Source organism: Nonomuraea longispora, from assembly GCF_004348345.1.
Classification (GTDB): Bacteria; Actinomycetota; Actinomycetes; order Streptosporangiales; family Streptosporangiaceae; genus Nonomuraea; species Nonomuraea longispora.
This window is the reverse complement of sequence record NZ_SMJZ01000035.1, coordinates 1-52,312: the sequence shown is the minus strand read 5'-3', so window position 1 is coordinate 52,312 and position 52,312 is coordinate 1. Positions and strand designations below refer to the sequence as shown.

Annotated in this window: 55 protein-coding genes and 1 pseudogene; 35 read left to right on the top strand and 21 right to left on the bottom strand. The window is 70.1% G+C overall.

Annotation, left to right across the window (positions count from 1 at the left end):
• From E1267_RS45620 to E1267_RS12275, 4 genes are all read left to right on the top strand, one after another.
• The coding region (locus tag E1267_RS45620; RefSeq protein WP_220449441.1) for an ATP-binding protein at positions 1-241 on the top strand (241 nt) is incomplete at its 5' end.
• Positions 187-951, top strand: a complete 765-nt coding sequence (locus E1267_RS12285; RefSeq protein ID WP_132332555.1) for an alpha/beta fold hydrolase — start codon at positions 187-189, stop codon at positions 949-951. The genes E1267_RS45620 and E1267_RS12285, both read left to right, overlap by 55 nt.
• A gap of 23 nt (positions 952-974) precedes the next feature.
• Entirely contained in the window at positions 975-2,240 is a 1,266-nt protein-coding gene (locus tag E1267_RS12280; RefSeq protein ID WP_246063789.1) for a cytochrome P450, read from the top strand.
• Entirely contained in the window at positions 2,237-2,923 is a 687-nt protein-coding gene (locus tag E1267_RS12275) for an IclR family transcriptional regulator (RefSeq protein ID WP_132332554.1), read from the top strand. The genes E1267_RS12280 and E1267_RS12275 overlap by 4 nt, the downstream gene beginning before the upstream one ends.
• Positions 2,924-2,938: 15 nt before the next feature.
• Here the strand turns inward: E1267_RS12275 and E1267_RS12270 are convergent, their stop codons facing one another.
• Together E1267_RS12270 and E1267_RS12265 are read right to left on the bottom strand one after the other, a co-directional pair.
• On the bottom strand, positions 2,939-3,169 hold the full coding sequence (locus tag E1267_RS12270; protein WP_132332553.1) for a hypothetical protein: 231 nt from the start codon (positions 3,167-3,169) through the stop codon (positions 2,939-2,941).
• A 157-nt stretch (positions 3,170-3,326) separates the two neighbouring features.
• Complete coding sequence (locus E1267_RS12265; protein ID WP_132332552.1) at positions 3,327-5,123, bottom strand: glycoside hydrolase family 2 protein; 1,797 nt, start codon at positions 5,121-5,123, stop codon at positions 3,327-3,329.
• A 145-nt stretch (positions 5,124-5,268) separates the two neighbouring features.
• Between E1267_RS12265 and E1267_RS47865 the strand changes: the two genes are divergently transcribed.
• Positions 5,269-5,403, top strand: coding sequence for a twin-arginine translocation signal domain-containing protein (locus E1267_RS47865; RefSeq protein ID WP_132332551.1), 135 nt, complete (start codon positions 5,269-5,271; stop codon positions 5,401-5,403).
• Positions 5,404-5,689: 286 nt separating this feature from the next.
• Positions 5,690-5,857: a hypothetical protein gene (locus E1267_RS12255; RefSeq protein ID WP_220449440.1), complete on the top strand. Its 168-nt coding sequence runs from the start codon at positions 5,690-5,692 to the stop codon at positions 5,855-5,857.
• Positions 5,858-5,864: 7 nt separating this feature from the next.
• Here the strand turns inward: E1267_RS12255 and E1267_RS12250 are convergent, their stop codons facing one another.
• Positions 5,865-6,845: a LacI family DNA-binding transcriptional regulator gene (locus E1267_RS12250; RefSeq protein ID WP_165959575.1), complete on the bottom strand. Its 981-nt coding sequence runs from the start codon at positions 6,843-6,845 to the stop codon at positions 5,865-5,867.
• Between the two features lie 141 nt (positions 6,846-6,986).
• Between E1267_RS12250 and E1267_RS12245 the strand changes: the two genes are divergently transcribed.
• The 4 genes from E1267_RS12245 to E1267_RS12230 all read left to right on the top strand — a co-directional run bounded on the left by E1267_RS12245 (position 6,987) and on the right by E1267_RS12230 (position 12,084).
• Positions 6,987-7,301, top strand: a complete 315-nt coding sequence (locus tag E1267_RS12245) for a hypothetical protein (RefSeq protein WP_132332549.1) — start codon at positions 6,987-6,989, stop codon at positions 7,299-7,301.
• Positions 7,298-8,836 carry a hypothetical protein gene (locus E1267_RS12240; RefSeq protein ID WP_132332548.1) on the top strand — a complete coding sequence of 513 codons (1,539 nt, stop codon included), beginning with the start codon at positions 7,298-7,300 and terminating at the stop codon, positions 8,834-8,836. Before E1267_RS12245 ends, E1267_RS12240 begins: the two co-directional genes overlap by 4 nt.
• Positions 8,833-9,486 (top strand): hypothetical protein, encoded by a 654-nt coding sequence (locus tag E1267_RS12235; RefSeq protein ID WP_132332547.1) that lies wholly within the window; start codon positions 8,833-8,835, stop codon positions 9,484-9,486. Before E1267_RS12240 ends, E1267_RS12235 begins: the two co-directional genes overlap by 4 nt.
• 93 nt (positions 9,487-9,579) lie before the next feature.
• Complete coding sequence (locus E1267_RS12230) at positions 9,580-12,084, top strand: polysaccharide lyase family 8 super-sandwich domain-containing protein (RefSeq protein WP_132332546.1); 2,505 nt, start codon at positions 9,580-9,582, stop codon at positions 12,082-12,084.
• Here E1267_RS12230 and cpt read toward each other — a convergent pair whose 3' ends face one another.
• From cpt to E1267_RS12210, 5 genes are all read right to left on the bottom strand, one after another.
• Positions 12,085-12,636 carry a chloramphenicol phosphotransferase CPT gene (gene cpt / locus E1267_RS12225; protein ID WP_132332545.1) on the bottom strand — a complete coding sequence of 184 codons (552 nt, stop codon included), beginning with the start codon at positions 12,634-12,636 and terminating at the stop codon, positions 12,085-12,087.
• A gap of 61 nt (positions 12,637-12,697) precedes the next feature.
• Positions 12,698-14,416: a BCCT family transporter gene (locus tag E1267_RS12220; protein ID WP_132332544.1), complete on the bottom strand. Its 1,719-nt coding sequence runs from the start codon at positions 14,414-14,416 to the stop codon at positions 12,698-12,700.
• A gap of 221 nt (positions 14,417-14,637) precedes the next feature.
• Entirely contained in the window at positions 14,638-15,147 is a 510-nt protein-coding gene (locus tag E1267_RS12215; RefSeq protein WP_132332543.1) for a GNAT family N-acetyltransferase, read from the bottom strand.
• Positions 15,148-15,174: 27 nt separating this feature from the next.
• The gene (locus tag E1267_RS44255) at positions 15,175-15,315 is read right to left on the bottom strand and encodes a hypothetical protein (protein ID WP_165959574.1); all 141 of its coding nucleotides are present in this window, start codon (positions 15,313-15,315) and stop codon (positions 15,175-15,177) included.
• A 73-nt stretch (positions 15,316-15,388) separates the two neighbouring features.
• Positions 15,389-16,963 (bottom strand): alpha/beta fold hydrolase, encoded by a 1,575-nt coding sequence (locus E1267_RS12210; protein WP_165959573.1) that lies wholly within the window; start codon positions 16,961-16,963, stop codon positions 15,389-15,391.
• Between the two features lie 179 nt (positions 16,964-17,142).
• On the opposite strand from E1267_RS12210, the gene E1267_RS12205 reads away from it, so the two are divergent.
• The gene (locus E1267_RS12205; protein ID WP_132332541.1) at positions 17,143-17,514 is read left to right on the top strand and encodes an MOSC domain-containing protein; all 372 of its coding nucleotides are present in this window, start codon (positions 17,143-17,145) and stop codon (positions 17,512-17,514) included.
• A 44-nt stretch (positions 17,515-17,558) separates the two neighbouring features.
• On the opposite strand, the gene E1267_RS12200 is transcribed toward E1267_RS12205, so the two are convergent.
• Positions 17,559-18,116 carry a YceI family protein gene (locus E1267_RS12200; protein ID WP_132332540.1) on the bottom strand — a complete coding sequence of 186 codons (558 nt, stop codon included), beginning with the start codon at positions 18,114-18,116 and terminating at the stop codon, positions 17,559-17,561.
• A gap of 132 nt (positions 18,117-18,248) precedes the next feature.
• Between E1267_RS12200 and E1267_RS12195 the strand changes: the two genes are divergently transcribed.
• Complete coding sequence (locus E1267_RS12195; RefSeq protein ID WP_132332539.1) at positions 18,249-19,097, top strand: alpha/beta fold hydrolase; 849 nt, start codon at positions 18,249-18,251, stop codon at positions 19,095-19,097.
• Between the two features lie 55 nt (positions 19,098-19,152).
• Here E1267_RS12195 and E1267_RS12190 read toward each other — a convergent pair whose 3' ends face one another.
• Positions 19,153-19,551 (bottom strand): hypothetical protein, encoded by a 399-nt coding sequence (locus E1267_RS12190; RefSeq protein ID WP_165959572.1) that lies wholly within the window; start codon positions 19,549-19,551, stop codon positions 19,153-19,155.
• A gap of 194 nt (positions 19,552-19,745) precedes the next feature.
• Here E1267_RS12190 and E1267_RS12185 point away from each other — a divergent pair.
• Together E1267_RS12185 and E1267_RS12180 are read left to right on the top strand one after the other, a co-directional pair.
• Positions 19,746-20,819 (top strand): annotated as a pseudogene (locus tag E1267_RS12185) (serine/threonine-protein kinase); the annotation flags it as partial.
• Positions 20,820-21,057: 238 nt separating this feature from the next.
• Positions 21,058-21,552, top strand: a complete 495-nt coding sequence (locus E1267_RS12180) for a DoxX family protein (protein WP_132332536.1) — start codon at positions 21,058-21,060, stop codon at positions 21,550-21,552.
• A 62-nt stretch (positions 21,553-21,614) separates the two neighbouring features.
• On the opposite strand, the gene E1267_RS12175 is transcribed toward E1267_RS12180, so the two are convergent.
• Positions 21,615-22,049: a CBS domain-containing protein gene (locus E1267_RS12175; RefSeq protein WP_132332535.1), complete on the bottom strand. Its 435-nt coding sequence runs from the start codon at positions 22,047-22,049 to the stop codon at positions 21,615-21,617.
• A gap of 175 nt (positions 22,050-22,224) precedes the next feature.
• On the opposite strand from E1267_RS12175, the gene E1267_RS12170 reads away from it, so the two are divergent.
• The gene (locus E1267_RS12170) at positions 22,225-23,385 is read left to right on the top strand and encodes a DUF418 domain-containing protein (protein ID WP_342774805.1); all 1,161 of its coding nucleotides are present in this window, start codon (positions 22,225-22,227) and stop codon (positions 23,383-23,385) included.
• Here E1267_RS12170 and E1267_RS12165 read toward each other — a convergent pair.
• From E1267_RS12165 to E1267_RS12155, 3 genes are read right to left on the bottom strand one after another with little or no spacing between them, the layout of a single operon-like run.
• Complete coding sequence (locus E1267_RS12165) at positions 23,366-24,622, bottom strand: serine hydrolase domain-containing protein (RefSeq protein WP_132332534.1); 1,257 nt, start codon at positions 24,620-24,622, stop codon at positions 23,366-23,368. The two genes, E1267_RS12170 and E1267_RS12165, sit on opposite strands and share 20 nt — an antisense overlap.
• A gap of 49 nt (positions 24,623-24,671) precedes the next feature.
• The gene (locus E1267_RS12160) at positions 24,672-25,121 is read right to left on the bottom strand and encodes a hypothetical protein (RefSeq protein ID WP_132332533.1); all 450 of its coding nucleotides are present in this window, start codon (positions 25,119-25,121) and stop codon (positions 24,672-24,674) included.
• Positions 25,122-25,167: 46 nt separating this feature from the next.
• A complete protein-coding gene (locus tag E1267_RS12155) occupies positions 25,168-25,821 on the bottom strand; it encodes a 4a-hydroxytetrahydrobiopterin dehydratase (protein WP_132332532.1) in 654 nt (217 codons plus the stop codon).
• A 207-nt stretch (positions 25,822-26,028) separates the two neighbouring features.
• Between E1267_RS12155 and E1267_RS12150 the strand changes: the two genes are divergently transcribed.
• The 4 genes from E1267_RS12150 to E1267_RS12135 all read left to right on the top strand — a co-directional run bounded on the left by E1267_RS12150 (position 26,029) and on the right by E1267_RS12135 (position 29,779).
• Positions 26,029-27,192, top strand: coding sequence for a DUF418 domain-containing protein (locus tag E1267_RS12150; protein ID WP_246063787.1), 1,164 nt, complete (start codon positions 26,029-26,031; stop codon positions 27,190-27,192).
• A 448-nt stretch (positions 27,193-27,640) separates the two neighbouring features.
• Complete coding sequence (locus tag E1267_RS12145) at positions 27,641-28,030, top strand: hypothetical protein (protein WP_132332531.1); 390 nt, start codon at positions 27,641-27,643, stop codon at positions 28,028-28,030.
• A 193-nt stretch (positions 28,031-28,223) separates the two neighbouring features.
• A complete protein-coding gene (locus E1267_RS12140) occupies positions 28,224-28,430 on the top strand; it encodes a cold-shock protein (protein ID WP_055509312.1) in 207 nt (68 codons plus the stop codon).
• Positions 28,431-28,570: 140 nt separating this feature from the next.
• Positions 28,571-29,779 carry a PP2C family protein-serine/threonine phosphatase gene (locus E1267_RS12135; RefSeq protein ID WP_132332530.1) on the top strand — a complete coding sequence of 403 codons (1,209 nt, stop codon included), beginning with the start codon at positions 28,571-28,573 and terminating at the stop codon, positions 29,777-29,779.
• A gap of 81 nt (positions 29,780-29,860) precedes the next feature.
• Here E1267_RS12135 and E1267_RS12130 read toward each other — a convergent pair whose 3' ends face one another.
• Positions 29,861-31,684: an ABC transporter ATP-binding protein gene (locus E1267_RS12130; RefSeq protein WP_132332529.1), complete on the bottom strand. Its 1,824-nt coding sequence runs from the start codon at positions 31,682-31,684 to the stop codon at positions 29,861-29,863.
• Positions 31,684-33,546: an ABC transporter ATP-binding protein gene (locus tag E1267_RS12125; protein ID WP_165959570.1), complete on the bottom strand. Its 1,863-nt coding sequence runs from the start codon at positions 33,544-33,546 to the stop codon at positions 31,684-31,686. Before E1267_RS12125 ends, E1267_RS12130 begins: the two co-directional genes overlap by 1 nt.
• 173 nt (positions 33,547-33,719) lie before the next feature.
• On the opposite strand from E1267_RS12125, the gene E1267_RS12120 reads away from it, so the two are divergent.
• From E1267_RS12120 to E1267_RS12100, 5 genes are all read left to right on the top strand, one after another.
• Complete coding sequence (locus E1267_RS12120; protein ID WP_132332528.1) at positions 33,720-34,142, top strand: Hsp20/alpha crystallin family protein; 423 nt, start codon at positions 33,720-33,722, stop codon at positions 34,140-34,142.
• An 87-nt stretch (positions 34,143-34,229) separates the two neighbouring features.
• Positions 34,230-34,688, top strand: coding sequence for a general stress protein (locus E1267_RS12115; protein ID WP_220449437.1), 459 nt, complete (start codon positions 34,230-34,232; stop codon positions 34,686-34,688).
• A 118-nt stretch (positions 34,689-34,806) separates the two neighbouring features.
• On the top strand, positions 34,807-35,991 hold the full coding sequence (locus tag E1267_RS12110) for an AI-2E family transporter (RefSeq protein ID WP_246063785.1): 1,185 nt from the start codon (positions 34,807-34,809) through the stop codon (positions 35,989-35,991).
• A 128-nt stretch (positions 35,992-36,119) separates the two neighbouring features.
• The gene (locus tag E1267_RS12105) at positions 36,120-36,719 is read left to right on the top strand and encodes a DsbA family protein (protein ID WP_132332557.1); all 600 of its coding nucleotides are present in this window, start codon (positions 36,120-36,122) and stop codon (positions 36,717-36,719) included.
• Positions 36,720-36,785: 66 nt separating this feature from the next.
• Positions 36,786-38,078 (top strand): ArsB/NhaD family transporter, encoded by a 1,293-nt coding sequence (locus tag E1267_RS12100; RefSeq protein WP_132332526.1) that lies wholly within the window; start codon positions 36,786-36,788, stop codon positions 38,076-38,078.
• 35 nt (positions 38,079-38,113) lie between these two features.
• Here the strand turns inward: E1267_RS12100 and E1267_RS12095 are convergent, their stop codons facing one another.
• The 3 genes from E1267_RS12095 to E1267_RS12085 are packed head-to-tail and all read right to left on the bottom strand — an operon-like array spanning position 38,114 to position 41,861.
• The gene (locus tag E1267_RS12095) at positions 38,114-40,384 is read right to left on the bottom strand and encodes a xanthine dehydrogenase family protein molybdopterin-binding subunit (protein ID WP_132332525.1); all 2,271 of its coding nucleotides are present in this window, start codon (positions 40,382-40,384) and stop codon (positions 38,114-38,116) included.
• Positions 40,381-41,376: an FAD binding domain-containing protein gene (locus tag E1267_RS12090; RefSeq protein WP_132332524.1), complete on the bottom strand. Its 996-nt coding sequence runs from the start codon at positions 41,374-41,376 to the stop codon at positions 40,381-40,383. Before E1267_RS12090 ends, E1267_RS12095 begins: the two co-directional genes overlap by 4 nt.
• Positions 41,373-41,861: a (2Fe-2S)-binding protein gene (locus tag E1267_RS12085; protein WP_220449442.1), complete on the bottom strand. Its 489-nt coding sequence runs from the start codon at positions 41,859-41,861 to the stop codon at positions 41,373-41,375. Before E1267_RS12085 ends, E1267_RS12090 begins: the two co-directional genes overlap by 4 nt.
• A 121-nt stretch (positions 41,862-41,982) precedes the next feature.
• On the opposite strand from E1267_RS12085, the gene E1267_RS12080 reads away from it, so the two are divergent.
• The 6 genes from E1267_RS12080 to E1267_RS12060 all read left to right on the top strand — a co-directional run bounded on the left by E1267_RS12080 (position 41,983) and on the right by E1267_RS12060 (position 46,726).
• On the top strand, positions 41,983-42,642 hold the full coding sequence (locus tag E1267_RS12080) for a TetR/AcrR family transcriptional regulator (RefSeq protein ID WP_132332522.1): 660 nt from the start codon (positions 41,983-41,985) through the stop codon (positions 42,640-42,642).
• A 153-nt stretch (positions 42,643-42,795) separates the two neighbouring features.
• Positions 42,796-43,206, top strand: coding sequence for a glycoside hydrolase family 5 protein (locus E1267_RS46295; protein ID WP_246063783.1), 411 nt, complete (start codon positions 42,796-42,798; stop codon positions 43,204-43,206).
• Positions 43,199-43,627 (top strand): cellulase family glycosylhydrolase, encoded by a 429-nt coding sequence (locus E1267_RS46290; protein WP_246063781.1) that lies wholly within the window; start codon positions 43,199-43,201, stop codon positions 43,625-43,627. The genes E1267_RS46295 and E1267_RS46290 overlap by 8 nt, the downstream gene beginning before the upstream one ends.
• A 263-nt stretch (positions 43,628-43,890) precedes the next feature.
• Positions 43,891-45,279: an alanine/glycine:cation symporter family protein gene (locus E1267_RS12070; RefSeq protein WP_342774804.1), complete on the top strand. Its 1,389-nt coding sequence runs from the start codon at positions 43,891-43,893 to the stop codon at positions 45,277-45,279.
• A 46-nt stretch (positions 45,280-45,325) separates the two neighbouring features.
• Entirely contained in the window at positions 45,326-45,754 is a 429-nt protein-coding gene (locus E1267_RS12065; protein ID WP_132332520.1) for a hypothetical protein, read from the top strand.
• Between the two features lie 18 nt (positions 45,755-45,772).
• The gene (locus tag E1267_RS12060; RefSeq protein WP_132332519.1) at positions 45,773-46,726 is read left to right on the top strand and encodes a WXG100-like domain-containing protein; all 954 of its coding nucleotides are present in this window, start codon (positions 45,773-45,775) and stop codon (positions 46,724-46,726) included.
• 21 nt (positions 46,727-46,747) lie between these two features.
• On the opposite strand, the gene E1267_RS12055 is transcribed toward E1267_RS12060, so the two are convergent.
• Positions 46,748-47,059: a YbaB/EbfC family nucleoid-associated protein gene (locus tag E1267_RS12055; protein WP_132332518.1), complete on the bottom strand. Its 312-nt coding sequence runs from the start codon at positions 47,057-47,059 to the stop codon at positions 46,748-46,750.
• Between the two features lie 28 nt (positions 47,060-47,087).
• Here E1267_RS12055 and E1267_RS12050 point away from each other — a divergent pair, with 28 nt between their 5' ends.
• On the top strand, positions 47,088-48,014 hold the full coding sequence (locus E1267_RS12050; RefSeq protein WP_132332517.1) for a glutaminase: 927 nt from the start codon (positions 47,088-47,090) through the stop codon (positions 48,012-48,014).
• Between the two features lie 2 nt (positions 48,015-48,016).
• Here E1267_RS12050 and E1267_RS12045 read toward each other — a convergent pair whose 3' ends face one another.
• Positions 48,017-48,964, bottom strand: a complete 948-nt coding sequence (locus tag E1267_RS12045; protein ID WP_132332516.1) for an AfsR/SARP family transcriptional regulator — start codon at positions 48,962-48,964, stop codon at positions 48,017-48,019.
• 40 nt (positions 48,965-49,004) lie between these two features.
• On the opposite strand from E1267_RS12045, the gene E1267_RS12040 reads away from it, so the two are divergent.
• The 4 genes from E1267_RS12040 to E1267_RS12020 all read left to right on the top strand — a co-directional run.
• On the top strand, positions 49,005-49,190 hold the full coding sequence (locus E1267_RS12040) for a substrate-binding domain-containing protein (RefSeq protein ID WP_246063778.1): 186 nt from the start codon (positions 49,005-49,007) through the stop codon (positions 49,188-49,190).
• A gap of 79 nt (positions 49,191-49,269) precedes the next feature.
• Complete coding sequence (locus E1267_RS12035; protein WP_132332515.1) at positions 49,270-50,280, top strand: LacI family DNA-binding transcriptional regulator; 1,011 nt, start codon at positions 49,270-49,272, stop codon at positions 50,278-50,280.
• Between the two features lie 353 nt (positions 50,281-50,633).
• Positions 50,634-51,428, top strand: a complete 795-nt coding sequence (locus E1267_RS12025; RefSeq protein ID WP_132332513.1) for an alpha/beta fold hydrolase — start codon at positions 50,634-50,636, stop codon at positions 51,426-51,428.
• 295 nt (positions 51,429-51,723) lie between these two features.
• The coding region (locus E1267_RS12020; protein WP_181957791.1) for a hypothetical protein at positions 51,724-52,312 on the top strand (589 nt) is incomplete at its 3' end.

The window sequence follows — 52,312 nt, the reverse complement described above, 5'->3', positions numbered from 1 at the left end:
CGACTTCTTCGCCGAGAGCGGGCGCGGGTTGTTCCTGGTGGAGGCACAGGCCGACCGGTGGGGCGCGGTCCAGCACAAGAACGGCAAGTACGTCTGGTTCACCCTGCAGTGCCACGGCGGACAGCCCGCGAGCGAGACGCAGCCCGCCGACCCCCCCCGGTTGCCACGAACGCTAAGGAGAACACCATGGCCCCCGTCGTCCTCCCCCACGACGTCACCGGCTCCGGACCGCACCACGTGATCGTGTTGCACGGCTGGTTCGGCGACCGCACCTCCTTCCGCAAGGTCCGCCCCTATCTGAACGGCGACGCCTTCAGCTACGCCTTCCCGGACTACCGGGGGTACGGCGAGGCACGCGACCTCACCGGCGACTACTCCCTCGCCGAGATCTCCGGCGACGTGATCGCGCTCGCCGACAAGCTGGGCTGGGAGACGTTCTCCCTGGTCGGTCACTCGATGGGCGGGACGGCGATGCAGCGCGTGATGGTGGACGCGCCCGGACGGGTGCGCCGGCTCGTCGGCGTCTCCCCCGTGCCGGCCTCCGGCGTGCCGTTCGACGAGCAGAGCTGGGCGCTGTTCTCCGGGGCCGCCGAGGAGCCCGGCAACCGCCGGGCCATCATCGACCTCACCACCGGCAACCGGCTTCCCGGCGCGTGGCTCGACGAGATGGTGGCCGGCTCGCTGGCCAACGCCACGGTGACGGCCTTCCGCGCCTACCTCGACGCCTGGGCCAAGACCGACTTCCACGACGAGGTGACCGGTTCGGCCACGCCGGTGCTCGTCATCGCCGGCGAGCACGACCCCGCGTTGTCCGCCGACGTGATGCGGGGCACCTGGCTGCAGTGGTACACCGACGCCGAACTGCTGACCTTCGCCGACGCCGGCCACTACGCGACGGACGAGACGCCGCTCGCCCTCGTGTCGGCCATCGAACGTTTCCTGGCCGCCTGACCGATCCCCTTGGAGGGTTGCCCGTGAGTACGACGGTCAACGTGTTCGACCCGCGTATCTACGCACAGGGCACCCCGCACGAGACGTACCGCCTGCTACGTGACCACGAACCGGTGCACTGGCAGGAGGAGCACGAGGTCGGAGACTGGCCGGCCGGGCCGGGGTTCTGGGCGGTGACCCGCCACGCGGACGTCGTGCGCGTCCTGCGCTCGCCCAGCGAGTTCAGCTCCTGGCTCGGCGCCACCCAGATCCGCGACCCCGACCCGGCCGACCTGTCGTTCATCCGGCGGATGATGCTCAACCTCGATCCGCCGGACCACGGCCGGCTCCGGCGGATCGTCTCCGGCGTGTTCACGCCGAGGCGCATCGAACGTTTCACCGCCGGCATCGCGGCGCGGGCCCGGCTGCTCCTCGACGAGATCGCCGAGCGGGGCGAGTGCGACCTGCCGGTGGACGTGACCGACGACTATCCGATCCACAACCTGGCGGATCTGCTCGGCATCCCCCTCGCCGACCGCGACCAGATCCTGGAGTGGACCAACCGCGTGATCGGCTACCAGGACCCCGACCATGCGACCGTCGAGCGCGGCCCCGACGGCAAACCGGTCAACCCGCGCTCCCCGGCGATGCTCAAGGACATGTTCGCGTACGCCCACGCGCTGGCCGACCGCAAACGGCGCGAGCCGGCGGACGACCTCATGACGGCCCTGGCCACGGCCGAGGTGGGCGGGCAGCGGCTCACCGATCCCGAGTTGTCGATGTTCTTCTTCCTGCTGGTCATCGCGGGCAACGACACCGTGCGCTCGGCCCTGCCCGGCGGGCTGGCCGCGCTGCTCGGCCATCCCGTCCAGCATCGCCGGCTGCTCGACGACCCCGAGTTGCTCGATTCCGCCATCGAGGAGATGTTGCGCTGGCATCCACCGGTGCTGAGCTTCCGCCGCACGGCCGTACGCGACGTGGTGCTGGGCGAGCGGCACATCGCCGCCGGGGACAAGGTCGTCGTCTTCCACGGCGCCGCCAACTTCGACGAGCGGCGTTTCCCCGACCCGATGCGGTTCGACATCGCGCGCCGGCCCAACGATCATGTCGCGTTCGGCGACGGGCCGCACGTGTGCCTCGGCGCCCGCTTCGCCCGGCTGCAGTTGCGCACGTTCTACAGGGAGCTGCTGTGGCGGCTGCCGGACATGCGGCTCGCCGGGCCTCCCGAGCGGCTGGTGTCGAACTTCATCGGCGGCATCAAGCACCTTCCGCTGACCTACACCCCTTCTCCTCGCCTGGGGGCCGCATGACCGCCGACCGCCCCGGCGCCGCGGGCTCGAAGACCATCGACACGGGCCTACGGCTGCTGGAGATCCTCAAGGACCATCCTGACGGGCTGACGATCACCCAGCTCGCGCAACTGGCCGGGATCCACCGCAACGCGGTCTCCCGCCACCTCGTCGCGCTCGGCAACCACCGGCTGGCCGCCAGGGTCGGCAACCGCTTCACCCTGGGCCTCGGCATCGTCGAGCTCAACGCCGCCGTACGGCACCGGCTGCGCACCGCCGCCTCCGCGGCGTTGCAGGCGCTGGCCGACACGTGCAACGCCACCGCGTTCATCACGGTGCTCGACATCGACGAGAGCCAGGCGGTCGTGCTCACCGTGGCCGAGCCGCGCGCCTCGCGCATCCACGTCACCTACCGCGCGGGCACCCGGCACCCCTCGAACCGGGGCGCCTCGGGGATCGCGATCCTCGCGGGCCGCCGTCCCCGCGACGGCGAGCGCTCCGAGATAGCGCAGGCACGCGCCGCCGGCTACTCGGTCACCGAGGGGGAGCTGCAGCCGGGAGCGTGGGGCGTCGCCGCCCCGATCTCCATCGCGGGGCGCCCGGCCGACGCGAGCGTGGGCATGGTGACCATCGGTGAGCGTGACGCGGACGAGATCGCACCCATCGTGCTCAGCGCCGCGAGGGAGATCGCCGGTTTCCTCTAGGGCACGGGACTGTGCTCAGCGCACGCCCTTGACCAGGTGGATCGCGGCCGCGCCGAGCAGCACGAAGCAGGCGGCGATGACGAACAACAGGCCCTTGCCGAACCCGGACACGGTGACCGCGACCAGGAAGGACGTCACGTCACCCGCCATCCCGACCCAGGCCAGGCCGATGGCGGCCAGCGCGGCGGAGCCGAAGACGAAGGGTTTGCGGCGTCCCGTCCGGTCCGAGAGCCATCCGCCGAGCAAGGCGCTGAGCAGGCTGGCGACCGTGAGCTAGACGGACGACACGAACATCAGATTCGCCGCGGCCGCCTGTGGCCGGCGCAGGTGGTCGAGCAGGTAGAAGACCTGGTACGCCACCAGCGCCGAGAAAACAGGGCGACGCCGCACACGCGCGTCGAGGTCACCGTTCGGAGGCGGCGGTCCTCGACTGGACCTGCCGAACCCGCTCCACGTCCAGCTTGGTCGTGCGGTCGAACCGGTAGATGCCGTTCTCCTCCTGGAACACGTCGGTCAGCTGGGTGTAGCAGTAGCCGAACATGTCGGGGTTGTCCAGCAGCACCTCGGTCAGCCCGGCGAACCGCTCGTGGAACTCGTCCTCGGTCCGGACCCGCTGCCCGTACCCCCAGGACGTCTGCCGGTCCTTCCTCTGCGCTGTCCCTGCCAGCTCGGGGTTCCACCAGATCCCGCCGTACTCGCTGACGAAGTACGGCTGTCCCCGGTAGGCCACGGAGATGGGCAGACCGTCGACGTCGTTGACGAACGGCTCGTCCTTGCTCAGGCCGGCCATCAGCCCGGCGAAGGCTGAGGGCTCCTGTTCGTAATTGTGTGAATCGTAGATGTCGGTTTCCAGCACGCGGTGGCTGTAGCCGGACGCGTCGATGACCGGGCGGGTGGGATCGGCGAGCTTCGTGGCCAGGAACATGCCGCGGGTGACGTCGTCGAGCTGGGCGACGCGGTCGTGGATCGGCTGGCGGGTCTCGTTGAGCGGGCACCAGCCGATGATCGACGGGTGGGAGACGTCCCGTTCCAGAACCTCCAGCCACTGGGTGACGAAGGACGCGGTCGGCCGCTGCTCGCGCCCGTCGTGGGCGCCCCAGTCGCCGAACTCCCCCCACACCAGGTAGCCCAGCCGGTCGGCGTGGTAGAGGAAGCGCTCCTCGAACACCTTCTGGTGCAGGCGCGCCCCGTTGAAGCCCGCGGCCAGCGCCAGCTCGATGTCCCGCAGCAGCGCTTCGTCGCTGGGCGCGGTCATGAGGCCGTCGGGGTAGTAGCCCTGGTCGAGGACGAGCCGCTGGAAGACCGGGCGGCCGTTGATGAGGACCCGCTTGCCGTCGATCGCGACGGAGCGCAGCCCGGCGTAGGCGTCCACGGTGTCCGTGACGGCGCCGCCGGCGTCGAGCAGTTCGACCTTCACGTCGTAGAGGTGGCCGTCGCCGGGCTCCCACAGGCGCACCCGGTCCTCCGGGAGCTGCAGGCGCAAGGACGGGGCGAGGTCCGCGTCGGCGCGGGCGGTCGCGGTGGCGACGGCGCCGTCCTTGTCGGCGACGGTCACGCGGACCGAGCTGCCGGGACGGTTGCCGGACAGCGGGGTGACGACGGTGAAGGAGGAGGTCGCGACGTCAGGGGTGATGCGCGGGCGGCGCAGGTGCACGTCAGGGACGGGCTCCAGCCACACGGTCTGCCAGATCCCCGTCGTGCGGGTGTAGAGGCACTCGTAGTTCGCGTACCGGGTCGACTGCTTGCCCCGCGCCTGGGGTCCGTGGCGGGTGTCGCGGGCGCGTACCACGATCGTGGCGTCCTCGCCGGGGCGCACCACGCCGGAGAGGTCGGCCGTGAACGGAGAGAAGCCGCCGCGGTGGCGGGCCACCTCGACACCGTTCACCCACACGGTGGCGTCGTGGTCGACGGCGCCGAAGTGCAGCAGCGACCGCCGGCCCGCCCACGCGCCGGGGATCGTCACGGTGCGGCGGTACCACACCGCCTCCATGAAGTCGGTGTGCGCGAGGCCGGACAACTCCGACTCGGGCGCGAAGGGGACGGTGATCGTCCCGGAGAGCTCACGTTCACGCAGGCCACGTTCCAGGCCGGAGTCTCCTGCGTCGATCTCGAACTGCCACGGCCCGTTGAGGTTGAGCCAGTCCTGCCGGACCATCTGCGGGCGGGGATATTCCGGTCGAGGCACGGCGGAACTAGGCATTGTCAACCTTCCAAAAATCACAAAAACTGACAAAACAAAACCTTTTGCTACGTAGCAGAGTGTGTCACACTCCCTCCAACCGGAGTCAACATCCGGCTATCCCCGGTGTGAAGGGCTGGCCGGACCCTCTGCGAGGAAGCACCTTATGAGCAAGTGGCCCGATTCCCGCCTCTCTCGGCGAAGGGTGCTGCAGGCCGCGGGACTTTCCGCACTGCTCGCCGGTTGCGGTACGAACCCGCCGCACGCAGCACCCGGGAGATCGTCTTCTGGCATCTCATGACCGGTGGCGACGGCGAGCGGATGAACGCGATCGTCAGCAAGGCAGACGCCGCCATGCCCGGCGCCGAGATCAAGCAGGTCGTGCTGGCTGAAGGGCATGGGCCGGGAGTTCAAGAAACTCACCGGCTCCGACTACGGGCTCTCGTACGGATTTCTCGGGGACGGCGCCCAGCTGTGGCGCCTGTATCGACGGCGAGGTCGCCTCCAACAGCGCCGACTACGCCACAGCCAGCTCGTGGTTCCTCAGCGGCAACCCCGACGAACAGCGGCGGGCCTCGAGCTTCCTCATGACGCTGCCCGTCGGCCTTGAGACCGTCTCCACCGGCTTCGGCATCGTCTTCGCCGAGAACATGGCCAGGTCCGTGCTGGCCGCGCTGCCCCTGATCGTGGTGTTCCTGTTCTTCCAGCGGCAGATCATCAAGGGCATCGCCACCACCGGGCTCGGCGGTCAGTGACCGGCCCTCATTGACTGGACTCGCGCACCTTCAGCTGGAAGTCGACCACGACGTGCGACGCTCGCCCGCCGGTCTTGCCGGTGATCTGCTCGTGGAGCATCGCGACGGCGTGGGCGGCCATCGACTCGACGTCGGGGGAGACGGAGGTCAGCGACGGCGTGGAATAGCGGGCCTCCTCGACGTCGTCGAAGCCCACCACCGCGACGTCCTTCGGCACCCTGATGTCCCTGGCCTGCAGCGCCCGGAGCGTGCCGAGGGCGATGGAGTCGTTCATCGCGAAGATGGCGTCCGGCATCGGGCCGCCGGTGTCGATGTGCTGCTCGATCGCCTGCCGGCCGCCCTCGCGGGTCCAGTCGGCCCTGATCAGCAGGGTCTCGTCGGTGGGCAGCCCCGCCTCCGTCACACCGTCGAGGAAGCCCCGCACCCGCGTGCGTGCCGTCAGGCCCCCATCGGGGTCGTAGCCGAGCAGCATCAGCCGCCTCCTGCCCGTCTCGGCCAGGTGGCGGGCCACCGCCGTGGACGCGTCGCGGTTGGGGATGCCGACGTGGTGAACCTCCCCCTCCAGCACCTCGTCGCCCATCAGCACGATCGGGAAGTCGGCGCGGCGGCGCTGCCCGTCGCCGGGCCGCAACGACAGGGCCATCATGATCGCGCCGTCGGTGAGCTGGTTGCGGCCGCCCGTCAGCACCGCCAGCTCCCGCTCCCTGTCGGATCCCGTCAGCTCGATCAGCACGGTGTAGCCCAGCGCCTCGGCCTCGCGCACGACCGGGTCGGCGAGGTCGGCGAAGATGCGGGCCCTGAAGTCGGGGACGACGAACGCGATGAGCCCGGTGCGGGCGGAGCGCAGGCTGCGCGCGGCCGCGTTGGGCACGTAGCCCAGCATCGCCATGGCGTCGAGCACCCGCTCGCGGGTCTCCGGGCGGACGTAGGCGTAGTCGTTGACGACGTTGGAGACCGTGCGCTGGGACACCCCGGCCACACGAGCCACATCATGCATGCTCACGGCCATCGCTCAACGCCTTTACCCGGGGACGGTATCAAAGAGCCCTTATCGTACTGTTCACGGCCTGGCGATCTCATCGAATTTTCGCCACGTGGACGGCCGCGCAGGTTGATCTTCGGAGGTAACGTGAGCTCGTCAGAGACCCTTTACGCGTACAACGGGATCAAGAAAAGAGCCGGGGCCATCTGCGACACCGCCGAAGACATCCGGGTCGCCCGCCGCGACTGGAAACATGAGATCGACTCCCCCGAGGCCGAGTTCGAGCTCCACGATCCGGCCGCCGCCCTCGCCGAGGTGCGCGACGCATGGGAGAAGGAGTTCTCCGTCTACCACGAGGTGCTGGAGCGGTGGTGCCTGGCGACGCGCGCGTCGGCCGCGGGGTTCGAGTCGATCGACGACTATCTCGAGTCCAGGGCGCCGGCCTCCGGTGACGGTTCATGACGTCGAACGACTACCTCCAGGTCTCGACCGCGATCAACCGGCTCAGGCAGGCCGCCGTCTCTCTCACGACGATGGTCAGCCCGAGCACCGTGGTCGGCGAGGTCATCAGCGTCATCAACACGGTGGCCTCGATCTTCAGGGACGTGCCCGGCGACTCCGACGGCATCGACGACCTCGCCAGGGCCTTCCGCAAGATGGCGACCGTGGTCGACACCGCCTCCGTCGATCTCGACCGTACGAAGGTCTCGGTCCCGTCGGTGTGGAAGGGCGAGGCCGCCACCGAGGCACTCGCCGCGCTCGGAGCGGCGGACGACCTGATGCAGGAGGCCGCGCCCGCCATGCGCAGAGCCGACACGTTGCTGACGGAGTACGCCGAGGAGCTGCGCAGGCTGAAACGCAGGCTCGGCGGGCACCGGCAGGAGCTGGCCGACGCGCTGGGCGAGCTCGACAGCGCCCACGAGATCGTACGCAACGTGTGGAACGCCGTGTGGCCGTTCGACGGCGACGGCGGCATCGTCGAGGTCGTCGGCAACGCCGTCAGGGCCATCCACGGTGGCATCAGGGTGTTCGAAGACCTCCAGGCAGCCGAGGACACGCTGCGGCGCGGGCTGCGTGACGTGCAGGGCAAGGCACGCGCGGGCGCCGCCCGCTCGCCCCACATCGACGCCTTCGACGCGGTGCTGCTGGCGGCCGCCGGCATCGGCGGCCCCGTACAGGAGGAGAACGGCATCCTCACCACGGCGCAGCTGGCCAGGGCCGCCGAGAAGATGGACGCGCTGTCGGAGGAGGACCGCGCCCGCATGCAGCGCCTTCTCGACGACGCGGGCTCCGAGACGGAACGCGCGTACCTGATGAAGGCCCTCGCGGCCGGACACCCGGTCGATGAGATCGCCACCTTCGCCTCGGCCATCCGCGGCAAGAGCGAGAGCTGGCTGCGCGAGCACCTCAGCCTGGTCGACCCGGCGAGCGGCGGCACCGTGCGGGTCAACGGCGTCGAGCTGCAACAGCAGGACCAGACGACCTGCGGCTCCACCTCGATCATGGTGGCGCGCGCCATGAACGACCCGCTGTACGCGCTGAGCCTGACCACCGACGACCAGGGCAACCCGCTCACGGCCGCCGAACTCCGCCAGAGGCTCACCGACGAGCAGCACCGCATCCACGACTCCACCAACACCGCCTGGCCGCAGAGCCTCGGCACCTCCCCCTGGGGGCTGACCGACGAGCTGAACGAGCACGCCGACTCCTTCGGCACGCGCTACGACTGGCGGATCGTCGACGACACCGACGCCGGCTCCGTGAACCCGGCCCTCGACGACGCCGTCGGCGCGGTGGACGCCGGCCACACCGTGCCGGTCCTCATCGGCGACTCCTACCCGGCCCACTACGTGCTGCTCGTCGGGCACGAGGGCGACAACCTGGTCTTCTACAACCCGAGCGGGGACCTGACCCGCGTCAGCGAGGACGACTTCCGCAACGGCGACATCACGGCCCTGGGATACGAGCACGTCCAGGGCGTGGTGACCCCCCGATGACCCGGCGGCTCCTGCTGGTGCCGATCTGCTTGCTGCTGAGCGGGTGCGTCGCCTCCGAGGCCACGACGCGCGCCGATCACGAGCGGCTCGACGTGCTGTTGTCGCAGCCGTTCGTCGGCGAGGCCGTCGAGGAGCCGGCCCGCAGGCTCGCCTTCCGGAAGGCGGACGACCTGCCCGCCACCCGCGGCATGGTCACCGTGGTCCTGGCCGACGGGCCCGCGGCGGCTCCGGCCGGCGAGGCGCGGCGGTGGGCGGCGAAGGGCATGCGGAAACTGCGTGAGGGCGGCTGGACGGTCTACTCCACGGTGTGCCTGCCGCCGCGCGAATCCGACGACCCCGACCCGCCCGAGGAGGGCGCGTGGGACGCGTGGTCCTTCGCCGCGCACGCCTACAGGGTCGTGGACGGCGTGTCCTACTTCGCCGTCGCCCGGGGGCTCGGGCGGCTGCCGGACGCCGTCGAGATGACCATCGAAATGCGCGCCCCGAGCTCGCGCGAGCCGGTCACCGACCTGTTCCCCGAGCGCCCGCCGCCGCTGCCCGAGGGAAAGAGCTGCGTGGAGACCGGGGACCTGCCTGCCGGGAAGGTCACCGACGGCCCGCCCGTGATCATGGGTGAGAGCGCCGACGACCCGTCGGGCACCATACGGTGACCGGGTGCCGCGCCTGGTCTGGGCTGCGAAAACGAGATCATGTAGGGTGAGCCCGGCATACCCCCCAACGGCATGGAGCCCGCAGTGCCGCACATGTCCCGACGCCAGGTTCTCTCCCTCCTCCCCGCCGCCGGCCTGCTCGCCATGGCGGCCGCGCCCCTGCGTGCCGCCGCCGCGTCGGCGACCGATCACGCGCGGCTGCTCGCCAACACCGTGGCGATCTTCGCGGGAACCGCGGACGTCAACGCCCGCCCCGAGGTCGCCGCCAAGCTGGCGGCGATGCTCGACACCGCCAGGCAGCGGCTGACCGCGATGGACCGGGCGGGCGACGGCGAGCTGTTCGCCGGTCTGGCGCTCGGCGCCGACGACGCCAACCTGCGCACGGCGTACCAGTACCTGTACGAGATCGCGCTCGCGACCCGCACGCCCGGCGGCGAGCTCGACGGTGACGCCGCCGTCCAGCGCCGGGTCGTCGACGGCCTGCAGTGGCTGCACGAACACCACTTCGGCGACCAGTCGAAGGGCTACTACGGCAACTGGCACAGCTGGGAGATCGGCATCCCTACCCACGTGAGCAGGACGCTGGTCCTGCTGGACGAACGGGTGCGGGAAGTCAGTCCCGGCCTGCCGGCCACGTACATCGCGTCGATGGACGCCTACCTGCGCAACGGCAAGGACGGCGACGTCGACCTCGACTCGCGCTTCCACACCGGGGCCAACCTCGCCGACATCACCGGCAACCGCATCCTCCAGGGCGCGCTGACCGACGACGACGCCCGCGTCTCCAAGGCCATCTCCGACCAGGCCACCGTCTTCGCCACGATCGACCCCTACGACCTCCAGCACGGCGTCACCGACGGCTACTACCACGACGGCTCCTTCATCCAGCACCACTCGGTCGCCTACACCGGCTCCTACGGGCGTGCCCTGCTGACCCGCGTCGTGCAGACCCTCAAGACGCTCGAAGGCGCCACGAGCGAGGGTGGGGCCGACCTGGCCGGCGTGGTGTACCGCTGGATCTCCGACGGCTTCGCCCCGCTCATCTTCGAGGGGTGGATGATGGAGATCGTCAAGGGGCGGGCGGTCTCGCGTACGGCCAGCGGCTACACCGACGTCCAGGTGATCGTGGAGGCCGCCGCCGACCTGGCCGACCACGTCGAGGGTGACGGCTCGCAGGCCCTGAAGAAATACGTCAAGTTCCTGCCGGAGGCCGACACCGGCGCGTTCGTCTCCCCGGTGAGCATCGCCCGCTACGCGGCCATCCGCGCCGACTCCGCCATCCCGGCAGCCGACCTCAACCCGCCCGAGCGCTCCGTGGCGTTCAACTCCATGGACAGGACCGTGCACCGCCGCCCCGGCTACGCCTTCGCGCTGGCGCGAAGCTCCGACCGGATCAGCAAGTACGAGTACATGAACGGCGAGAACCTCATGCCCTGGTTCCAGGGCGACGGCGCCTACTATCTCTATCTCTCGGGAGAGGACCAGCGCGAGGTCTTCGGCGTCGACTACTACACGGCCGTCTCACCGTACCGGCTGGCCGGGGTCACCGCGCCGGAGGAGGAGCGTCGCACGGTGCCCGACCTGTACGGCCGGTTCTGGTACGAGAACCCGGACCATCCGCTGGAGTTCACCTCCTCGTCGGAGTCACAGAACACCTACGTGTACTTCCCGCTGGCCGGAAACACCTTCTCCGGCGGCGCCACGCTCGGCGCGTACGGCGCGGCCGGCATGGTGCAGTCCAACGACGCCGCCTACACCGCCAAGCAGGAGGGCATCCTGCCCGACGACTTCGTCGTCTACCGCAACGCCCGCGCGACCAAGTCGTGGTTCATGCTGGACGACGAGATCGTGGTGCTGGCCGCGGACGTCTCGGGCCAGGGCCGCCGTGCCGCGGTGACCACCGTGGACAGCCGCATCGCCGCCCCCGGGGACACGGTCGTGCTGACCGGCGACGACTGGCGCGGCGGGGCCTGGCGGGCGGGCGACACGGCGTCGCCCCGCTGGCTGCGGTACGCCAACGACACCCGCCGCACCTCGGTCGGCTACGCCTTCCTCACCCGGCAGCCGGTCGCCGCCGGGCTGGAGACCGTGACCCGCAGCCGCAGGGTCGTCCGCGCGAGCAACCCCGACACGAGCGTCACCAAGAACGTCTTCACCGCCTCCATCGCCCACCCGGCCGCCGGCGGGGTCTCCGCCGTCGCCTACGCCCTGGTCCCCAACGCGAGCGAGGCCCGGCTGCGCCGCTACAAGGACGGCCCGCTGACCGTGCTGGCCAACGACCGGCACGTGCAGGCGATCAAGCACGGAAGGCTCGGGATCGTCGCCGCCAACGTCTTCACCGGCGGCCGGCGGCACGCGGAGCGGCTGATCGTCGACGGCCCCGCCTCGGTCATCGTCCGCAGCGGCGAGCGCACGGTCGTCGCCCTGTCCGACCCCACGATGAAACGCGACCATGTGACGGTCGTGCTGCGCGGCAGGCCCCTGCGCCTCGACACCGCCGACGAGGGCGTGACGGTGCGCCGCGTGCCGGGCGGCACCGAGGTCCGGGCCAGGACCCGCCACGCGCACGGCCGTACCTTCACCGCCACCCTCCGCTGATCACGCGGCCGGGGTGGTGGAGACGACCCGGGCGGCGATGGTCCGGGCGCAGGCCAGCGCCTCGGTGTGGGTGGTGTCCACCTCCACGTCGTAGACCACGCCCTGGTGAACGATCTCCGCCTGGGTGACCGCCATGCCCGTGACCCGGTCGCCGCGGGCCGTCTCACGGCCCGCCGCGACCGCGCTGTCGCAGCGCACGCCGACCCACAGCACGTCGAGCCCGGCAAGGACCTTGCGCCACCGTTCCTGGGACGACGCGCCGCCGAGGAAGACGTCGTCCACGATCATCCGGGCGCCCGCGCGGGCCGTCGCGGCCACGCCCGTCATCCACGCCGACTGCAGCAGGCCGAACTCCGGCCCGACCTCGACCTGGCCGTCCGGGGAGAACACGATGCCGCCCGCCGACGCCTGCATGGACGCGGGCATCGACGAGATCAGCGTGTCGACGCCGACGGCGAGCCAGGGGTCTGGCAGAACCGCCTGCAGGCAGCGGGCGATCCCCGACTTGCCGGAGCTGGAGCCGCCGTTCAGCACGATCACCTGTGTGGGCACCGCACCACCGTAAAGAGCGGCGCCCCCGGGTGACCACCCGGGGGCGCCGCACGGACGGAACCTACTGCTTCGTCTCGCCTGCGGGCTCGGCGCCCGATTTCTCGGCGCCCGCGTTCTCGGCGTCGCCGCCGTCGCCGTTGACTCCGACGACCGCGAGCTCGAAGTCGCCGTCGTAGAGCTCGTGGCCGGTGATGACGGCCGACTCCACGGCCTCCTCGCCGCGCTGGCCGCGCAGGATCAGCGGGTCGTGGCGCAGGTCACGCGTGAGCGCCACGCACATGAGGACCATGACCGCCATGAACGGCACGGCGGCCAGAATGGTGAGATTTTTCAGCCCGGTGAGCGCCGCGTCGCCGCCTCCGCCGAGCAGCAGCATGATGGCCGCGACCGCGCCGGTCAGCACGCCCCAGATGATCACCACGAGCCGGCTGGGCTCCATGGTGCCGCGCTGGGAGAGCGTGCCCATCACGATCGAGGCGGCGTCCGCACCGGAGACGAAGAAGATGCCCACCAGGATCATCACGAGCAGGGTCGTGGCGCCCGCCAGGGGATATTCGTTCAGCAGCGCGAACAGCTGGCCTTCGGCGGTGGCCTCCTGGGTCAGCCCCGCACCGGTGGCCTCCGCCTGCATCGCCGTGCCGCCGAAGACCGCGAACCAGACCAGGCTGACCACGCTCGGCACCAGGATCACGCCGCCGACGAACTGCCGGATGGTGCGGCCGCGGCTGATGCGGGCGATGAACATGCCGACGAAGGGCGTCCAGGAGATCCACCACGCCCAGTAGAACACCGACCAGAACGACAGCCAGGTGGCGACCTCTTCACCGCCGCTGGCCTCGGTGCGGGCCGCCATCTGGGCCAGGTCACCGACGAACGAGCCGAGGGAGGTGGGCAGCAGGTTGAGGATCAGCACGGTCGGGCCGACCACGAACAGGAAGACGACCAGCACCAGCGCCAGCACCATGTTGGTGTTGGACAGCCACTGGATGCCCTTTTCCACGCCGGACACGGCCGACAACACGAACGCCGCCGTCAGCACCGCGATGATGACGATGAGCAGGCCCTCGCCGACCTCCGGCATCCAGCCGACCTCCTTGACGCCGCTGCCGATCTGCAGCGCGCCGAGGCCGAGCGAGGCGGCCGAGCCGAACAGGGTGGCGAAGATGGCCAGGATGTCGATGACCTTGCCGACACCGCCGTTGGCGTGCCGCTCGCCGATCAGCGGGGTGAACACCGCGCTGATCGTCTGTCGCCGGCCGCGGCGGAAGCACCCGTAGGCGATGGCCAGGCCGACCACGGCGTAGATCGACCACGGATGCAGCGTCCAGTGGAAGAGCGTGGTGGCCAGCGAGGTCTCCATGCGCGCGGCCGCGGCCGCGGTGACCTCGTTGGTGGCGGGCGGGGGCTCGGTGAAGTGCGTGAGCGGCTCGTTCACGCCGTAGAACATCAGCCCGATGCCCATGCCCGCGCTGAACATCATCGCGATCCAGGACACGGTGCGGAACTCGGGCTGCTCGCCCTCCTGCCCCAAGGTGATCTTGCCGTACTTGCTGAACGCAAGCCACAGCACGAACACCACGAAGCCGGAGGCCGCGAGCACGAAGGCCCAGCCCAGGTTGTGCATCGTCCAGTCGAGCAGCGAGGCCGACACGCCCTCCAGCGTGTCGGTGGCGACCGCACCCCAGATGACGAAGGCAAGGGTCAGCGCGGCGGCCACCCCGAACACCACCCAGTCTGTGCGGGGTGGAAGGGCGGCTTTCAGACCTCCTGACGTATCCATGATTTTGCTGGTGTCCTGTGGTTGCTGTTCCACGAGCTCCTCTTGCCTTCTCTCGTGTACGCGTCCGTCTGTCCTGTAACGCGTCCGGGTCGGATACGTACGGACTGTTTACACAACGTTACCGAACGATCTTCGATCGACCAAAAAAACTATTACAATCAGCCAAACGTCGTAAACCTTCAGGCGCGATCAAGCGTCCTCTGCAACCACCCCGTGACGTTTCAGCCGTCTGCGGCGGCTCCGCGCTCCCAGCGCATCTCGCCGTCGCGCCACCGCCCGGTGGGACGCAGGCCCGCTGCCGTGGCGACGGCGGTCGAGGCCGCGTGACCTGGGTGGATGTGCGCGACGACCGTGCCGATTCCCTGCCCCACCAGCCGGCCGACCAACGCCTTCGCCGCCGCCGAGGCCAGGCCGCGGCCCTGCCACGGCGTGCCGATCACCCAGGCGACCTCGGCGCGGCCGCCCTCGATGGTGGCCTGCACGTAACCGACGAGCCGCTCGTCCTCCCGCGACCACACCACCCAGTTGCGCCAGCCCGGCGGCCCGGCCACGAGCCGCTCGTAGCGGGCGCGCAACTCCTGCGCGGTGAGCGGGACACCGCCGGTGAAGGCGTGCAGGGCGGGGTCCGACAGCACGGCGGCCATCTCGCCGGCGTGCTCGACGCGCAGCGGCCGCAGGACGACCCGCGGCGTCTCGATGTTCTCCACACGCCAGTGCTCACCCACGGCCATGGCGGCTCACCCTACTCGCCCGGGATGTCAGTCGTGGGCGTACGACAGGATGACGGCCTCCGCCAGCAGCATGTACGGGGGCAGCGGGATCTTCCGCGCGGACAAGGTGATCGGGCTACGGCAGGCCGACGCAGCGGTACCGCGCCACGTCGCGACGACGCCCGCCACACGCGAAGAGGGCGGCATCCAGAGAGATGCCGCCCTCGGGCGGAACGCAGCGCGAGCCGGTTCCTACGCGTTCCTACGAGCGCTCAGCCGCGGCCGCGACCGGGCTGCCCCACTTGAGCCCGTCCGTCGGCCACACCTCCTTCTTGCGCAGCATCTTGAGCGTCGGGTCGCTGCCGCCGACCTCGCAGCGGGCGCCCTTCTTGGGCATCTTCAGCGAGATCAGGTACTCGTCGAAGGGCACCGTGCTGCACCTGTCCTTGCCGTAGATGCGGTGACCCCAGCCCTCGTACGTGAGGAGCACCGCCTTCGAGCCGAGCTGGCGGGCCACGTTGGCGGACCAGATCCACGGGGTGGAGGGGTCGTGCAACGAGTTGCCCAGCAGGATCGGAGCGTCACCCGTGTACCGCAGCCGGTGCTGCGGGTTCTTGGTGGGGTGGCCCAGGCAGACGGGCAGGTCCTCGACCGGCATCGGGTTGAGGCGCATGTCGGGGGCGATGCGGGAGGAGACCTTCATCAGCGCGGCGTACTCCCGGTAGTTGCGCACCGGCAGCTTGTAGTCCTCGCAGAGGATCGTGGTGTTCAGCTCGACGGTCTCGCCCGACACGGGCTGCCGCCCGGGCAGCGGCGGCACCTCGTCCGGCGGCGTGCCGCCGTCCAGGGCGTTGAGCATCTGGCTCAGCAGCTGCCAGGCCGGGCCTTCCGTGCCGAGCACGCCCTGCCACAGGACCTGGATCTCGGTCATCGGACGATCCTTGACGCCCGGGTAGTAGAGCTTGCCGTCACGTGCCTTCTTCAGCAGCCGCTCCCACACCGCGCGGACGTCCTTGCCGTGCAGCGCGCACGCGGTCTCCTGCTCGCACCAGCCGACGAACTGGTCGAACGCGTCCTCCACGGCGGCGGCCTCGGTGGTCAGGAACGCCCCGACGCCGAGGCTGTGGTCCATGTTGCTGTCGAGCGCCATGGTCCGGATCTTGCCGGGGAACAGCTCGGCGTACATCTGGCCGATCAGGGTGCCGTACGAGATGCCGTAGAAGTTGAGCTTGCCCTCGCCGAGGGCGGCGCGGATGGCTTCGACGTCACGGGCGACGCTGACGGAGTCGACGTGGTCGTAGAGGGGGCCGGTGCGCTGCCGGCAGTCCTCCCGCAGTTTCTTGGCGAACGCCTTCCACTTGTCGAAGTCGGCCTGGCTCTTCATGACGGCGTACGGGAACTTGTTGTAGACCGACGCCGAGCAGGTCACCGGGTGGCTGCGGCCCACGCCCCGGGGGTCGAAGCCGACGATGTCGAAGTGTTCGCGCAGCTCTTCGGTGTAGGAGCCGGGGGCGCCGTAGACGGCCTCCACGCCGGACCCGCCGGGGCCTCCGGGGTTGATCACGAGGGAGCCCACCCTGGCCTCGGGGTCGAGGGCCTTGCGGCGGGCGAGGGAGAGCTCGATCTTGGGGCCGTTCGGCTTGGACCAGTCGATCGGTACGGCGAGCCTGCCGCACTCGGCCTCAGGTTCCTCCTGGCAGGCGGCCCAGGTGATGCCGCCCTTGGCGGCGGCCCCCGTGGCCCCGTCAGCGGCGGCGGCCGCCCCGGCCGTCGAAAGGGGGAGCAGCGCCGCCAGTATCGTGAACGCGGCGGCGAGCAGGGTAGATCGTCTTCGCACGTTTCTCCAATCTTCAACGATCAGCCGGCCGCTCACGCGGTCCGGCCAGGCCTGATCATTCCTGGGCGAAGACGCGCATGTGGCGAAGCTGTGAAAATTAGGGCAAAGTGCTTAGCCAACGGGGCTTCTGTCAAATTGGGTCTTTGAACCTTCTACGCCGCACAGGAGGACAGAGCCGGATGAACGGGACGGTAACGGCGGTCAGCAGCAACGGCGAGCACTCCTTCACCAAGCCCAACCGGGAGAGCGTCAACCTGCTCGCCGGCCACGGCGGCAGCGGCATCGACCTGCTCGGCCTGCCGGTCGGCACACTGCTGCACGTCGGCGAGCAGGCGGTGGTGGAGGTCACAGGGCTGCGCAACCCCTGCGTGCAGATCGACAGGTTCCAGGACGGGCTGCTCAAGCAGGTCGTCACCCGCGACGAGGCGGGCAACGTGGTACGCAAGGCCGGCATCATGAGCGTCGTCAGGACGGGCGGTATGGTGCGCCCCGGCGACGCGATCGAGGTGCGGCTCCCTGCCGGGCCGCACCGCCCGCTCGACCGGGTCTGAGTTCCCGGGCGTTCACCGGCGCCCCTGGTGTCCCCCTTCGGGCGTCAGCCGTCCCGCGGCATGAGGGCGACGTCGAACCGCACCTCGACCTCGTCGCTGAGCTTGAGCGCGCCGAAGAACGCCGAATAGGGCCGGATGCCCCACTGCGACTGCACGATGACCGCCGAACCCCGCACCCGGCCCTCGGCCAGCGAACCGCGCACCTCGGCCGGCCGGGTGACGCCGGCGAGGGTGAGCTCGCCCTCGACGCGGAACTCCTCGGGAGTTCCCTCCACCCGGCTCGACCGGAACATGATCGTGGGATGGCGCCGGGTCTGCAGGATCTTCTCGCGCACGATCCTGGCGATCTCCCGGCCATCCGCCTCGGTGAGCGGCTTGACTCCGCCCGTGCCCTCCCTGACCTCAAGGGATCCGGCGTCGGCCTCGACCGTCACCGAGCAACCGGCCGGATCGGCGGGATCGACGGTGGCCTCGGCGTGCCAGCGGGTCACCTCGATCGTGAGGTCATGACCGGCCTTGGCACCCAGCCCGGTGCGGGTCGTGTGAACCAGGAGCTGCCCCGACTCGGGCCCCAGCCCGTAGCCACCAGCGGATACGTCCATTCCGCCAGGTTAGTCCCGCCCCTGACGGCCGCCACGGCCCGGGCGGCTGGAAAGAGACCGCTGACGTCGCGGACCGATGAGTTCCGCCGCCGCCACGGGTCTTCATCACCGAAGTCGAGAAAGGACGTACTCATGACCCACACCCTTGAGGTGCCCGGCGGGACTCTGTGCTACGACGTACGGGAGGGCGAGCCGAACACCGCGCCGATGTTGCTGATGATCGGTTCCCCGATGGACGCCAGCGGCTTCACCGGCCTGGCCGCCCGTTTCCGCGACCGTACGGTGGTCACCTACGACCCGCGCGGGAGCGGCCGCAGCATCGGCACCGGCGGCGAGTCGACGCCCGAGCAGCACGCCGACGACCTGCACCGGCTGATCGACGCGCTCGGTGGCGGGCCGGTGGACATCTTCGCCAGCAGCGGCGGCGCCGTCAACGGGCTGGCGCTGGTGGCCAGACACCCCGGCCAGGTGCGCACGCTCGTCGCGCACGAACCGCCGGCCGTCCAGGTTCTGCCGGACAGGGAACAGGCGCTGGCCGCCGTGACCGGCATCCGCCGCGCCTACGAGCGGCACGGGTTCGGAGCGGCGATGGCGAAGTTCATCGCGGTCACGAGCCTGCACGGCGAGATTCCCGACGGCTTCGACGACCAGCCCGTGCAGAGCCCTGCCGAGCTCGGCCTGCCGTCGGAGGACGATGGTTCCCGGGACGATGTGATGTTCGCGCAGAACCTCATGACCTGTACGCACCACGAGCACGACTTCGAGGCGCTGCGCACCGCCCCGACCCGCGTGGTCATCGGTGTCGGAGAGGAGAGCGAGGGCCAGCTGTGCTACCGCGCGGGCGTGGCCGTCGCCGCACGCATCGGCACGGAGCCGGTCGTCTTTCCCAGCCACCACGCCGGGTTCCTCGACGGCGAGTTCGGCATGAAGGGCGATCCTGACGCCTTCGCCGCCACGCTGCGCCAGGTCCTGGCCACGTAGGTCGGGAGGCCCGTCGTGCCGGTGCCACCCGGACCGTGGCACCGGCCGGCCGCTCCTAGTAGATGCGGTACTTGCGGCCACAGTTGTCGAACTTGCCCGCCCAGCAGGTGAACGTGTACACCTTCGTGATCCCGCGCCCCTGCCAGGCGCCCGTCACCTTGCCGTCCCACGCCTGGTTGAACTTCTTCCAGTGACCGTTCTGGTAGACCTCGAACCACACCCACCCCTGCTTGCCACCGCGCTTGTCGACACCGTGCCACTTCGTGAAGACCTTGCCGTGGCTCTTCCACGTCCTGCCGAACGTGTACGCCTTGTGGTCGCTGGAGAAGAACTTTCCCCAGCTCACCGTGGTCGAGGCGATGGTGGTGGCCGCCTGCGCCGCCGCCGGGGCCAGGGACAGACCTGTGACCGCCATCGAACCGGCCAGCGCCGCGACCGTCAGAGCCTTACGCATGTGGATCTCCTCCTTCGTCAGGTGCCTTCGGGGGATTCCGTCCGGCATGGCACTGACCTTAGGAAGGACGCCTCAGATCAACTGTGCACGAATCCACACACCCCATGTGATGGCCGTCACACATCGCCTCGTGCGCGAAATCGTAACGGATGCGCAACGGTGTGTGACGAAGTCGTGGCACGCGAAGCAACCATCCGAACATCGCCGTCGTCCACGACGTGGTGGAGGCCGACGCGCGGCCGTGGATCGTCCTGCAGTACGTGCCCTCCCGCAGCCTGAACGACGTGATCAATGAACGGGGACCGATGCCCGCCGCCACCGTGGCGCGCATCGGGCTGGACCTGCTGGACGCCCTGCGCGCCGCCCACGCGAAGGGCATCGTGCACCGCGACGTCAAGCCCGCGAACGTGCTGCTCGCCGACGACGGTCGCGCCGTGCTGACCGACTTCGGGCTGGCCACCACGCTGGACGACCGGGCGCACCTCACGCGCGAGGGCATCGTGCTCGGCACACCCGCCTACATCTCCCCCGAGCGGGCGCGCGGCGGGCCCTCCACCCCGCAGGCCGACCTGTGGTCGCTGGGCGCCACCTTGTACGAGGCCGTCGAGGGCCGCTCCCCCTTCGGCGACAGCGGCGCGCTGGCCACCCTGAGCGCGGTGCTCACCAGCAGACCCGCCCCGATGCGACAGGCCGGGTCGCTCGCCCCTCTCATCACCGGCCTGCTGGACAAGGACCCCGGGCGCCGCACCGGGGCTCCCGAAGCCCATCAGGAGCTGGCACGGATCGCGGAACCCGGACGGCCACACCACCGCGAAGCCGCGCCGGACCCCACCGACTCCGTCCCGCTCGTCAACGGCGCCCTCCTGCCCTTCCCCGCCCGGACAAGCCGCTCGCCGGCGACCGTGCCGGGACGGTGGCGGCAGGTGGCCGCCGTGGCCCTTCTCATCGTCGCCGTGCTCGCCACGACCTCCTGGCCCGGCGGCGAGGCCACGCGCCAGGGGAAACCGCGCGCCGACCCCGTCACGTACCCGACGCCACAACCCAGCGACGCGCTGCGCGCCTACCGCGCGTCAGCCGACAGGCCGCCCGAGGACGACCCGCCCCGGACCGTCCGGCCGCGCAACGACCCGCCCCGCACCGCGCGGCCGCGCTCGACCGGCGCGCAGCGCGCGGGGCGTCCACCGCCGGGGCCGGCCAAGAAGGGCGACAGGCCCAAGCGGGGCCCGCACGCGAACCCCGGCAAAGGCTGGGGACGCGGCCGCCGCTGAGGGTCGTCCAAGGCGGACGTGCGCACCGCGCACTCCTCGGTCGTCGAACCCTGACCGTCGCCCCCCAAGGACCCGGTAGCGCGCCGCCGCCGGCTACCCCGTGGGGCGAAGGCGGGGACGCGCCTGCGTACGCGGGACGGCGTAGCCAGGTCGCCGCTCGCCGGCGGATTCCCCGGAAGGCGGATCCGGCGACGCTAGGTCGTGTCAGGCAGAGACGACGGAAGAGAGAAGCAAGCAGATGACTGCCACGTACACGAAGATGATCGCCGCGACGACCGAGTGGCTCGCCCGCCACAGCATCGACGCCCTGCGGATCAGCGTCGGCCTGGTCTTCCTGGGGTTCGGGTTCCTGAAGTTCTTCCCGGGTGTCAGTCCCGCGGAGGAGCTCGCGGTGGGCACGTTGGAACAGCTGACGTTCGGCGTGGTGTCGGGCGGCGTCGCGCTCGCGGTCGTCGCCGTCACCGAGTGTTTCATCGGGCTGACCCTGGTCACGGGGAAGTTCCTGAAGTCCGGTCTGCTCGTGATGGCCGGGGCGCTGGTGGGGTTCATGTCGCCGCTGGTGCTGTTCTTCACCGACATGTTCCCCGGCGGCCCGCCCACCCTGGAGGCGCAGTACATCCTCAAGGACGTCGTGCTGGTCACCGCCGCCATGGTGATCGCGGCGCGGGCGCTGGGCGCGCGGCTCGTCCCGGCCCGCGAGCGCACGGCCTCGGACGTGAAGCTGGCCGCCTGACCGGGACGGTGAGCCCCGTGGAGCGCAACACTCCGCGGGGCTTCACACTGCCCGATCGACGGTCAGGCCCGCCCGTAGACGCGGTGCACGAACTCGGCCAGCTTGCTGTCCGGCAGTTCCTTGGCCAGGTCGGCCTCGGTGATCATGCCGATGATCCGGCGCTCGTGGATGACGGGCAGCCGCTTGATCTGGTGCTGCTCCATCTTCTCCAGAGCGTCCTCGACGCTGTTGTGGGCCTCCACCCACACCAGCCCCTGGGCCAGCTCGCCCGCTGTGGTGGTGTCGAGGTCCTTGCCCTCGGCACAACATTTGATCACGATGTCGCGGTCGGTGATGATTCCCTTGAGCCGGTCGTCGTCGCCGCAGATCGGCAGCGCTCCGACCGACAGGTCGCGCATCATGCGCGCTGCGGTGCGCAGGTTGTCGTGCTTGCCGACGCACTCCGCTCCCTGGTGCATCACGTCCTGGACCGTCTTCGCGACCCCTGATGTGTCCATCGTCGCCTCCTTCAGCAGGGATTGACGGAACCTCACGGCCCTCTACCCGCCAAGTGGCGCCTCAGTACCCGTGAGCCGCCGACCGAAGACGTAAGACCGTACGACTAACGGTGTACGGCCGTTCTCGTCAGCCGGGACGATGGCGACGGGCGGCGGGGCCAGCAGGCTGGAAGGCGTGGAAAGACGCATAGAGGCACTCGACGTGCTGCGCGGCGTAGCGATCATGGGCACGCTCGGCACCAACATCTGGATCTTCACCGCCCCCGGCGGCCCTCTGGACGTGCTGCAGTTGAGCGGCGGCGGCACGGTCGAGACCTTTGTGCGTTTCCTGTCCAACGGCAAGTTCCTCGGGCTGCTGACCCTGCTCTTCGGCATCGGCCTGGAACTGCAGTACCGCAGCGCCGTGCGCAGGGGCCTGGCCTGGCCGGGCCGCTACCTGTGGCGCTCGGCGCTGCTGCTGGCCGAGGGCACCCTGCACTACGTCCTGATCTTCGAGTTCGACGTGCTGATGGGCTACGCCGTCACCGCCATGATTGTCGCGTACCTGGTGGGCAGGAGCGAGCGCGCGATCACCGGCTGGATGATCGGCGTGGGGACGTTCCACGCCGCCCTGGTCGTCCTGACCACCGTGGCGCTGCAGGCGTCTGCTGAGCCGGCCACGGGCGGCGGCGTCGGCCACCTCTACACCGGGGGGAGCTGGCTCGACCAGGTCGCCGCCCGCCTGCAGTACGCCGCCCTGTTCCGGGTCGAGCTGATCATCATCGTTCCCATGGGCATCGTCCTCTTCCTCCTCGGCGTCCGCCTCCTCCGGGCGGGGTTGTTCGAGGAGCGCGGCGCCCGCCTGCGCAGGAGGCTTATCGTCGTCGGGCTCGGCGCGGGCGTGCCGCTGAACCTGGCCACCTCGTTCGCCGGCGACGGCTGGTTGGTCGTCGACCGCTACCTGCTGGCTCCCCTGGTCGCCCTCGGCCTGCTCGGGCTGATCACCACCGTCGTCCTCGGCCTGCGCGGCGCCCCCGGCCCGGTCCGGCGGGGGCTGACGAACGTCGGGCGCACGGCGCTGTCCGGCTACGTGTTCCAGAACCTGGTGGCCGCCGTGCTCTGCTACGGCTGGGGCCTCGGCCTGGCGAGCCGGCTCGACGCGTACCGTCCCTGGTCGGTGCCGGTCGCGTGGGCGGCCATCTGCCTGCTGATCACTGTGCTGGCCTCGCTGTGGCTGCGCAGGTTCCGGCGCGGGCCGCTGGAGACCGCCTGGCAGTGGGCGTACGAGGCCCCGTTCGGGCGCGCGGACGCCGCCCGCGCGCCCGATGGGGACCGCGTCAGAAGTACTTCGCGGTGAGGTCCGCGGTGGGCCAGGTCTTCACCTTGCCGATGGCCTCGCCGAGGATGGGGTCGATCGCGTCGAAGTCCGGCGTGCCCTCCTCCTCCCTGTGGTTGAAGATCGCGCAGTAGCTGATGCCGTGCTGCACCCGCGCGAAGAAGCTGAACGTGCCGGGCATGCTCCCGTTGTGCCAGGTGTTCAGCCCTCCGGCGTTGTTCTTGCGCACCTGCCAGCCGAGGCCGTACCACGAACCGCCGGAGTTCGCGCCGATCTCCGGCTTGGCGAAGACGCGGGAGATCGACGTGGAGCTCAGCACGGGCCCGGCGCCGTCGAAGACGAAACCCCACTTGACCAGGTCGACCGCCGAGGCGAGCCAGCCGCCGTTGGCGTCCTGGTTGGGCATGCTGAACCCGCCGTAGGGGTAGGGCACCGTGGCGCCCGACGGGTCCACGACGCTCTTCCTGGTGTACTTCGACTCGTAGGGCACCTCGTTGCGGGCCGCCTCGGAGCGCAGGCTGCGGCCGAGCCGCATGCGCTCGATGTCGACGGGAGCGAGCAGTTTGTGCCGCACGTACGTCTCGTACGGCAGGCCCGACACCTGCTCGACGACCCGGCCGGCCAGCATGTAGCCGTAGTTGCTGTAGGCGTACTTCGAGCCGGGGGCGAAGTCGAGCTTCTTCGCGGTGGTGTACTTGATGATGTCGTCATGGTCGATCGGCAGCGGCACGTCGAGCGACGCCGCGATCGTGGCGTCGTTCCACAGCGGGTCGGTCGTCACGCCCCTGTCCCAGCCGCCGGTGTGCTGCAGCAGCCGCCAGAGGTTGACCTTCGCCAGCCGGGGATCGGCTCTGGTCGACAACTTCAGCACGTCGGCGACCTTGTCCCCGAGGCTCAGCTCGCCGTCCTGGGCCAGCCGGACGATCGCGGCGGCGGTCAGGCTCTTGCTCAGGCTCGCGATCCGGAACAACGACGTCGGCAACACCTTCGCCGTGGAGCCGTCCGGCCGGGTGTAGGAGCCGTACCCGCGGGCGAGCAGGAGCTTGCCCTTCTTGGCGACCGCGAGCTGGGCGCAGGAGATGCCGCGCTCCTTGATGTACGTCTTCAGCGCCTTGTCGAGCACCGCCATCGACTTCGGCACGACACCGGTGGTCGGCGGCTCGGCCGACTCCGCCCACGCGGGAGCCGCCCCGAGCGTGATCGCCGGCACGGCACCCGCGCCCGCCTGAAGGAGCCGTCGCCGGCTGAGCATGGTCATATTTCCCCCAAAAGTCAGGACAATTGGAGGAAACTTTACGCAGAAGGTGTCAGGAGGGCGCCGAATTCCCTGGCGCCGTTTCGTGTCCCGGACGGCCAGGGGTGCGGCGGCGCTGTTTCAGCTCCGCCTCGTACAGGTGGCGCAGCCCTCCGGCCAGCTTCTCCCTGACCTCCCGTTCCAGCTCCTGGAACTCGCGGTAGTAGCCGTCGTCGTACTCCTCGACGAGCTGGTACGTCCACCGGCCGTCGATGACGTTACGGCCGATCAGCTCGTGCTCGATCCGGTCGGCCCACACGTCATGCCCGGCCCGGCGCAGCAGCTCCACCACCCGGTCCAGCGCGAAGTCGGCGCTGCCGGTGAGCTGGTGCATCGCGTACAGATGACCTCTGGCCCGGTGGATCGTCTCCAAGGCCTCGCTGAGCCCGCCCAGCGCCTCGACGGTGACGTCGTCCAGGCCCGCGGGCCGGCGGTGGGCGGGGTCGGGCACACGTTCTGTCATGGAGGAACCGCTACCCACCGCCCCCGCCTCTATCCGACGTAAACCGTCAGCCGCGCTCCTGCCAGGTGCACAGGCAGACCCGGTTGCCCTCAGGGTCGGCCAGCACCCAGAAACTCGGCGCCCCCTCGTCGTCCACGAGGGTGCCCCCGGCGGCGAGCGCGGCCTCGATGCGCGGCCGCACCTGCTCCGGGTCCACCCACACGTCCAGGTGCCAGCGCTGGCGGGGCTCCTCGCTGCCGGACTTCTGAAACCAGACCGCGGGCAGCACGTCGTACGGGTCGCGCACCTCGTCGTCGACCCCGGCCTCCGACTGGTCCTTCATGGCCAGCACGGCGGCCCAGAACGGCAGGACCTCCTCATGGGACGGCGTGTCGAGGGCGAGCTCCATGCGGGACACGCTCGCGCTCTCCAGCTCCGCGCCGGCGTCGGCGGCGATCCGCGAGATCGTACGAGCGAGCCGGACGTCGCGCTCGGTGACCCCGCGCGTGTCGTGGCTGGTGAGCCGGACGTCGACGTGGGTGTAGCGCAGGTCGAGATCGGGATGGTGGTCCATCTCCTCGGCCGCCGCGCCGATGGCGTCGACGACGGAGAGCCCGGTCGCGAAGTTCCCCGTCCTGATGCGGGTGTGCAGGCCGCCGAGCAGGAGCACCCACCCGTCGAGCGCTTCGGCGGCGATCTGCTGTCCAGTGAGCTTCGTCATGAGGCCATGCTCGCGTACCGTCCCGGGATGGCGGAAGGAGGCACGGCGCGGGACCCGCGGCGGCAATCCGTTCGTTATGGGGCCGACCCGCGGCCGCCCGTGCACCTGGGGTGCACCTAGGTGCACCCCAGGCGTGCCCTCACCCCCATTCCGGCTCCTGACCTGGCTCATTAGCGTCGAAGGCAGCATCCAAGGGGGTTCTCAGCCGTGAACACGTCACTCCACTCCTCGACCGCACCGAAGGGCTCGCCCACCCCGGCCGCGCGGGCACCCGCCCCGGACCTGGCCCGGGGCATCATGTTGCTGGCGATCGCGTACGCCCACGCGCCGCTCTACGTCAAGGCCGTCGACAGCGGCCCCGGGCTGCTCAACGACGTCCTCGCCTTCTTGCACCAGTTACTGATCAACAACCACGCGCGACCGATGTTCGCGTTCCTGTTCGGCTACTCGCTGGTGCAACTGCTCAACCGGCAGTTGCAGCGGGGCAACGATTGGGTGAGCGTGCGCAAGCTGCTGCGCCGCCGGGGCTGGTGGTTGCTCGCGTTCGGGTTCGTGCACGTCATCGTGCTCGTCCCGCTCGACATCCTGGCCCCGTACGGCATCGCCGCCCTGCTCTGCGTCGGCCTGCTGCGGGCCAAGGACAGAACGCTCCTGTGGTTGTCGGGCATCGTGCTGGTGCCGTCGGCGGCGCTGGTCGGGCTCGCCATGTGGTTCCCGCTGTCGGAGGGCACCTCGACGTACGAGGCCGGCAGCATCGTCCCCGGCGCGGACGGCCTCTCCGATCTGCTGATGGGCCGGCTCATGGTGTGGCCGTTCGGCCTCCTCATCGGCGTCGTCATGGTCGTCCCCGGGGTGGTCGTCGGGATCTGGGCCGCGCGGCGCCGGCTGCTTGAGGAGCCCCTCAAGCAGCGTACGCTGCTGATCCGCGTCTCCGTGACCACCACCGCCGTGTCACTGCTCGGCTCCGTTCCCGCGGGCCTCATGCAGGCCGGCTGGTGGACCGGGCCGTCGAGCACGTCGGCACTGGTCGCCTCGCTCCTCCAGCCGCTCACCGGGCATTTCGGCGGCATCGGGCTGGCCGCGATCATGGGCCTGGCCGCGATCCCCGTCATCCGGCGGCCGAACGCCCTGGCCACCGCCCTCCAGTCGCTGGGCCAGCGCTCCATGAGCCTGTACCTCTTCCAGTCCGTCGTGTTCGTCGCGCTCTTCTTCCCGTACGGGCTCGGCCTGCAGGACGACCTCGGCCTCGCGGGCGCCACGGGAGTGGCCACGGCGACCTGGCTGCTGTCGCTCGTCATCGCCGACCTCATGCGCCGCGTCGGCCACCGCGGCCCGGCGGAGATCCTGCTGCGCCGCCTGGCCTATCGGTGACCCGCGCTCCCGCGAGCCGGTGCCGGACAGGGTGATCGGATGGTTGTCCGGTTGATCGGTGCCAATCCCGGTCTCCTCCTGTCCGTGGCCGGCTCGCGGGTCGTTTTCGTGTCCGTGTGGCGGGTCGACCGGTCCGAACGCGGCAGATTCCCGGCCCGCCCCGCGAGCGGCGGGCCGTACGCGTGCCGGCTTCCTGCCCCACGCCGAGGTGTGGAGCGGCTGGCTTCCTGGCCTACGCCCCCATGCTGGCCGCCGCCGCACGCACCTTCGCGGGCGGGAGGACGCGATCCACCGGCAGGGCGAAGCCCGCCACACCGGCCGCCTGCGGATAGGATCGAAGGCCGACCTGGGAGCGGAGGGACCGATCATCGCCAGCGACCACTCCCGCCCGACCGATCATCGCCGCGACGGCTCCCGCCCGTACGAAGAGAGATCGCCGCGCCGCCGGGTGACCGAGGCCGCGATCCTGAGCGGCCACGACCAGAGCCGGGCCGACATCGCCCAGTGGACGTGCCCGCACGGGCAGCATGCCGGGAACGGCTGCGTCACCTGCTACCGCGCCGCGGGCGAGGCCGACCCGGCGTTGCCGCTGTGGGACGTCGCGGTGTGGTTCACCTCGGTGAAGCCCATCCCGATCAGGGCGCTCCACGACGTACACCGCCATGACCGCCAGTTCGCGATCGACCAGCCGTCGACGCCTCTGGTCTACCTGCTGAGCGGGCAGGCGCGGGCGGCGGTGGGCGCGGAGGCGGTGGCGGGCGTGGTCGGGTTCCTGGTGCAGAACCAGCACATCGTCGACGAGTTCGTGGTGACGGAGATTCGTGCCGTGCGTTCATGACGCACACACGAGGCGATGTGTGATAGCCTAAGAGCAGTTGCAGATGTGTTACCCATAAGACTTGTGCGCACCTGACGAGATTGATCTTCAGGTGCGTTTTTTGTTTCCGGTCATCTCCGGATGGGCTCATTCCAGCGACGCGGGGTCCGTAACGTGCGGATCTCGTCCCGCCTCCTATCTAAAGGAGATAGACATGGCGACCGGAACCGTGAAGTGGTTCAACTCTGAAAAGGGCTTCGGCTTCATCGCGCAGGACGGCGGCGGCGCCGACGTGTTCGCGCACTACTCCAACATCGTTTCCAACGGTGGCTACCGTGAGCTGACCGAGGGCCAGAAGGTGGCCTTCGACGTCGTCCAGGGCCAGAAGGGTCCGCAGGCGGAGAACATCGTTCCCGCCTGACACGGCACCAAGCTCGCACGACCGGGGCCCGCACCGACATGGTGCGGGCCCCGGCTCGTTTCGGGAGAAACCACCCATGAGGTGCGGAATCCCTGGGTATGACGTGGGGCAACGGGAGGGTCGCGAGGAGAGTCCTGCGCATGCGAAGTGACGGCGAGCTGATGTTGGGCGGGCTGCTGGAGGCGGCCCACCTGAGCGCGCTGGAGGACGTGCCCAGCGTGGTCGCGGAGCACGCCCGCCCGGCCGGCTTCTCCCAGGTCCTGATCTACGTGACCGACCTCCAGCAGCAGCGGCTCGTACCCCTGCCGCGCCAGCGCAACGGCGACGGTGACGTGCTCGAACCGATCCTCATCGACACCACGCTCGCCGGACGGGCCTTCCGCAACGTGGAGATCGTACGCAGCCGGCGGCCGAGGCCCGGGAAGGAGCCGCGGGTGTGGGTGCCCATCCTCGACGGCACCGAACGCCTCGGCGTGCTCCAGGCGACCATGCCGGAAACCGGTGAGACCGCAGAACGGCGGGTCGCTCAGCTGGCATCGCTCATCGGGCTGATCCTCGCGACCAAACGCTCCCACAGCGACTCCTACGCGCGGCTGGTTCGCGTCCAGCCGATGACCCTGTCGGCCGAGGTGCTGTTCAACCTGCTGCCGCCGGGCACGTTCGCCAACGACCGCGTGGTGGTCAGCGCCATGCTGGAGCCGGCGTACGAAGTGGGCGGCGACGCCTACGACTACGCCATCGACGGCGACACCCTGCATGTGTCCGTCTTCGACGCCATGGGCCACGACACGTCGGCCGGGCTGACCGCCACCGTCGCCATGGGCGCCTGCCGGAACGCCCGCATCCACGGCACGGGCCTCGTGGCCGCCGGCCAGGCCATCGACGAGGCGATCGCCGAGCAGTTCACCGGGCGGTTCGCGACCGGGATCCTGGCCGGCCTCGACCTGCGCACCGGCGAGCTGAGCTGGGTGAACCGGGGACACCACCCGCCGCTGGTGCTGCGCGGAGGCCGCTGGGTGACGACCCTGGCCGCCGAACCCGACCCGCCGATGGGGTTCCGGCTGAGCCCGGACACCGGGCTGCTCGGCTATCAGCTGCAGCCGGGCGATCGCCTGGTCTTCTACACCGACGGGATCATCGAGGCGCAGAGCCCCGACCGGGAGTTGTTCGGGCTGGAACGGTTCATCGACTTCCTCATCCGCCACGAGGCCGACGGGCTGACCGTGCCCGAAACGCTGCGGCGGCTCATCCAGGCCATCCTGAAACACCAGCGCGGCCGGCTCCAGGACGACGCCACCGTACTGGTGGTGGAGTGGCAGAGCGGCACCTCGGAACGCCTCGTGCTCTGAGGCCCCCGACACCCTCCGCCGCTGGAACGGCTGGTGTCGGGTGCGCTCGACGTGTTTGCCGCGTGCCGGGGGGTGGCTTCGCTAGGAAGAGCTGACGGGGACGAAGCCGGTGCCGGCGCGGTAGTGGGGTGACTGGTGGCGGAAGTAGGTGTTGTAGACCTGGCAGTAGCGGCCGCCCCGGGCCAGCAGCGTGGGGTGGTCGCCTTCCTCGACGATGCGGCCGTGGTCGAGCACGATGATGCGGTCGACGTGTTCGATGGTGGACAGCCGGTGGGCGATGACGATCGAGGTGCGGCCGGCCAGCACGACGTCGAGGCCCTCCTGGATCTGGGCCTCGGTCAGCGGGTCGACGCTGGCCGTGGCCTCGTCGAGCACCACGATGGCGGGATCCTGAATGAGCAGCCGGGCCAGCGCGACGAGCTGGCGCTGGCCCATGGACAGGGCGCGGCCGTGCTCGCCCACGTCGGTTCGCAGGCCGTGCGGGAGCGCGTCGACCCAGTCGCCCCCGCCGACCGCCGACGCGGCGGCGAGCACGTCGTCGTCGCTCGCCTCCGGCCTCGGGTAGCGAATGTTGTCGGCGACCGTGCCGCTGAACAGGAACGGCGCCTGCGGGACCGCGCCGATCTGCCTGCGGTAGGCGGGCAGGTCGAGGCCCCGGATGTCGTGGCCGTCGATCAGCAGGCTGCCCTGCTGGAACTCGTAGAAGCGGGTGATCAGCTTGCTGAGCGTGGACTTGCCCGCTCCGGTGTGGCCGACCAGCGCGACGGTCTCGCCCGCCTCGATGAGCAGGTTGAAGTCGCGCAGCACGGGGTTGCCCGGGTCGTAGCCGAAAGTGAGGTCGCGGAACTCGATGCGGCCGGCGAGCCTGCCGGGGTCCTGCGCGCCGGTCTGCACGACGCGCGGCTCGGCGTCGATGAGGGCGAAGACCCGCTCGGACGCCGACAGCCCCTGCTGGAACTGGGACCAGAACGCGGCGATGGACGTCAGCGGGAGCCAGAAGAGCGCGACGCCCTGCAGGAACAGGTACCAGTCGCCGGCGCTCAGGCCGCCGCCGATCACCGCCGTGCCGCCCAGCTGGACGAGGGCCACCGTGGCGAGCCCCGCCACCAGGAAGAGCACGGGGAAGACGGCGGAGAAGACGAACCCCTGCCGCAGCGTCACGCGGTAGCTCTGCCGGTTGATGGGCCGGAACTCGTCGTAGACCTGCTGCTCCTGGCGGAAGTTCTTCGCCACCGCGATGCCGCCCATGGTCTCCTGCAGGTTGGCGTTGACCCGGCTCAGCGAACGTTGCGCGTGGCGCGTGCTGGCTCGCGCGAGGCGGCGGAACAGAAGCGCGATGCACACCACGATCGGCACGACCAGCATCGTCAGGAGGGCGAGCTCGACGCTGCGCAAGAACAGCAGGGCCGTGACGAAGCCGACCATCAGCACCTGGCTGATCAGGTCCATCGTCAGGGTGGAGACCGTGGCGAAGTCGTCGGTGTCGGACGTCACCCGGCTGACGATGCGGCCCGACGGCGTCTCGTCGTAGAAGGACAGGTCGCGGGCTAGCACGGCGTCGAACGCGTCTTCGCGCAGCCGCAGGACGACGTCGCCGGTGACCCGCGCGCTCTGCCACTGTCGTACGAAGTTGAAGCCCCATCCGAGCACTCCGGCCAGCAGGGTGCCGCCCACCAGGTGCAGCCCCACCTCGGCGATGGTGCCGTCGGCGAGCGCGTCGACGGCCAGGCTGACCAGCAGCGGGACGGCCGCCTGGCTGACCGAGCCCAGCACGATCATCGAGGCGACCACGAACATGGCGCCCAGCTTGGGTCTGAAATAGGACAGGATCCGGCGGAGCAGGTCGCGGTCGTTGTAGGCGCGGTCGTAGTCCTCGGCGTCGAGGCCGTCCATGAGGAAGCCCATCAGCGGGCCCTCCCCTGCTCGCTCTCCAGGACCGGGGCCTTCGGCTCGCCCGGTCCGGCCGGCGGGCCTGCCGCCGCGTCCGCGGCCACCTCGACCTCGTCGTAGTGGGAGAAGATCCGGCGATAGAGGCGGCTGCGCCGGATGAGCTCGTCGTGCGTACCGTAGTCGACCAGCTCGCCCCGCCGCAGCAGCAGGACCTTGTCGGCCCAGCGGATCTGGGAGAGCCGATGGGTGATGAGCAGCGTCGTGCGCCCGTCGAGCACGCGGCCGATCGCCTGCTGGATCAGGTCTTCGGTGGCGGAGTCGATGGCGCTGGTCGAGTCGTCGAGCACGAGGATCGCCGGTTCGGTCAGCAGCGCCCGCGCGATGGCCAGGCGCTGGCGCTGGCCGCCCGACAGCGTGACGCCGCGCTCGCCGATGACGGTGTCGTAGCCGTCGTCGAGCTCGGCGATGAACTCGGCGGCCTGCGCGTCCTCGGCCGCCCTGACCACGGCCTCGCGGTCGGCCCGCTGCCCCAGGCTGAAGGCGATGTTCTCGGCCACGGAGCGGGAGAAGAGCACGATGTCCTGCTCGATGGTGGAGATCTGGGAGCGCAGGGAGTCGAGGTCCCAGTCGCGTACGTCGACGCCGTCGACCAGGATGCGGCCCGAGGTGACGTCATAGATGCGCGGCACCAGCTTGGTGAGCGTGCTCTTGCCCGATCCGGTCTCGCCGACGATCGCCACCGTCTCGCCGGGCCGCACGCTGAACGTCACGCCGCGCAGCACCGGGTCACCCTCGTCGTAGCCGAACGTGACGTCCTCGAAGACGATCTCTCCGGCGATGGGCGCGGCGCGGCCGTCGTGCCGCTGCTCCAGCTCGGCCTCGGCGCCGATGATGTCGAGGATCCGGCGGGAGGAGGCGATGCCGATCTGCACCAGGGAGAAGGTGAAGATGGAGATCTGCGTCGGGAAGCCCAGCATGACGACGAGGCCCATGTAGGCCACCAGGTCGCCGACCGTGATCGCCCCCGCTCCCTGCAACATGAGGCCGTGCCCCAGGGCGCCGGCCACCGCGAAGGCGTAGAGGAAGGTGGGCAGATAGCGGGCCTGGATGAGGCCGTTGCGGACGAACGAGTCGCGGTAGAGGCGCGCGTCGGCGCGGAAGCGCCGACGCTCCTGCCCCTCCTGCGCCGTCACCTTGATCACCTCGATGCCGCGCACGGCCTGGTTGAGCCCGGCGTTGAGCTCGCCGAACTGCTCGCGCATGCGGGTCGAGACCGGGTTGAGCCTGCGCATGTAGTGGCGCAGCGCGAACACGAAGACGAGCGTGTAGACGCCGGGCACGAGCAGCAGCCGGGGGTCGATGGCGGCGATGAAGAAGAACGGCACCAGGCCGTTCAGCCAGGAGTCGACGATCAGGTCGACGCCGGGGCTGATCATGATGGACAACTGCCGGATGTCGTTGGCCGCCCTGGCCATGAGGTCGCCGACGCGCTGGCGGTTGTGGAAGGTCTGGCTCTTGCCGAGCAGGGCGACGTAGAGCTCGTCGCGGGCGTCACGCTCCAGGCGTTTGGCCAGCACCTCGCTCCCCATGCGGGCGACCAGGTCGGACAGGCCCCGGGCCGTGACCAGCGCCAGCATCGCCAGCGTGATCGCCCACAGTGCGGAGGCCGGCTCGCCCCGCTCGCCCAGCACGGCGTCGAAGGCGTCGCCGGTGAAGAGGGGCACGGCGGCGTTGAGCACGATCATGACGAGCGACCCGCCGAGGAACCCGGCCAGGTGCTGCGGATGCCGGCGCAGGTGGGACCAGAGCCAGCGCACGGGGCCGCGCCGGTCGTAGCGCGGGCCGGAGACGGAGAACTCCGAGCTGTTGGTGGTCACCGGCAGGTCCTTCCCCCCTTGGGCCGCGGTGGCGGCGCCGCACTGTTCCTACCATCCGGGGCCGACAGAATCCCATCGCATTTCGCGCCGCTTGACAGAAACCTGCAACTGTAGTTATATGTTTTATGAAGCCATATATAGAAGGATCGAACCACACACGGAGGTGGCAGACGATGCGGCTCACGTCGATCGACTCGGCCTTCCGCGAGCTGGAGCGGCTGACGCAGCCCGTGTTCGGTGGCGCGTGGACGTCGATGCCGATGGACGCCGTCCGCCGTAACGACGAGGTGCTGCTCCGCTTCGACCTTCCCGGCATCGACCCCGACTCGATCGAGGTCACGGTCGACGGCGGCGTCCTGTCGGTGAGCGCGCGACGCGAGGAGACCTACACCGAGGACGAGGGCGTGTTCGTCCACGAGCGCTCGACCGGCACCTTTACCCGGCAGGTCTACCTACCCGAACACCTCGACGCCGACGGCGTCCAGGCCGCATACGACAACGGCGTGCTCATCGTGCGTGTGCCGGTGCTGGAGGCGGCCCAGCCGCACAAGGTCGAGATCGCCAAGGGCGACGCCGCCCGGGCACTCACGAAGTGACCATGGGCGTGGCGGCCTCCGCCACGCCCATCACGAAGGAAGGGGTCCACGATGTTCAAGACGGCACCGACGGTTGTCCTGCCGGCAGTGGAAGACCGCCCGGTGATCGGCACCTACTCCACCGCCGAGCAGGCCAAGAAGGCCGTCGGCTTCCTGGCCGAGAACGGGTTCCCCGTGGAGCGGTCCGGCATCGTCGGCCACGATCTCCGCCTGGTCGAGACGGTCATGGGCCGCGCCACCGCGGGCCGCGCCGCGGCCGCGGGCGCCGCCACCGGCCTCTGGTTCGGGCTGATCATCGGCCTGCTCATGCCGCTCTTTGCCGGTTCGACGGGCTCGACGGGCTCGACAGGGGCGCTCGTGCTCGGCGGGCTCGCGTACGGCGCGCTCTTCGGCGCCGCGTTCGGCCTGGTCACCTACCTGGTCAACAAGGGCCCCGGGTTCGTCTCCCAGCAGGCCGTCGTCGCCGACCGCTACGACGTCGTGGCCGACGCGGCCGTCGCCGACGACGCCCGCAACCTGCTGATCAAACACAACTGGCGCTCGTAGGCGGGCGCCGCGATCCACTCCTGCTCCGTCGGGCCTGTCACGCCGACCCGCGACGGCTGCTGAGGTTCGGGGCGCCGGCCGCCGTGGAGTCCCGGCCATTCGGGGCAGAGGTGACTGTGTGAAGAACCTCAATCCCGGTCGGGAACCCCTGTGGGGACTGGTGCCGCCGCTGCTGGCCAGGATGGCCGCGTGGAGCGCGTGCCTGATCCTCGTCGGCGTGGTGGCCAACTACCTGATCGGCGTCGTGGCGGCGATGCGGCTCATCGCCCTGCCCGTGGCGGTCGCCCTGCTGCTCACCGCGCTGCTCTTCCCGCTGACCAGGCGCCTGGGCGAGGCGGGCATGCGGCCGATCTACGCCACCTGGGTGACGATGCTGGTCGCGCTCGCCGTACTGGCCGGGACGGGCTGGATCATCGGCGTACGCGGCAACAAGGAGTTCCCCGGCCTGGTCAAGCAGGTGCAGGAGACCGCGAGGACCGTGGAGGGCTGGCTCTACAGCGGCCCGCTGCGCCTGGAGCCGAACCAGCTCAGCCAGTGGGTCGAGGACGTCGCGGGCCTGATCAGGGCGCAGCAGCAGCAGATCACCACCACCGTTCTCCAGGGCACGATGGTGGTGCTGGAGGTGCTGGCCTCCATCGTGCTGCTGCTGTTCGTGACGTTCTTCCTGCTGAAGGACGGCGACCGGATCTGGGCCTGGTTCCTCAGGGGCTTCGGTACGGCGGCGCCGCGCGTCGACAGGGCGGGACGTACGGCCTGGGCCACGCTGTCGCACTACGTGCACGGCACCGTGGCCGTGGCGGCGGTGCACGGCATCGTCATCGGCATCGTCCTGGCGGTCATGGGTGTGCCCCTCTGGCCGGCGCTCGCCCTGCTGATCTTTCTGGCGAGCTTCGTCCCCATCGTCGGCATCTTCTTCGCGGGGGCGGTCGCGACGCTGGTCACGCTCGGTTCCCGTGGCCCCGTCTACGCGCTGATCTTCGTAGGCATCCTGGTGGTGGAGCAGCAACTCGAGAACCACGTGCTGCAGCCGCTGATCGTCGGCCGGGTGCTGCGCTTCCACCCGCTGGCGATCATCCTCGTGCTCGCCGTCGGCGGCATCCTGGCGGGCATCGCGGGAGCGGTCGTCGCCGTGCCGATCGCCGCGATCCTCTACCGGTCGATACCCGAGCTGTTCCGCGATCCGCCGCCGGAACTGCCGCCTCCGAAGCCAGGGGCGCCAGGCGGGAACGAACCACCGCGTCTCAAACCGGCCGGACCCGGGGACGGCGAGCCGCCCGCCGGCGGGAACGTGAAGGTGGGCTGAGGACACCGAGGACATCTCGTGCATTGCTTCACCGGCAAGGCCCTGCGTGCGCAGCCGACGCGAGGTGCCTGTCGGCGGCCGGGTGATCGGGATACGGTCGGAGCGTGACTACGCCTCAGGTCGCCGACATGTGGTTCGACCCGTCCTGCCCCTACACCTGGGTGACCTCCCGCTGGCTGCTGGAGGTGCGGAAGGTGCGGCCCGTCGAGGTGCGCTGGCACGTCATGAGCCTGTCCGTGCTCAACGAGGGCCGTGACGACGACCCCGAAGGCGACCCCGAGGGCTACCTGTGGGTTCCGGTACGCGTGTGCGCGGCCGTCCTGCGGCATCACGGCCAGGAGGCGCTGGGCCGGTTCTACACCGCGCTGTGGACGACCGGCGGCGGCGACTGGATCGCCGACCTGCGTACGGCGCTGGAGAGCGCGGGACTGCCGGCCGAGCTGGCCGCGGCGGGCACGTCCACCGACTACGACGACGACGTGCGGGCCTCGCACGCCGAGGGCGTCGCCCTGGTCGGCGAGCACGTGGGCACGCCGATCGTGGCAGTCACGGGCACAGGCGGTGGCGCGGACGGCGGCGGGCGCGTCGCGTTCTTCGGCCCTGTCATGTCGCGTGTCCCGCGGGGCGAGGACGCCGGCCGGCTGTGGGACGGCACGCTGCTGGTGGCGGGCACGGAGGGCTTCCACGAGCTGAAGGGCGGGCCGCACCAGGAGCCGGTGCTCGACTGAGTCAAACCGTCTGATCTGGGTTGATAACGTGTGGTCGGCGGTCCTGTCACCGACTCGGGAGTTCGTTTGACCGTTACGGCCTGGCTGGCGGTGGCCGCGTTCCTGTGCGCGTACACGTTGATCGCCACCGAGAAGGTGCATCGGGTCGCGGCGGCGCTCGGCGGCGCGGCGATCATGCTGTTGGTCCACGCCACCGACGCGGGCTCGGCGTTCTTCGACGAACATTCCGGCATCGACTGGAACGTGATCTTCCTGCTCCTCGGCATGATGATCATCGTCGGGGTGCTGAAACAGACCGGCGTCTTCGAGTTCCTGGCCATCTGGGCGGCCAAACGGGCCAGGGGCCGGCCGTTCCGGCTCATGGCGCTGCTGATCCTGATCACGGCCAGCGCGTCGGCGCTGCTCGACAACGTGACCACCGTACTGCTCATCGCGCCCGTGACGTTCCTGGTGTGCGAGCGGCTGGCGCTGCCCGTGGTCCCCTACCTGATCGCCGAGGCGCTGGCGTCGAACATCGGCGGCGCCGCCACGCTCGTCGGCGACCCGCCCAACATCATCATCGCCAGCCGCGGCGGCCTGACCTTCAACGACTTCCTCGTCCACATGGGGCCGCTCATCGTGGTGCTGGTGGCGGTGTTCATCGGGCTGTGCCGGTGGTTGTTCAGGTCGGCGTTCACCTACGACCCCGAACGGGCCGCGGAGGTCATGGCGCTGAACGAGCGGGAGGCCATCGCCGACCCCCGGCTGCTGCGGCAGGCGCTGGCCGTGCTCGTGCTGGTGATGGCTGCGTTCGTGCTCCACCCGGTGCTGCACTACGAGCCGTCCGTGGTCGCGCTGCTCGGCGCGGGCGTGCTGGTCGCGGCCACGCGCGTGACGACCGAGGAGGCCATCGCCGAGGTCGAGTGGCCGACGCTCGTGTTCTTCGCGGGGTTGTTCGTCATGGTGGGAGGGCTGGTGGAGACCGGCGTCATCGGGCTGGTCTCCGAGGCGGCGGCCGAGGCCACCGGCGGGCGGCCGGCCCTGTCGGCGATGGTGCTGCTGTGGGGCTCGGCCGTGTTGTCGGCCGTCGTGGACAACATCCCGTACGTCGCCACCATGAGCCCCATCGTCGCCGATCTCGTCCAGGCCGCGGGCGGCGGCGAGCAGGCGCAGGTCTTGTGGTGGGCCCTCGCGATCGGCGCCGACCTGGGCGGCAACGCCACGGCCGTCGGGGCGGCGGCCAACGTCGTCATCCTCGGCATCGCCGCCCGCAACGGCAACCCGATCAGCTTCTGGCAGTTCACGAAGTACGGGCTGGTCGTGACGTTCGTGACCGTGGCGCTGTCGACGCCGTACCTGTGGGTGCGCTATCTCACCTGAGCGGCAGGACGTCCACGCCGTGTTCGTTGCCGTAGCTACAGCAATTTGTCGAGGGTGATGGGCAGGTCGGCGACCCGCTTGCCGGTGGCGTGCCTGACGGCGTTCGCCACGGCGGCGGCGACCCCGGTGATGCCGACCTCCCCGATACCGAGCAGCCCCAGGGGCATCGTCGGGTCGGGCACGTCCAGCCACTGCACGTCGATGGGCGGGACGTCGGCGTGCACGGGGACGTGGTACTCGGCCAGGCTCGGGTTCATGATGCGGCCGGTACGCGGATCGACCTGGCTCGCCTCCGACAACGCCATGCCGATGCCCATCACGATGCCGCCGCGCAGCTGCGCCGCCGCCGTCTTCGCGTTGATCACCCGGCCGATGTCGAACACGCCCAGCCAGCGCGACACGCGCACCTCGCCGGTGTCCTGGTCGACCCGCACCTCGCAGAAGTGGGCGCCGCACGCGGCCTTCACCCAGCGCCGGCGGTCGTTCAGGGCCCGCGCCAAGAACTTCAGCATGCCCGTCCTCCCGCCCGCCTCCAGGTGGTCGCGCCCCGCGCGAGCCAGGATCGCCGCGTACGTCTCGCCGTCCCCGCCGTGATGGAGACCGCCGTCGCGGGCCTCCAGGTCGTCCAGCCTTCGCCCGCGCAGCGGCGAGTCCGGCGAGCGCCGCGCCAGCGCGAGGGCCGACTCCTTGAGCTTGCGGCACGCGGCCAGCACCCCTTCGGCGCCGCTGGCCGTCTGCGCCGACCCGCCCGCTCCCGGCCCTTCTGGCAGCTCGGAGTCGCCGATCTCCACGCGTACGGCCTCCAGCGGCACGCCCAGCTCGTCCGCGGCGATCTGGGCCTGCACGGTGGCCGCGCCGACGCCGATCTCCTGCAGGGCGCAGCGCACCACGACCTCGCCGCCGGCGTCCATCCGCACGGTGACGGCGGCCGGCATCACCATCGACGGGTGGTACGCCGTGGCGACCCCCATGCCGACCAGCCAGCGACCGTCCCGCATCGAGCCGGCCCCGGGATCGCGTTCGCGCCACCCGAAGCGCTCCGCCCCCACCTCGTACGCCTCGCGCAACATGCGGTGGGAGAAGGGTTTGCCGTCCATCGGGTTGCGCGCGGGCTCGTTGCGCATGCGCAGCTCGACGGGGTCCATGCCGAGCTCGCAGGCCAGCTCGTCCATCGCCGACTCCAGGGCGAAGGAGCCGACGGAGTCGCCGGGGGCGCGCATGGACGTGTTGGCGAGCAGGTCGAGCCGGACGAGCCGCTGCCGCAGATGGATGGTGGCGGCGTCGTAGAGGTGGCGCGAAGGCGACACGACGCCCTCGGGCATGCCGCCGATCCGGCTCGTCATGGCCACGCTGGTGTGGATCAGCGCGGTCAGGTCGCCGCCGGCGTCGGCGCCCAGCGCGACCCGCTGCACGGTGGGGGTCCGGGCGCCGACCGTGCGGTGGACGGCCTCCCTGGTGAGGGCCAGCCGTACGGGGCGGGCGGTCGCGCGGGCGGCCAGTACGGCGAGCAGCGTGCCCGCCCAGACCGCGTACTTGCCGCCGAACCCGCCGCCCACGTAGGGCGACAGCACCCTGATCGCCCGCTCGGGGATGCCGAACCTCAGCGCCAGGTGCCTGCGCAGCCAGGCGATGTGCTGCGTGCTCTCGTGCACGGTCAGGTGGTCGCCGTCCCACACGGCGACCGTGGCGTGCGGCTCGATCGCGTTGTGGTGGTGCGGCGGCGTGGTGAAGCGCAGGTCCACCGACACGGGCGCGGCGGCGAGCGCGACCGCCGCGTCGCCCTTGTCGCCGCCGGCCGGCTGGATCATGCTGCCTTTCTGCTGGACCGCGTTCGGTTCCTCGGCCGCGAAGTCGACCACGGCGGGCAGCTCCCGGTACGTCACCCGCACCAGCGTGGCCGCGTGCCGGGCTGCCTCGGGCGTCTCCGCGACCACGACCGCCACCGGCTGGCCGTTCCAGTGCACCTCGTCCGTGCCCAGGTAGGAGACCGTGGTGCCGGAGGCCAGCGAGCTGAGATTCAGCAGGCTGCGCTTCGGCGCCGGCTTCATGGGCGGCGCGTTCTCGTGGGTGAGCACCTCGATCACGCCGGGCACGGCGCGCGCGGCCTCGGTGTCGAGGCTCTCGATGCGGCCCCTCGCGACCGTGGCGTGGACGAGCGCGGCATGGGCCATTCCCGGGTGGCGGTGCTCGGCGGCGTAGCGGGCCTCGCCCGTGGTCTTGGCCCGGCCGTCGACCCGGTCGACCGGGCGTCCGACGTGCTTGACGGCGGCCTGCCGCTGCTCGGTCTCGGCGTACTTCGTGGTCATGCGGTGCCCTCTCCGGTGTTCAGCTCGCGCAGCGTGGCCACGACCGTGGCGCGTGCGAGGTGGACCTTGAACGCGTTGCCCGGCCGGACGTCGGCCCCGGCCAGCTCGGCCTCGGCCGCGCGGGTGAACGACTCCTCGCCCGCCGGCCCGCCGAGCAGGATCCGCTCCGCCTCGTGCGCCCGCCAGGGCTTGGCCCCGACGCCGCCGAGCGCCAGCCGCACCGCCGTCACGGCGCCGTCCCGCACCTCCAGCGCCGCCGCCACGGAGACCAGGGCGAACGCGTACGACGCCCGGTCGCGCACCTTGCGGTAGCGGGAGCGGGCCGCGAACGGGGCGGAGGGCAGCTCAACCGCGGTGACCAGCTCGTCGGGGGCCAGCTCCGTCTCGATCTCCGGTGTGTCGCCGGGGAGCCGGTGGAAACCGGTCATGGGGATGCGCCGGGTCCCACGCACGCTCTCCACCTCGATCACGGCGTCGAGCGCCGCGAGCGCCACGCACATGTCGGAGGGGTGCGCGGCTATGCAACTGCCGCTGACGCCGAGGACGGCGTGCGACCGGTTGAGCCCTCCGAGCGCGTCGCAGCCGCCGCCCGGCTCGCGTTTGTTGCAGGCGGCGGCGTGGTCGTAGAAGTAGGGGCAACGGGTGCGCTGGAGCAGGTTGCCCCCGACGGTCGCCATGTTGCGCAGTTGGGCCGAGGCCCCGGCGAGCAGCGCCTGCGACAACACCGGGTAGCGGGCGCGGACCCGTTCGTCGGCCGTGAGGGTGCCGTTGCGCACCAGCGCGCCGATCCGCAGCCCGCCGCCTGGCAGCTCGTCGATCGTGTCGAGGGGCAGGCCGGTGACGTCGACGACCGTGTCGGGCCGCTCGACGCCCTCGCGCATGAGGTCGACCAGGTTGGTGCCGCCGCCGAGGAACTTCGCGCCCGGCTCGCCGGAGACCGCGCGGACGGCGCCGGCGACGTCGGCGGGCTTGACGTACGCGAACGGCTTCATCGTGCCTCCTGCGCCGCGACGTCCCTGATGGCGTCGACGATGCCGTTGTAGGCGCCGCAGCGGCACAGGTTGCCGCTCATGCGCTCCCTGATCTCGGCCTCGGTGAGCTCCCCTGACCGTTCGGTCACGGCGCTGGGCATGCCCGCGCGGTGTTCGGCCAGCATGGCGACCGCCGAGCAGAGCTGGCCGGGCGTGCAGTAGCCGCATTGGAGGCCGTCGTGCCGGATGAACGCCGCCTGCAACGGGTGCAGTTCCTCGCCGGAGGCCAGGCCCTCGACCGTGGTGATCTCCCTGCCGTCGTACTGGACGGCGAGGGCCAGGCAGGCGTTGATGCGCACGCCGTCGGCTAGCACCGTGCACGCGCCGCAGGCGCCCTGGTCGCAGCCCTTCTTGGGGCCGGTGACGCCGAGCCGGTCCCGCAGGGCGTCGAGCAGGCTGACCCACGGCTGGACGTCGAGGGACTCGACGGCGCCGTTCACCCGCATCCGTATCTCCGTCACGCTCTTCCTTCCGTCGGAACCCGTTGTCCCGGCGACGCTAACAGAACACCGTTCCCTTAACAAGAGAACAGCGTTCTTTTAAATGGGCGTCGTATGCTGGGCGACGATGACGCGGACTTTCCTGCGGGCCAGGCGGCCCGAGCACAAGCAGCAGCGGCGCGAGGCCATCCTCGCCGCCGCTCGCCAGCTCGCCGCCGCGTCCGGCGTGCGCAACGTCAGCCTGGGAGCGGTCGCGGAGGCGGTCGGACTGGCGAAGTCCAACGTCGTGCGCTATTTCGGCACCCGGGAGGAGATCTACCTCGTCCTGACCGCCGAGGAATACCGGAGCTGGGCGGAGGCGGTCACCGGCCGCCTGCGCACCGCCCGCGACGTGGACGACGTGGTGGCGGCGCTGGCGGAGACGATCGCCGAGCGCCCGCTCTTCTGCGACCTGCTCAGCCACTCGTCGGTCAGCCTGGAGCACAACGTGTCGGTCGAGGCGGCCCGCATCTACAAGCGCGGTGTGGTGACCATGATCGACGAGCTGGGCACGCAGGTCGCCCGCGCGTCGCACCTGACCGAGAGCGAGGCCAGGGAGCTCGTCGGCGCGGCCGCCGTCACGGCCGGCCGGCTCTACCCCGCCGCCAACCCGCCGCGGGTCCTCGCCGAGGTCTACGCCCAGGAGCCCGAGCTCGCCCGGCACTGCCCCCAGTTGCTGCCCGCCCTCCACCGCTTCCTCGCAGCGCTCGCCGCCGGGCTTCCCACGCTCAGGCCGCCCGCCGGCTGAAAGTTTCACGTCCCGCCGCCCGTCGTCCGCGACGTCTGCCCACGTAGGGGTCGCCACCCGCGCCGCGACTCGCGCCGCCCCGCTGTACACCGGGACCGAATCCGCAGACCATGCCTGTGCATAACCGGTTAACCACAGCGGAAGGGCACCCTTATGACCAATCGGCTCGGGCTCGTGGCGGCGGCGTTCGTGTCGCTCCTCGTCTCCATGATCGTCGCCCCGGCTCCCGCGCACGCCGCGACCGGACTCCAAGTCGGCGGCACCAGGATCGTGGAGGCCGACGGGAACCCGTTCGTCATGCGCGGCGTCAGCCACGCGCACACCTGGTTCACCACCCAGACCGGTTCCTTCGCCGCCATCAAGACGCTGCGGGCCAACACGGTCCGCGTGGTGCTGAGCGGCGGCAGATGGGCCCCCAACGACGCCGCCGACGTGGCCAACGTCGTCTCGCTCTGCAGGCAGAACCGGTTAATATGCGTGCTCGAGAACCACGACACGACCGGCTACGGCGAGCAGGACGGCGCCTACACCCTCGGCCAGGCCGTGGCAGTTCACCATGCGTGACAACGCGAGGACCGTGGCCGCCGCCGACCCCCAGAGCAACACCGTCTTCTCCATCCACATGTACGGCGTCTTCGACACCGCCGCCGAGATCACCGCCTACCTCGACGCCTTCCAGTCGTCCGGCCTGCCGCTGGTGATCGGCGAGTTCGGGCACGACCACTCCGACGGCAACCCGGACGAGGACACGATCATGTCCGAGGCGCAGTCGCGCGGCGTCGGCTACATCGGCTGGTCGTGGAGCGGCAACGGCGGCGGCGTCGAATACCTCGACATGGTGAACGACTTCAACGCCTCCAGCCTGACCTCCTGGGGCCGGCGCATCTTCGACGGCGCCAACGGCATCGGGCAGACCTCGCGCGAGGCGACGTACTTCGGCGGCGGCACGGCCACGGCGGGCTCCTTCGCCTGCACCGCCTCCTGATCGCCCGGCCGCGCCCTTGCGCCGCCGGCCGTGTCCCCGCCGCGTTCTCCGTCCGGCGGGGGCACGGCCATCGATGAGCCATTCAACAATGCAAGAATAATTGAAATTTGGCGATGTATCACTATTGTATCGGCGGTCGCTAGCATGCCGAACTCACCCCTCCATCGGGTTTCGCGTTCAATGTTGCCGGCAAACCCTCGCACACGAGAGATATCTTCATGGATGCTGCGCTCGCCGATATCACTGACGGCTTGTGGACATATTTGCTCATTCCCGTAGTCGTCCTCCTGGGGCTCTTCTTCACCATCCAGTCCAAGGGGGTGCAGTTCCGCATGTTCCCGGAGATGTTCCGGGCGGTGGCGCGGAAGTCGGCGCCGGACCGGGAGGGCGGGAGACCGGTGTCGTCCTTCGGCGCCTTCACCATCTCCGCGGCGGCCCGGGTCGGCACAGGCAATGTGGCGGGAGTGGCCGCCGCCATCACTCTGGGCGGGCCGGGCGCGGTCTTCTGGATGTGGGTGATGGCGGTCATCGGCGCCGCGTCGGCGTTCGCTGAATCGACCCTCGCGCAGCTGTACAAGGTGCGCGACAAGGGCTCCTTCCGCGGCGGTCCGGCCTACTACATGAGGTTCGGCCTCAACGCCAAGTGGATGGGCATGATCTTCGCGGCGGTCATCACGCTGACCTTCGCACTGGCCTTCAACTCGGTGCAGGCCAACACGATCAGCGCCACCATGGTGTCGGCGTTCGGCATGCCCGCCGACTCGGCCGCGCCGTCCGTCATCATCGGGCTCGCCCTTGTCGCCCTCACCGCGTTGGTGGTCTTCGGTGGAGTGACCCGGCTGGTGTCGGTGACGACCATGCTGGTCCCCGTGATGGCCATCGTCTACCTCCTGCTCGGCGGCACCGTGGTGATCATGAATATCCAGAACATTCCCACAGCGGTCAGCGAGATCGTGAGCAGCGCGTTCGGATTCGAGGAGATGGCAGCCGGCGGCCTGGGCGCGGCCATCATGCAGGGCGTGCGGCGGGGCCTGTTCTCCAACGAGGCCGGGCTCGGCTCGGCGCCGAACGCGGGCGCCGCGGCGAGCGTGCGGCACCCGGTCAACCAGGGGCTGGTGCAGGCACTGGGGGTGTTCTTCGACACCATCCTGGTCTGTTCCCTCACCGCGTTCACCATTCTGTTCGCCAACCCCACACTGGCCGGCAACGACGAGACCGGGGCCAACCTCACCCAGTCGGCGCTGGTGACGAACCTGGGCTCGTGGGCGGGCATCGCGCTGGCTGTGGTGATCTTCATGCTGGCGTTCAGCTCGGTGCTGGGCAACTACTACTACGGCGAGTCCAACGTGGAGTTCCTGGTCGGCCGCAAGGGTCTGCCGGTGCTCCGCGTGCTGGTGCTGATCGCGGTGTTCGTCGGGGCCGTGGGCTCCTTCGCCACGGTGTGGGCCGTGGCCGACCTGATGATGGCACTGCTGGCGCTGATCAACCTGGCCGCGCTGGCGCCGCTGTCCAAGACCGCGTTCAAGCTGCTGGGCGACTATGTGGCACAGCGCAGGGCGGGCGTGGAAGATCCGGTCTTCACCAAGGACCGGATGCCCGAACTGCGCAACGTGCAGGTCTGGGACAGCGCCGACGCGCCGGTGAAGAGCTGACCTGCCCCGGCTGAAGGCCGTGTTGCCTTCCTGTACTGGAGAGAAAATGTCACACCCCGACCGTTCAGCGCGCGAGTACAGAACCTCTTACGAAAATCTGGAGGACAGCAGTGAAGGAATTCGGGAGGAAGGCAACTACCTGTTCCACGCGACGGACCATCTTCGTGAAGAGGTGTACCGGCTCGCGGAATATTTCGGGAACCCGTCCACCGACGAAGTCGCACGCGTCTTCCGCAACGGCCAGGACGGCCGGCCCGGTTTCGACGAGGTCTACCACGACCTGGACAGGGCGATGCAGGACATGCTGATGTCCTATACCGAGATTTCCGCGACGCTGAACTCGATGTCCGCCACCGTCAAGGAGGCGGACTGGATCACCAAGCTCAACGTGGGCGCCGTCCAACGGCTTGTCGAGTTCAGCTCCAGGACGAACGACTCCATCACCGTGCCGACCACCAAGGCCCGTCACCACTGACCTCGGAAGGAGGCGCGCATGTCCCTGGGGCCGTCGGCCAAGGTGACGCTCGGCCTGATGGGCGGCGTCGGTGCGGTGGCAGCGCTGAACCCCGAGACGATACTCGGGGTTCGGTACCTCGAAGGCGATCCGGAGAAAATCCGCGAGGCCGCGGACAAGCTCGAGTTGATCGCCGACTCGATCGACCGCCATCAGCAGCAGGCCCACACATGGGCCGAAAAGGTATGGACGGAGAACAACGGGCGCGACTATGCCGAATTCCATAAGTTCTGGGAGGGCAAGTTCGGTCTCGCGGTGTTCGTGACGGCGTACAAGTACCGAAGAGCGGCCGCGGCATGCCGCGCCTACGCCGACGTCATCGAGAAGACCAACTACGCGCTGAAAGTGCTCTGCGCGATCCTGATCGCGGACCTGATCTTCACCACCGGCTACCAGCTCGTCACCTGGAAGATCTTCAGGGCGATCGCGCGCAAGCAGGCGTTGTTGATAAAAAACTATGGCGAGACCTTCGCCATCAAATATCTCCTGCCCTACTTCGTCTACCCGCTCGCGGACAGCTTCGCCTACGCGGCGGGCGAGGTGGCCATCCCCTTCGCCATCAACGCGGTCGCCGGGGTGGAGAAGGACCTGTCGGGCAACGACGTGTTGTCACTGGACCACAACATGAAGGAGTACGGTAGCCATTTCCTGAGCAACATGGTCTTCGACGGCGTGGCGGATGCCACGGCCTACGGTATGCAGAAGGTGCCGGGGCTGCGGATGCTCAACCAGAACATCCCGCTGCCCAACGGCTGGCAGCTGAACACCGGAACCATCATCCCCAGGATGGCCGGAACGACCATGTACGCGGTGACCAGGGACCTGACGTACCACGACAACCCGCTTCCCGGCTCCGAAACCGGACTGACCGCGGAGGAGATGTACCAGAAACTCCTGGCCCACGGCTCGCGCGGGTTCATCCCGCGACGGTGACCACCGTCCGCCCGGTCGTGGCTACTCCAGATCGAGGTACGGCTTGGCCACCTGCATGGTCTTGCGCCCGGCGTCCATCATGGCCTGCCGGGCGGCATCCATGATCGCCTCGGCCAGGTCTTCGGAGCCCATCCGCATCGCCCGTCTGTCGATCCGCAGTCCCAGCAGCTCTCCGGACGGTGCGACCCGGACCACCACCTTTCCCCCCGCGCTCGCCGCCTCGCCCTGTATCTCGTTGACCTGCCCGATGACGTCGGACAGCGGCTGGGCTTCTGCGCGAAACTCCGCCACGAGCCGGTCGAGCTCGGGGTCGAAGCTCCCACTCTCGTTCATGCGCCGAACTTACTAGAGATTGTTTGACATGGTGATAGCAGCGGTAAACGACGAGGAAGTCGTGCGGAACGTGTTGACCGCTGTCAAGCCTTTCATCGGCCAAGGCAAGGTCGCGGACTATATCCCCGACCTTGCCCGGGTGGATCCCCGCCAGTTCGGCCTCGCCTTGGCGACGGCGGACGGCGAGGTGCACACGGCCGGCGACGTGACCACTCGTTTCTCGTTGCAGAGCATCATCAAGGTGTTCGGCCTGGCGCTGGTGCTGAGCAGGGACAGCGACGCCGTCTGGAAGCGGGTCCATCGCGAACCTGCGGGCACCCCGTTCAACTCGCTGGTCCAGCTGGAGATGGAACGGGGCATCCCGCGCAACCCGTTCATGAACGCCGGGGCACTGGTCATCACCGACCAGTTGCTGACGGACAGGGGCGACGCCTTCGACGCGGTACGCACATTCCTGCGCGCCGAGTCGAGCAACCCCGAGGTGCAGGCGGACACCGTCACCGCGACCTCCGAGGCCACCAACGGGTTCCGCAACGCCGCGATGGCCAACCTGATCGCCGACTTCGGCAACCTGACCAACCCGGTGGACCGGGTGCTGGACCACTACTTCCGGCAGTGCGCGCTGATGCTGAACTGTCACGAGCTGGCCCGCGCAGCACTGTTCCTGGCCCGCGACGGGATCCGGCAGGACGGCTCGCGGATCCTGTCCGCGCGGGACGCCAAGCGGATCAACGCGATCATGCTCACCTGCGGCACCTACGACGCCGCCGGTGACTTCGCCTACCGGATCGGGCTGCCGTGCAAGAGCGGCGTCGGCGGCGGCATCGTGGCCATCGTGCCCGGCCGCTACGCCCTGGCCGCATGGGGGCCGGGGCTGGACCAGAAAGGCAGCTCGGTGGCGGCGGCAGCGGCGTTGGAGGCCTTCGTCTCGCTGACCGGCTGTTCCATCTTCTGACGCTATCGCAGCCGCAGCAGGTAGCTGGCCTGACCCTCGTCGTCGGTCTCGACACGTTCCACCAGCCCGGCGGCGGCCATCGCATCCACCAGTTCGTGCGCCGTCATCGGATCGGTGGGCGGGAGCCCTTCGGACCCCGGGGTCAGAGCGGAGAACCACGGGCCGTTGGCCTCCTGCAGCGCCTCGAGCACGAGGGAGCGCACCCGGGCACCGTTCAGGATGCCGGACTGCACCGTCCGCAGTTCCTCACTCGGCTCGACGCCGAGTTCCTCGCGCAACGCCTGACGGCACTCCACGTACGCGGCCAGCGCCTCCTCACGGCGGCCCCTGCCGTACAACGCGAGAATGAGCAGCATCCACGCCCGTTCCCGGAACGGATGGTCGCTCAGGAACTTCCTGGTCCGGGTGATCACTGAAGCGTACATCTGTGCGGCGAGCTCGAGCGCGGCCAGACTCTCGAGCAGTGCCAGGCGCTGCTCAGCGAGCTGCTCCAACGGCCCGGCCCACTGCGGGTGCGGCGGCACGTCCTCCAGCGGACTGCCGCGCCACAGGCCGTCCGCAAGGCGGAACAGCTTCAGGGCGATCTCCGGACGGTGCCGCTCGAGGGACGACTCCGCCTGCCGTATCAGCTCGGTGAAGGTCAGCATGTCCAGCTCGTGCGGGCTTACTCGGAGCCGGTAGCCGACCGAGTCACCGATGATCCTGTCGATGCCGCCCAGCATGGTGCGAAGGGAGCTGGCGTAGGTGCGGATGTTGGCGATCGCAGAGCGTGGTGGCCGGCCCTGCCAGAGGATTTCCACCACGGTGTCCAGCGGCGTCACCCGGTTGGGGTTGAGCAGCAAGGTGGCGAGGAACTGCTGTCGCTTTCCCGCGGCCAGCCGGACGGCCCGTCCGCCCGCCCGTACCATCAGCGGCCCGAGGATGCCGAAACGCAATCCATCATCCCACATAAGGCAAAGAGTATATAAACCTGACAATCCCCATGTTCACGTGTCAGTTCTCCACATCCGCCCGGCGTTGACGACCGTCGACATGAACCTCGAACTGCTCGGCCGGACGGCGCCGCAGCACCTGTTCGCGGCCATCGACGGCAGGGCCACACCAGGCGTGCACAAGATGCCCTGCCGGCTGGTGATCAGGGACTCCGCCTCCCATCCGGATCGCCTGGCGGCTTAAGCGGTTCCCCTCAGGACTCGGTGCCACAGGCCGGTGACCTACAGTAGAGAGGGTTATCCGGTTCAGGAGAGGGACGTCCGTGAAGCGACCGACGATCGCCGACATCGCCAGCCGGGCGGGAGTGTCCAAGGTGGCGGTCTCCTACGCGCTCAACGGGCAACCCGGGGTGTCCGAGGCGACGCGGGCCAGGATCATCGCCATAGCCGACGAGATCGGCTGGCGGCCCAACAGCGCGGCCAGGGCGCTCAACGGCGCCAGGGCCAACTGCGTCGGCCTCGCGCTCTGCCGGCCCGCCCGAATCCTGGGCGTCGAGCCGTTCTTCATGGAGCTGATCTCCGGCATCGAAGGGGTGCTCGCCGACCGCTCCTACGCGCTGCTGCTCCAGGTCGTCACCAGCCACCAGCAGGAGAGCGAGGTCTACCGGCACTGGTGGGGCGAGAGCCGCATCGACGGCGCCTTCCTCGTCGACCTGCACTATTCCGACACCCGCGTGGCCGAGCTCGAACGGCTCGGCATGCCGGTCGTGGTGATCGGCCACCCCTCCGAGTCGGGCTCGTTGTCGGCCGTCTGGTCCGACGACGGCGAGGCCGTCCGCGAGACCGTCGGCTACCTGCGGGCGCTCGGCCACCGCCGCCTCGCCCGGGTCGCCGGGCTGCCCGAGCTGGTCCACACGACCGTACGCGACCAGGCGTTCGCGCGGGCCTGCGAGGGCGCGGCCGAGCACGTCATCGTGCACACCGACTACACCGGCGAGGAGGGCGCCAGGGCCACCAGGAGGCTGCTCAGCTCGCCGGACCGGCCGACGGCGATCGTCTACGACAACGACATCATGGCCGTGGCCGGGCTGTCGGTGGCGCAGGAGATGCGGGTGGAGGTGCCGGGCGACCTTTCCATCGTGGCCTGGGACGACTCGCCGCTCGCCCAGGTCGTCCGGCCACCGCTGACCGCGCTCACCCGCGACATCCCCGCCTACGGCGCGCACGCCGCCCAGCGCCTGCTGGCCCTCATCTCCGGGGAGAGCGTGCCGCCCTACCAGGACCGGGCGGCCGTCCTCACACCACGCGGCAGCACCGGCCCCTCCCGTCCCTGACCCGCGTGCAGGCGCCGGGCCGCGCGGCCCGGCGCCTGCGCGCGCGTCCTCAACCCGGTCGCGCGGTTCTGAGCCGGCCGCACGTGCCCGAGCCCGGCCGCACCTGCTGGAGCCGCAGTGCTGGAGCGCGGCTCCGGTCCTGCGCGAACCCCGTACGCGCAGGTCCGCGGCGCGTGCCGCGGGGCGCGGCTGGCAGACCGCGTGTTCCCGCCGCGGCACGCGCCGTCCCCTCCTTCGCGGCACATCCCACTCTGACGGAGCGTGGGGCGGGGTGTCTGCGTACGTTTACGTGCAACCGAGACCCGACCGTGACCTGTCTTGACAAATTTTTTTGTCGGCTCTAGGTTCAACCCATGGACAAAGTACGTTCGGCCGACGGCACCCCCATCGCCTACACGCGCGTCGGCCACGGCCCCGCGGTCATCCTCGTCGACGGCGCCCTCAGTTTCCGCAAGCAGAGCATCAACGCCGCCCTGGCCACCGCGCTGGCCGGCGACTTCACGGTCTACACCTACGACAGGCGCGGGCGCGGCGAGAGCGGCGACATCCCGCCGTACACGACGGAGCGCGAGATCGAGGATCTGGCCGCGCTGGTCGCCGAGACCGGCGGCCCGGTGCGGCTCTACGGCACCTCCTCAGGGGCCGCCCTCGCGCTGGCCGCCGCCGACGCGGGCGTTCCGGTCGAGAAACTCGCGCTGTACGAGCCGCCGTTCATCGTCGACGACACCCGCCCCGCCATCCCCGCCGACTACGAGCGCACGCTGGACGAGCTGGTGGCCGCCGACCGCCGCGCCGCCGCGGTGCGCTACTTCATGCGTACGGGCGTCGGGCTGCCGGCCGTGGTCGTGGCCATGATGCGGTTCATGCCGGCCTGGTCCACGCTCACGTCGGTGGCGCACACGCTGCCGTACGACGTGGCGTTCGTGGCGCCGTACGAGAAGGGCGTGCCCTACCCCGAGTCCAGCTGGGCCGCCGTCAAGACGCCGACTCTGGTCATGGACGGCGGCAGGAGCCGACCATGGATCCGCAACGCCGCCAGGGCGCTGGCCGGCCTGCTGCCCGGCGCCGAGCACCGCACGCTCGACGGGCAGACCCACATCGTCAAGGCGGAGGCGCTCGCGCCCGTGCTGACGGAGTTCTTCCGCTGACCTGCTCCGCCGTCCTTCCTGGAGGCATGTGATGCGGTTTCGCACCACGATCGAGCCGGCCGCCAAGACCGCCACGGGCTTCGAGGTCCCCGCCGAGGCCGTCGAGAAGCCCGGCACGGGCCGGGGTGTAAGCCGACGACGAGGTCGAGGTGGACCTCGAACGTCGCCGACGCCGTCGGGGTGGCGTGAGCTCGCCGGTGGGTCGCCGGAGCGAGTGACTCGCTCTTGAGAGGGAGAGCGCGGATCGCCCGGCCAGGCGATCACAACCGGCCCGGGAAACCGCAGGCTGGGGGGTATGCGACAACCCCGAGAAGATCCCGCTGTGATCGTCCGCGCCGCTTACGTCACCGCTCCGCTGCTCGTGCTGGCCTACGGAGTGATCCGCATCGTCGACGGGTTCGACGGGAGCCGGGGGCCTGGGCCGGCCTGGACGATCGGGCATATAGCGTTTCTCGCCGCCCTCGCACTGTTCATCGTTATATTTCGGGATATGTGGCGAATACTCGGCCGTACCAGGCTCGCCACCGCGCAGTTGGCCGTCGGGATCGCCGGCATCGCGTGCGCGGCCACGCAGTTCCTGATCGACATCGCGATCGGTTTCATGGCGGCCGACCACGCGGCCATGGGGCCGCTGTTCGAACAGGTGCAGGCCGTGCCGGGGGCGCAGCCGGTCATCTACGACGTGGGGCCGTTCCTGTTCTACGTGGCCCAGCTCGCGCTCGTCGTCCACCTGGCCGCCCGCAGGCAGGTGACGTTGTGGACCCCTGCCCTGGTGACCGTCGACCTCGCGCTGCCCCTCATCGATAAGGACCTGATGTCCGTCGGAGCGTTCTTTCTGCTGGTGTCGTTCTGGCCACTGGCCAGGAGGAGCACTTCCGCCGCCC

Excerpts from the sequence above, each read along its gene's own strand:
- E1267_RS12285 (WP_132332555.1), top strand. The coding sequence starts at position 187 with ATGGCCCCCGTCGTCCTCCCCCACGACGTCACCGGCTCCGGACCGCAC.
- E1267_RS12275 (WP_132332554.1), top strand. The coding sequence starts at position 2,237 with ATGACCGCCGACCGCCCCGGCGCCGCGGGCTCGAAGACCATCGACACG.
- E1267_RS12265 (WP_132332552.1), bottom strand. The coding sequence starts at position 5,123 with ATGCCTAGTTCCGCCGTGCCTCGACCGGAATATCCCCGCCCGCAGATG.
- E1267_RS47865 (WP_132332551.1), top strand. The coding sequence starts at position 5,269 with ATGAGCAAGTGGCCCGATTCCCGCCTCTCTCGGCGAAGGGTGCTGCAG.
- E1267_RS12255 (WP_220449440.1), top strand. The coding sequence starts at position 5,690 with ATGACGCTGCCCGTCGGCCTTGAGACCGTCTCCACCGGCTTCGGCATC.
- E1267_RS12240 (WP_132332548.1), top strand. The coding sequence starts at position 7,298 with ATGACGTCGAACGACTACCTCCAGGTCTCGACCGCGATCAACCGGCTC.
- E1267_RS12235 (WP_132332547.1), top strand. The coding sequence starts at position 8,833 with ATGACCCGGCGGCTCCTGCTGGTGCCGATCTGCTTGCTGCTGAGCGGG.
- E1267_RS12230 (WP_132332546.1), top strand. The coding sequence starts at position 9,580 with ATGTCCCGACGCCAGGTTCTCTCCCTCCTCCCCGCCGCCGGCCTGCTC.
- E1267_RS12220 (WP_132332544.1), bottom strand. The coding sequence starts at position 14,416 with ATGGATACGTCAGGAGGTCTGAAAGCCGCCCTTCCACCCCGCACAGAC.
- E1267_RS12215 (WP_132332543.1), bottom strand. The coding sequence starts at position 15,147 with ATGGCCGTGGGTGAGCACTGGCGTGTGGAGAACATCGAGACGCCGCGG.
- E1267_RS12205 (WP_132332541.1), top strand. The coding sequence starts at position 17,143 with ATGAACGGGACGGTAACGGCGGTCAGCAGCAACGGCGAGCACTCCTTC.
- E1267_RS12200 (WP_132332540.1), bottom strand. The coding sequence starts at position 18,116 with ATGGACGTATCCGCTGGTGGCTACGGGCTGGGGCCCGAGTCGGGGCAG.
- E1267_RS12195 (WP_132332539.1), top strand. The coding sequence starts at position 18,249 with ATGACCCACACCCTTGAGGTGCCCGGCGGGACTCTGTGCTACGACGTA.
- E1267_RS12190 (WP_165959572.1), bottom strand. The coding sequence starts at position 19,551 with ATGCGTAAGGCTCTGACGGTCGCGGCGCTGGCCGGTTCGATGGCGGTC.
- E1267_RS12180 (WP_132332536.1), top strand. The coding sequence starts at position 21,058 with ATGACTGCCACGTACACGAAGATGATCGCCGCGACGACCGAGTGGCTC.
- E1267_RS12175 (WP_132332535.1), bottom strand. The coding sequence starts at position 22,049 with ATGGACACATCAGGGGTCGCGAAGACGGTCCAGGACGTGATGCACCAG.
- E1267_RS12165 (WP_132332534.1), bottom strand. The coding sequence starts at position 24,622 with ATGACCATGCTCAGCCGGCGACGGCTCCTTCAGGCGGGCGCGGGTGCC.
- E1267_RS12160 (WP_132332533.1), bottom strand. The coding sequence starts at position 25,121 with ATGACAGAACGTGTGCCCGACCCCGCCCACCGCCGGCCCGCGGGCCTG.
- E1267_RS12155 (WP_132332532.1), bottom strand. The coding sequence starts at position 25,821 with ATGACGAAGCTCACTGGACAGCAGATCGCCGCCGAAGCGCTCGACGGG.
- E1267_RS12140 (WP_055509312.1), top strand. The coding sequence starts at position 28,224 with ATGGCGACCGGAACCGTGAAGTGGTTCAACTCTGAAAAGGGCTTCGGC.
- E1267_RS12135 (WP_132332530.1), top strand. The coding sequence starts at position 28,571 with ATGCGAAGTGACGGCGAGCTGATGTTGGGCGGGCTGCTGGAGGCGGCC.
- E1267_RS12130 (WP_132332529.1), bottom strand. The coding sequence starts at position 31,684 with ATGGGCTTCCTCATGGACGGCCTCGACGCCGAGGACTACGACCGCGCC.
- E1267_RS12120 (WP_132332528.1), top strand. The coding sequence starts at position 33,720 with ATGCGGCTCACGTCGATCGACTCGGCCTTCCGCGAGCTGGAGCGGCTG.
- E1267_RS12105 (WP_132332557.1), top strand. The coding sequence starts at position 36,120 with ATGTGGTTCGACCCGTCCTGCCCCTACACCTGGGTGACCTCCCGCTGG.
- E1267_RS12095 (WP_132332525.1), bottom strand. The coding sequence starts at position 40,384 with ATGACCACGAAGTACGCCGAGACCGAGCAGCGGCAGGCCGCCGTCAAG.
- E1267_RS12090 (WP_132332524.1), bottom strand. The coding sequence starts at position 41,376 with ATGAAGCCGTTCGCGTACGTCAAGCCCGCCGACGTCGCCGGCGCCGTC.
- E1267_RS12085 (WP_220449442.1), bottom strand. The coding sequence starts at position 41,861 with ATGCGGGTGAACGGCGCCGTCGAGTCCCTCGACGTCCAGCCGTGGGTC.
- E1267_RS12080 (WP_132332522.1), top strand. The coding sequence starts at position 41,983 with ATGACGCGGACTTTCCTGCGGGCCAGGCGGCCCGAGCACAAGCAGCAG.
- E1267_RS46295 (WP_246063783.1), top strand. The coding sequence starts at position 42,796 with ATGACCAATCGGCTCGGGCTCGTGGCGGCGGCGTTCGTGTCGCTCCTC.
- E1267_RS46290 (WP_246063781.1), top strand. The coding sequence starts at position 43,199 with ATGCGTGACAACGCGAGGACCGTGGCCGCCGCCGACCCCCAGAGCAAC.
- E1267_RS12065 (WP_132332520.1), top strand. The coding sequence starts at position 45,326 with ATGTCACACCCCGACCGTTCAGCGCGCGAGTACAGAACCTCTTACGAA.
- E1267_RS12060 (WP_132332519.1), top strand. The coding sequence starts at position 45,773 with ATGTCCCTGGGGCCGTCGGCCAAGGTGACGCTCGGCCTGATGGGCGGC.
- E1267_RS12055 (WP_132332518.1), bottom strand. The coding sequence starts at position 47,059 with ATGAACGAGAGTGGGAGCTTCGACCCCGAGCTCGACCGGCTCGTGGCG.
- E1267_RS12050 (WP_132332517.1), top strand. The coding sequence starts at position 47,088 with ATGGTGATAGCAGCGGTAAACGACGAGGAAGTCGTGCGGAACGTGTTG.
- E1267_RS12045 (WP_132332516.1), bottom strand. The coding sequence starts at position 48,964 with ATGTGGGATGATGGATTGCGTTTCGGCATCCTCGGGCCGCTGATGGTA.
- E1267_RS12025 (WP_132332513.1), top strand. The coding sequence starts at position 50,634 with ATGGACAAAGTACGTTCGGCCGACGGCACCCCCATCGCCTACACGCGC.